A 54,632-nucleotide genomic window follows, 5' to 3' on the forward strand; every position below is an offset into this window, starting at 1 on the left:
CGCTGTACTGAGACTAGGGCCTATTGGGGCCCAGCCGCTGGAACCAAGCGAAAACACCGGGAAAAACGGCCTTGACGGCAAGTCGTGTGGTCCTGACGTCCGGGGTCTGTACGTCAAGTCTTGCGATCGCTCGCAAGGCGACGGGGGCAATAGTGCATCGCTCCCCGGGGAGAGCACGACATAAGCCGTAAAGCCACTGCGCAGGGAAGGCCGGATGTTCGGCTTCACCTGTATGCCGCTGTGCATTTGTTCTTCGCGCATTTCGCGCACAGCGGACCGTGGGTGCCCGGCCGGCACCCGGTCTTCCCTGCGCCCTTTGTTTCGAGAGGGAGCCAGACGGAAGCAAAGCTCGGGCAAAACGCGCCGCGAGGATGCGGGGGTGTGTCTGCAAAACGCCCTCTCGTGCCCCGGACGCAGCGCAGCGCTCTTGGCGGTGCGCTGCAGAGCCGGGGCCCACGTCGCAACGACGTGCGCGACCGCATGGGTCCCGGCTCTGCGCAGCAACGCAAGGGCGTTGCAGCGCGTCCGGGACAGGAGACATCGCCCCCACTTGCGCCAACCCGCTGCCCTCTCGCGCGACGGAATATTTCCACGCTTGCCAATCAGGCCATCGCGGTTCAGAAAAAACGAGCAAGAAGAAGCGCAAGCGGAGACCTGAAGTTTGACCATCAAGGGCAAGGCCTACATTGCCGGGATCTACGAACACCCGACCCGGCATGCGCCGGACAAATCCACCGCCCAGCTCCACGCCGAGGTCGCCAAGGGCGCGATCGAGGATGCCGGGATCAGCAAGGACGACATCGACGCCTATTTCTGCGCGGGCGACGCGCCCGGCGGCGCCTGGCCGATGGTCGATTATCTCGGCCTGAACACCAGGAAGCTTCGTCACGTCGATTCCACCGAGACCGGCGGCTGTTCCTACATCATCCATCTCGGTCACGCCGCCGAGGCGATCGCGGCGGGCAAATGCTCGATCGCGCTGATTACGTTGGCCGGCAAGCCGCGCACCGGGGCGATGCCGCCGCGCGCGGCGGGCGCCGAGGTCGATTTCGAGACGGCCTACGGCGCGACCACCCACAATGCCTACGGCATGTGTGCCATGCGCCATATGCACGACTATGGCACCACTTCGGAGCAACTCGCCTGGATCAAGGTCGCGGCATCGCACCACGCGCAATACAATCCGCATGCGATGCTCAAGGACGTCGTCACCGTCGAGGACGTGCTGAACTCGCCGATGATCTCCGATCCCTTGCATCGCATGGATTGCTGCGTCGTCTCCGACGGCGGCGGCGCGCTGATCGTGACGACGCCCGAGATCGCCAAGAGCCTGAAGAAGCCTCTGGTGCGCCTGATCGGCCATGGCGAGGCGATGAAGGGTCCGCGCGGCGGCAAGGATCTCGACCTCACTTATTCCGCCGGTGTGTGGTCCGGTCCGCGCGCGTTCGAGGAAGCCGGCATCACGCCGAAGGACATCAAATACGCCTCGATCTACGACAGTTTCACGATCACTGTCCTGATGCAGCTGGAAGATCTCGGCTTCTGCAAGAAGGGCGAGGGCGGCAAGTTCGTCGCCGACGGCAACCTCATCTCGGGCGTCGGCAAGCTGCCGTTCAACACCGACGGCGGCGGCCTCTGCAGCAACCATCCGGTCAACCGCGGCGGCATGACCAAGATCCTCGAGGCCGTGCGGCAGCTGCGTGGCGAGGCGCATCCGAAGGTGCAGGTTCCGAATTGCGATCTCGCCATCGCCCACGGCACTGGCGGCCTTTTGGGCGTGCGCCACGCCGCCTCGACCGCCATTCTGGAGCGCGTGTGATGGTAGATGCAAAGAAATATCCGGCGCCGGTGACGAACCCGGAAACCGCAGCGTTCTGGGACGCGGCGAAGCAGGGCAAGTTCATGATCAAGCGCTGCACCGCCTGTGGTGAGGCGCACTACTTCCCGCGCTCGATCTGCCCGTTCTGCTACTCCGACAAGACGGTGTGGGAGGAGGCGTCGGGCGAGGGCACGATCTACACCTGGAGCCTGATGCGGAAGTCGCCGACCGGTCCTTACGCGATCGGCTATGTCACGCTGAAGGAGGGGCCGTCGGTGCAAACCAATTTCGTCGACTGCGATCTGGAGCAGCTGAAGATCGGCCAGAAGGTGAAAGTGGTGTTCAAGCCGACCGACGGCGCGCCGCTGCCGTTCTTCACGCCGGCTTAGTTCCCTTCTCCCCTTGCGGGAGAAGGTGGCGCGAAGCGCCGGATGAGGGGTATCGCTCCCCGGAGGAAGCTTTCGATGCGGAGCCAACCCCTCACCCAGATGAGTTTGTTGCGGGCAGCATCTGGCCCTCTCCCACAAGGGGAGAGGGCGCATCAATAGGCGCCGCCGCCCGCCGAAGAAACGCCGGGAGGAAACCAGAGAATGTCCGCCAGATACGAAGAACTCAAAGGCCTGAAGAACATCGACCAGAAATACGCCTACACCGATCGCGAGGTGATGCTTTACGCCTACGGCATCGGCCTCGGCGCCGATCCCATGGACGAGAAGGAACTGGCCTTCGTCAACGAGGGCACGCTGACGCCGCGGCCGCTGAAGGTGGTGCCGACCTTCGCCTCCGTCGCGGCCTGGGGTTCGGGGCCGGGCGAGATGAATCTCAACCGCGTGATGGTGGTGGATGGCGAGCGCGACATCACCTTCCACCAGCCGCTGCCGGTCGCCGCCAACATCACGGCCGATTCCTCCGTGCTCGAGGTCTACGACAAGGGCAAGGACAAGGGCGTCGTCATCGTTCACCAGACCGTGCTGAAGAACGAGAAGGGCGAGAAGCTGGCGACGCTGGTCGCATCGCGCTTTGCGCGTGGCGACGGCGGGTTCGGCGGGCCGAACCTGACCCAACCCGATCCGCACAAGATCCCATCGCGCAGCCCCGACAAGACCATGGACATCACGACGCGTCCGGACCAGGCGCTGGTCTACCGCCTTTGCGGCGACCGCAACCCGCTGCACTCCGATCCGGAATTCGCGAAGAAGGCCGGCTTCCCGCGCCCGATCCTGCACGGCATGTGCACCTACGGCATCACCTGCCGCGGCGTGCTCCAGACCTATGCCGACTACGACGCAAGCGCGTTCCGCCAGCACGTCGCGCGGTTCTCCTCGCCGGTCTATCCCGGCGAGACCGTGACCATGGACCTCTGGAAGGACGGCAACGTGATCTCGTTCGAGGCCAAGGTGAAGTCGCGCGGCGTCACCGTGATCAAGAACGGCAAGACGGTGCTGGGTTAGGCGGGCACCGGCGTCTCACTCCCTCTCCCCGCTTGCGGGGAGAGGGTGGGGTGAGGGGGAGTCTCCGCAGGGACGGTGACAGTCGAGTTCGCGGAGGCTCCCCCTCACCCTGAAATCAAGCTGTGCTTGATTTCCGACCTCTCCCCGCAAGCGGGGAGAGGTGAAAGAAAGACAAACAGGGAGAAGCCACCATGGGATTGCTCGACGGCAAGGTTGCGCTGATCACCGGCGCGGGCGGGGGGCTCGGTGAGGCCTACGCGAGATTGTTCGCGCGGGAAGGGGCCTCGGTCGTCGTCAACGATCTCGGCGGGCCACGCGACGGCTCCGGCGCCGACAAGTCGATGGCGCAGCAGGTCGTGGACGCGATCAAGGCCGAGGGCGGCAAGGCGGTCGCGAACGGCGCAGACATTTCCACCATGGAAGGTGGCCAGTCGGTGTTCGACGACGCCATCAAGCATTTCGGCCGCGCCGACATCCTGGTCAACAACGCCGGCATTTTGCGCGACCAGACCTTCGCCAAGGCCTCCGAGGCCGATTGGGACAAGGTCATCAAGGTGCACCTGAAGGGCACCTTTTGTTGCACCCTGCCGGTGTTTCGCTGGATGCGGGAAAACGGCGGCGGCGTGATCGTCAACACCTCCTCGACATCAGGGCTGATCGGCAATTTCGGCCAAAGCAACTACGGCGCGGCCAAGGGCGGCATCTGGGGCCTGTCCAACGTGCTGGCCATCGAGGGCCGCAAGTACAATATCCGGGTCTGGACGCTGGCCCCGGGGGCCCTGACCCGCATGACCGCAGACCTGCCCCGCTATAAGGAGAACCCCGGCGCGGCGCTGGGGCCGGACGGCATCGCGCCGGCCGTGCTATACATGGTCAGCGACTTGTCGGGCGACCAGACCGGCAAGGTGCTGGGCGTGTCCGGGCCCCGCGGCGTGCGCGAAATGCGGATGATGGAAATGGAAGGCTGGAAACCGCCGCACACGGGCTGGAACGCCCGGGACATCGCCGATCATGCCAAGGAGATCTTCTTCTCCGAGGAGCAGATCAAGATGGGGGCGCGGCGGTTTTAGCCACGCTGTCATTCCGGGGCGCGACGTAGTCGCGAGCCCGGAATCCATAACCACCAGCCGGGGTTATGGATTCCGGGCCTGGCCCTGCGGGCCATCCCGGAATGACGATAGAAAGAGACAAGGAAAGACGATGAGACTGACCGCCGACGCCAAGGGCACCTTCGCAATCGCGCCGACGCCGTTCCACGACGACGGCCGGATCGACGAGCGCTCGATCGACCGCCTGACCGATTTCTACGAGGAGGTCGGCTGCGACGGCGTCACGGTGCTCGGCATCATGGGCGAAGCCCCGAAGCTCGACGCCGCCGAGGCCGAGCAGGTGGCGGTGCGCTTCGTCAAGCGCGCCAAGAAGATGCAGGTGATCGTCGGCGTCTCCGCGCCGGGCTTTGCCACCATGCGCTCGCTGGCGAAGGCCTCGATGGATGCGGGCGCGGCCGGCGTGATGATCGCGCCGCCGCCCAGCTTGCGCACCGACGATCAGATTATCGGCTATTTCAAGCAGGCGGCCGAGGCGATCGGCCCTGACGTGCCCTGGGTGCTCCAGGACTATCCGCTGACCCTCTCGGTGGTGTTCACGCCCGCGGTGATCCGCAAGATCGTCATGGACAATCCGAACTGCGTGATGCTCAAGCACGAGGACTGGCCGGGCCTGGAGAAGATCTCGGCGCTGCGCAACTTCCAGAAGGACGGTTCGCTGCGGCCGCTCTCGATCCTCTGCGGCAATGGCGGGCTCTTCCTGGATTTCGAGATGGAGCGCGGCGCCGATGGCGCCATGACCGGCTACGCCTTCCCCGAGCTTCTGATCGATGTCGTGCGCCTGTCGAAGCAAGGCAAGCGCGACGCCGCGCACGATCTGTTCGACGCGCATCTGCCGCTGATCCGCTACGAGCAACAACCGGGCGCCGGCCTTGCCGTGCGCAAATACGTGCTGCAGAAGCGCGGCGTCATCGCTTCCAGCGCCCAGCGCAAGCCCAGCGCCACCATCACGGCGGCGGCGAAGGCTGAAGTCGAGTACCTGCTGTCGCGCGTGGCCCGTGTCGACAAGCGCGCCAATCTCGGCCCCCAATCCAGCGCCGCAGGCTAGTCGAATGGCCGAAACATCAGCATCGCGCCCCGCGTCGACGATCCTCCTGCTGCGCGACGGTGCCGCACAGGAAGTCGAGGTCTTCATGATGGTCCGCCATCATCAGATCGAGTTCAACTCGGGCGCGCTGGTGTTTCCCGGCGGCAGCGTCGATGCCGGCGACAAGGAGATCGTCGCGCGCTCGGACCTGTATTCCGGCGGCGAGGGGCTCAGCGAAGCGGACCGCGGATTTCGTATCGCCGCGATCCGCGAGACTTTTGAAGAGAGCGGCATCCTGCTGGCGCGCTCGAAGGAGACGGGCGCGCCGGTCGATGCCAAGCGCGCTGGCGAGATCGCTGACGCACACCGGGTCGCGCTCAACGAGCACAAGATCGGCTTTCTCGACATTCTCGCCGTCAATGGCCTCCAGCTCGCGCTCGACACGCTCGTGCCCTACGCGCACTGGATCACGCCGGAGGGCATGCCCAAGCGGTTCGACACGTGGTTCTTCCTCGCGGCAGCTCCGCCCGACCAGCTCGGCGCCCACGACGGCCGCGAGTCCACGGATTCGATATGGGTCTCGCCGCGCGAAGCGGTGGAGGGCGGTGAGAGCGGCCGCTTCAAGCTGCCGTTCCCGACCACGCGCAACCTGATCCGGCTCGCCAAGCAGCCAAATGTGAGCGCGGCGCTGGAGCACGCCCGCGGCCTGTCCATCGTCACGGTGATGCCGGTCATGACCAAAACCGAAACCGGCCGCCAGCTTCGCATCCCCCGCGAAGCCGGCTATGACGGCGAGGTGTTCGAGGTGGGGGCTGTCGGCTAGAACACTTCGACGCTCGACGAAGTAAGCTCGGCGTTCTCCGCGTTCCCATCAGCGTCGCCTTCCTGGGTGAAGCCCTGAGCCGGACCGCCTGGATCGGCCTTGCCTGCGTCGTCCTCGGTGTCGCCGCCATGACCATCCCGGCCCGCAGGGCAGCCAGCGTCAAACTGTCATAGGACCGAGGCTGAAGAGGGCAACAGGCCCCGATATTAATTAAGGATATTCCGCGCCCCGAGGCATGTTCCCCCCGGGCGGCAATACGTCGTATATTGGGTCTCCAGCAGCCCGGTCCTCAAACCAGCAATGTCCGCCGAATTGACGCCGCCCCCTGAGAAAAGGCGAACATTTTCGCTCTCCATCGGCCAGCTCACCTTCGGCAGTTTTCTGTTGATGCTGGCGGTGATCATCGTCACCTCGACCGCGAGCGTGATCGCGATCCGGCACATCGACACGACATTCGCCGAGCTGCAACGGCTCCAGAGCGTCGGAGATCTCGCCGAGGACATCGATCGCCGCATGAACGAGCTGCGCGTCGCCGCGCGAGACTTCGTCACAGACCCCGGCGCCGGCATCCAGTTCCAGCAGGTGGGCGAGGCGGCCTCGACCCTGAGCGACATCCTGAAGAAGACCCGCATCGAGCTCGCGCCCGAACAGCAGGATATGATCGACGGGGTCACCGAGCGGCTTGCGACCTATCGCAACGGTCTGGAGCGGATCTCGACCCTGATCGACCGCCGCGCCCAGCTGCTCGCCGGCCTGCCGCCGCTGCGCGAACGGTTCGATGCGGCCGTCGCAGGCACTGCGGACCGCGAGCTTGCATCCCGCCTGTCCGAGGCGCAGAGCCGGATCGCGGTCGGGCTGCTCGCGCGCAACCCGTCCGCGGCCGAGCAAGCCGCGCAGGGGATGCGGGCGCTTGATATTGGCGAAGCCACGCTGAAGTCGGCGGTGAACGACTATGCCGAGGCCATCATGGCCGTCGCCGTCCGCGAACGGCAGATCGCCGACATCGATCGCGAGGTGCTGGGCACCGAGGGCCGATTGATCGGCCGCGTCACCGAATTGCTGCGCGAGGTCAGTGCAAGGCGCGGCCACGTGCTGTCGCGCGACTTTGCCCGCACCCTGACTGAGGCACGGTGGCAGAGCATCGTGCTCGGTACGATCGGCGTGCTGATCGGCATTGCCGCTGCGTTGTTCGTCGTACGCAGGACGGTGCGTCCACTCGCCCAGATCGCGCGATCCATCCGCGCGCTGGCGGCCGGCCGGAAAGACACCTCGATCCCGTCCGCCGAGCTCGACAATGAGATCGGCGACATCGCGCGGGCGGCCGAAGTGTTCCGCCGCGCGCTGGAGGAGGCCGACACGGCGCGCGAGGCGGCGGTACACGCGCTCACCGAACAGCGCCTCGCGGAAGAGAGCTACCGGAAACTGTTCGAGGGCTCGGTCGACGGCATCTATGTGACGACGCCGGCCGGCGACCTCCTCAATGCCAATCCGGCGCTGGCGCGGATGATGGGCTATGACAGCCCGCAGCAGCTGATCGACAGCATCAACGACATCGCCCACACGATCTACGTCCATCCCGAGGCGCGTGCCGAATACCAGCGGTTGATGGCGCGCGACGGCATGGTGCGCGAGTTCGAGTACCAGGTGCGCCAGCGCAACGGCAACATCCTCTGGCTCTCCGACAGCGCCACGGGCGTGCGGGATGAGCAGGGCAACATCGTCCGCTACGAGGGTACGCTGCGCGACATCACCGACCAGAAGCGCGCGGAGGACGCCATCGCCGAAGGCCGGCGCCTGCTCCAGCAGGTCATCGACACCGTGCCCGCGGTGATCAACGTCAAGGACCGCGAGCTGCGCTACGTGCTGATGAACCGTTACATGGCGGGAATCTTCGGCATCGAGCCCGGCGATGCGCTCGGCCGCACCACGGCCGATCTGATGTCGCGCTATGGCGCGGCCAAGTCCGACGAGAGCGACAAGAGGGTGCTCAAGCTCCGCAAGGGGCTCGGCTTCTACGAGGAGGAATACAAGGACGCGGCAGGCAACATGCGGCAATGGCTGGTCAACAAGCTGCCGCTGCTCGATGCCGAGGGCGAGATCGAGCGGATCGTGACCGTCGCGCTCGACATCGGCGAGCGCAAGCGCGGCGAGCAGGAAATGCGCAAGGCCAAGGAAGCCGCCGAAACCGCGTTGCGCAATCTGCGCGAAACCCAGGCCTCGTTGATCGAGGCGGAGAAGCTCGCCGCGCTCGGGCGCCTGGTCGCCGGTGTCGCCCACGAGGTCAACAATCCCGTCGGCATCAGCCTCACGGTCGCCTCCGCGCTGGAGCGCAAGACCGCGATGTTCACCGCCGAAGTCGAGCGCGGCGAGCTGCGCCGCTCCACCCTCAACGACTTCCTCAACACCAGCCGCGATGCGTCCTCGCAGCTCGTCTCCAATCTCAACCGTGCCGCCGAGCTGATCCAGTCGTTCAAGCAGGTCGCAGCGGACCGCAACTATTCGGACCAGCGTACTTTCGATCTCGGCGACCTCACCGAGCAGGTGGTGATGAGCCTGCGGCCGGGCCTGCGCAAGCACAATCTGACGCTCAACGTCGAGTGCCAGCCGGACCTGACCATGAACAGCTATCCCGGCCCGTACGGCCAGGTGCTGACCAACCTGTTTCTCAATTCGGTGGCGCACGCCTTCCCGGACGGCCGGCCGGGGACGATCGAGATCCAGGTGCGCGAATCCGGCAAGGACAATGTCGAGATCATCTTCTCCGACAATGGCTGCGGCATGTCGCTCGACGTCCGCCGCCGTGCCTTCGATCCGTTCTTCACGACGCGGCGCGACCAGGGCGGCACCGGCCTTGGGCTGCACATCGTCTACAGCATCGTTACGAATCGGCTCGGCGGACGGCTCGATCTCGATTCCGAGCCTGGCGGCGGCACACGTATCCAGATCATCCTGCCGCGCGTGGCGCCGCTCGAGCAGGCTGCGGAATAGCTAATCGACCTCTGCGAGCTTGTGCAGGGTGGCGCCGAAAATCAGGCTGGCCTTGCCGACCAGCGCTGTGCCCGTCATCTCCGCGCGCGTGTCCGTGTAGGTACCGCTGACGCCGATGCCGACCGGGGCAGGGCCGCCGAACAGCGGATTGTCGTCGCCCCGAGGCGAAGTGTGCCGTTGCACCAGCACCTCGCCTTTGAAGGTGTTGTTGTTCTTCACCGTATAACTGCCGGTGTAATAGAGGTAGGCATCGCCGCCAAGAATCTTGCCGTCGCGGAAAAGAATCACACCGCTGCCCTTGCCGACTCGACCATCGAGCAGGGTCACGTGAATTGAATAGAGGCCGTTCTTCATAACGTCCCGTGGGCCGGCCGCCATCGCCCAATGGCGTCACCGGTCCGGCTTTTATGCCAAAGCCGATCCCCTCGCGCAACGCGGCAGTTTGCCGACCGCTCGCGGAAGCCTGCAGCGGCGAGCCGTAATTGTCCCGGCTTGTGCTGATGCCGTCATGACGCTCTGATGGTGAAGCGGGGGCTCGCCGTTACGAATCGGAGTTGGCCCGCGAAATGCATAATCATTGTTGCACTGGCCGCGGGGTGCTGGAGCAAGACGAACGTGACCAACTGGATCGATTCCGGCGGTGATGAGCCGCGTCTGTACGGTGCGCGTCCCACGAATTGCAAAAGCGAACAACGGCGGATTGGCAGTGCGATACGCCGGCGAAGCCTGACAAGCCTGGCGTGCGCCTTGGCCTTGCTTGCGCTGGCAGCCCCCTTTGGGCACGCACGCGACCGCGGGCAGTTCGTCAACACCAATGCCGAATTGAAAGCATGGTTCGACAGTCTGCGCAGCGGCAAGGGGCCTTGCTGCTCCGATGCCGACGGTTCGGCGCTCTCGGACTCCGACTGGGACAGCAAGGACGGGCACTATCGCGTCCGCGTCCCGCGCCACGGCTACGCGCTCGACGGCCAGCAGCAGGAACTCGTCTGGATCGATGTGCCCGAGGAGGCCGTGATCTCGGAGCCGAATCGGGTGGGGCGCACCATGGTCTGGCCGATCTACGGCTACATGGGCGTCACCATCCGCTGCTTTATGCCCGGTAGCATGACTTAGCCCCACGCGGGCTCACGTCGTCCCGGTGGCATGCCTGAGGCGGCCGGCGCCGCGTCAGGTGTACTTCTTGTCGCGCTCGAGCAGCTCGATGGAGATGCCTTCGGGACCGCGGATGAAGCAGATGCGCACGCCGGGCCGAATGGTCGTCGGCTCGCGCGTGAAGGCGACGCCCTTGGCCTTGATCTCGGCGGCGACGGCGTCGATGTCCTTCACCGTCAGGCCAAAATGGTCGAGACCCTGATGCGGATGCGGGGGCGGCGGGTTGACGGCGTTGTCGCCCTCGAGCGGTGCGATGAAGATCCTGGCTCCGCCGAGGTTCACGTCGATCCGTCCGGGGGCGCGCACGATCTCGCCACCAAGGATGTCGCGCAGCCAGGCCGCCGTGGCCTCTGGATCGGGACTGCGGAGATGGACGTGATCCCAGGTGACGGCGATTGGCATTTCATATTCTCCCAACGGGGTCTTCCGATGCTGCGGCGCATGTTAGCGGCCTCGGCCGGTGGTCGCCACCGTCCATGCCGACTCGCATCACGTGCGGGAACCTTAATTCGTCGCCCGGATTAAGGTAGCAGCGGCCCAGTCCATCGTTCATGGCGCTCGGCTGCGATCGGTGCTGCAACCATGAGTGCCAGGCTCGACCGGATCGGATTGGGGCGCTTCGCCGGAACCGGCGAACGATTGGCGCGGGCCGTAACGATCGCGAGCGTCTCGTTTGGCCGTGGTCTTCTGTGGCTGCTGGCGGCAATCATCGGCGGCTGCGGCATCTGGATGCTGCTGCCCCTTTCCAAAGGCAACAGTGCTGAGGCGGCGAGGCCGGAGCTGGCGGCTGTTGAGTCGGCTCCTTCGGGCGATGCGTCCGCGGTGGTGTCGTCGGCGTCCGAAGCTCCGGCACCTGCGACGGCGGAACTCAGTCGGCTCAGGATCTCATCGCAGACCTGGCGCCGTGGCGGCCTTGGCTCCAAAGCCCTGGTGACGTTGACGCTGCGAAACGACAATGACTATGCCGTAAAGGATGTCGAGATCGTCTGCGCGTTTACGCGGCGCGACGGCAGTCATCTGACCAACCGTAGCCGGGTGCTGGCGGATGCAGTCAGCATGAAGAGCCGCAAGACCTTTGCGCGTATCCCCGTCGGCTTCGTTAGCGTGAATGCCGATCAGGCGAAATGTTCGCTGGTCGCAGCGCGCCGCGCTTAAAGGCGGCACGTTCCGGTAGCGGAAAAGTTACTCTACGCGGACCTTGGCCAAGAAACTATGCATCGCCATTTGAACCAAATGGCTGGGTCAGGAACCAATTGAGAGATCGCCTGTTGAGGCGGAGAGCCCACGCGGGGATGCGGGGGGCGGAGCGCGGCCAATGCCCATCTTTAGGTATTTCATTTTTGTCGGTGGAGCCTTGCTCGCACTGCTGTTCGCGGCGGATTTCGTTTTCCCGGCGGCGCCCGTAGCTCAAGCCGTCGCGACCGCGGGCAACGAGCAGCCCCTGATCCGAATCCGGTCCAATCGGCACCTGCCAGAGCGCGTCGTGCTCGACACCAGCGAGCCGACGATTGCCGCACCTGCGGTGAAGACTGCCGCTGTTGCGGCTCCCCAGCCACCGGTACAGGACGACGTCTCGCCGGCATTGGCCGAGATCTCGGCCAAGACGCGGGTACGCGAGACCTTCGCCCAGTTCACGCCGGAGCCGAGGACCAATACCGCCGCCGCCAAGAAGGCAGGGGCCACTCAATCTCAGATCGCCAGTCAATCTCAGATCGCTCAGGCTCAAGCTTCTCCTGTGCCGGCTCCTCAACCCAAGCGCAAGATCGTCAGGACGCATCCGGCGCCGCAGCCCGGCCGGCCGATGATGCAGGTCGCTCAGCAGCCGCATTTCGGTCTCTTCAACACGACTTGGTGACAGCGCCTCCGACCCGCCTCGATCCAGGCCGGAAGGGCTTTTTATTGGCCGGGCTCTCTGCTAATTCGAACCAATCCGAACGCCGTCCGGTGTGCTGGTCCGTCACCGGCGCGGTCTGGCGAATCTCGGTGGCCCGGTGCCCGGGCCAGGGCGCTCGTAGCTCAGCTGGATAGAGCATCGGATTTCGATTCCGAGGGTCGGAGGTTCGAATCCTTCCGAGCGCGCCAATAAAATCAATTACTTAGCGCCTGTTGCTCTCCCCGAAAACCGGACGTGGGAAACCGTGGGGAAACTTTTCCAGGGGGCAGCGTCGGCTGTCTGTCGTCGTCCAAGGCCGCCTTGGCTTCCCAAAAATAATCTTCATTTGGCGTGGCGAAAAAATCGACGGAACCTCCCGTCTTGAGCTTTAACGGTTTGTAGGCGCCAACACGCACCGGCCATCCTCCGAGGGGGAGGGGTAAAGCGGCGCCGAATTTATCGCCCATTCACCATAAGAACTCGCGACGCCCGGCGGCGCGAGAACAGGAGAACTTTGCCATGTTGTCCCAACCGGCCGTTACTCGGCCGTCCTTTTCCGAACGTCACGTCGACAAACGCAGCCCGGCCGCCCTCGCGGGTGAAGCTGCCCTGACCGTCGACGAGGTATGCACCGCGCTCAGGGTGAGCCGAGCCTGGCTCTATTCCCCTGCCGGTCGCTCCGCCGTCGGAAGCGGCTTCAAGCTGGGTCGCTCGCGTCGCTACCGGTCCAGCAGGATTGCCGCCGTCCTCGCCAATGAAGGGGCCGCCCAATGAGCGCCGCCCGTCTTGCGAAGCTCGAAAAGCTGCTTCGTCTCGATGCAGGCTTTCTGCCGATGCCCGCCAAGATCGGCAGCGGCGAACACGCGGTCACGCCGCGCGAATGGCTAGAGACCTTTCGAAATGACCGTCGACAGGCTCCCGCGTCCATCGCGGCGCTCTTCGACCGACCCTCGGAAGAGGTGACGCTGCACGAAGTTGCTGTGACCCTACTGGGGCGCCTGCCCGAAAATCGCGAACCTAGCGAGCCCTGGCGTGCCCGGGTCGGGATCACGGAGAGCAGCCCCGCCGCGAGCTTTGTGCCCGCCAGTTGCTCGCTGAGCGAATCGCCCACCTACCGGAAGTGAACAAGCCATACCGCCGTGGCGTCGTGACGTCTCTCAGCGAGAGGCGGCACGTCGCGCGGCGGTGAAGGCAACACATTACGAGATGTCACACATGTCATCCATCACCCGACAGCATTTCGACGCTGAGCTTATCCGCTGTCAGCCCGTTCTCCGCACTGCCGCTCGCGGACTGTGCGCCCGACAGCCGAATAGCAATGATGCAGCTCAGGACCTGCTACAGGCAACGTGCGTTCACGCTATCGAACGCCACGACCAATTCTGCGGCGGCTCCGTCGCTGGCTGGCTTTACGCGCTCATGCGCAATTTGCTTCACGACTACAACCGCAAGCTTGGCCGCACCCGCAAGCGCGAGGTGCTTCACGCCGATCTACCGCGGATCGAAGATCGCGACAGCTCGGAGCGCGATGGCGTCAAGGAATACGACGAATCCCCCGATGTCCACGACTCTCATGCGAAGTTGGAAGCGAGCCAAGTCGTCGAGGCAATAAGCCGAATGCCTGAGCGCACGGCACACGCACTGTTTCAGGCAGGCGAAGGGGCGACAAGCGCTGAGATCGCGGCATCGCTGGGACTGAGTGAGGCGCATGTTCGCAAGCTGGTGGAGCGCGGGCGGCTGACGCTGCGGCTTACATTCGAAATGCCGGTCAGTCGAGCAGGGGCTTAGATCATGTCATCACCGAAACGAGGCGTTGCGACGGCGAGGCTGACAGGACGCGACGGCGAAGAGCTGACAGTGATTGTCCCCGCAGTGCTGCATGACGATAAGCTATTTATCAGTGCCGACAATATGTCCGCGCTCCGCGTCACGTTGCACGCCGCTGGCGCCGAAGACGCAGAACTGGAATTTACAGAGTTGGAAGAGGTCTAAGTGGCCGACTCGTCCGCATCAAAGATCGTTGCCTTCCCGGCCAATCGGGATGACGCTAGACGCGTGCAGAACAAGCACAACGCGATGTTCCTCGCGCGCAACGGCATTCCCGTGTTCCCTTCGAGCGGCAAGGTCCCACTCGTAAAGCTCTACAATCGCCGCGATACTGAGATTAGCCCCGAGGATCGCGAAGCGGCCATCGAACAAGCGCGCGAAGAGGGAAACAAGTCGCTCACCGTGTTCGTCGGTGCGACGACCGATCCCGAGATCGTCAAGCGCATGTGGCGTGCCCCGAATTGGGATGCCGTTCCTTCCATCGCATGCGGGCCCGCACGCCTGGTCGTGATTGATGCCGATATCAAGTTCAATGGCCCCGAGCTGATCACAAAGCTGTTCGAGGAACACGGCGGCGTGCCTGAAGGTGTGCAAGTCATCACCACGCAGTCAGGTGGGAAGCATTACATCTTCAGCGATCCCGACAACGCCTTCACCAATAGCGCTGGCGCGCTCAAAAGGCTGTACGGCTGCGACGTGCGCGGCCGGGGCGGTCAGTTCGTGGGGCCTGGGTCCGTCCGTGAGGACGGCAAGCGCTATGGCGATCAGGCTGCGCTCCGGGCGTTTGTCGAGGCGTATACCAACGGCAGCATACCGCCTTTGCCTGATTACATCGTCGAGCTGATCGGCGCTTCGTCTTCGGACGTTAGTGAAGACATTCCCGTTTCCAAAGAGCGCGATGTCGTCAAGCAGCTCGACCAAGCAGAGTTGCCGGATTGGGAAGAACTCTGCACGCCGCTCGGAGACTACGATTTTGACAGGCTGCAAACGGAGAACAGCGAGTTCAGATCGCTCTACAGCGATCCGAGCGCCGACTGTTCTGACAACCGCTTCAAGGCCGCGCGTCACGTTATGCGCGAGTGGCCCGAAATGCCGGTGGAGCATCTCGCGTCCTTCTTTTCGGGGTGGGACGGCGCGGGCGAGTTCGTCGACGGCAAGCCGCGTTCCGGTGAATACGACAACCGGCAGACCGCGCGAGAGTGGCTTAAGAACCAAGGGCTCAGCAAGTCGTCGACCGGGGAGGCGTTCGGGGCTGTCGTCGACGAGGACGAAAGCCGTGAAGACGTTCAGTCTGACAGCAAAGCGAGCCGTCTCGGGTCGCGCTTCACCTATATCGAAAGCCTGAGAGGCATTGTCCTTGATGCACTCGATTGGTGCGTCAAATACTTCGTGGCGCGGGGAACGACCTCTGTAGCCACGGGCTTGTGGGGCACCGGAAAGACGGCTGTCTTTTCGGACATCGGCTTGCACGTCGGGCACGGTTTTGATTGGCGCGGCCGAAAGGTCGCGAAGGGTGTCGTGGTCTATGTCGCGCTCGAAAATTCACAGGACGTTGAGCGACGTGTTGCCACGTGGTGCGACAGGATGGAAAAGGCCGGGCGCGATCTGTCTAACGGCGCATTCGTTGTCTATCGGGGGCCGTGCCGCCTTTACGATCCGTCTGGCAAACCGACGCAAGACGAACGGGACCTAATCAAGGTCGCCAACATGGCCACAGCGCACTACGGGTTGCCTGTCGCTATGATCGTCATCGATACGTTGGCTCAGAGCATCATGCCGGGCAACGATAACGACGCGAAGGACGCCGGTATCTACACGGCGGCGATGCAACGCATTGTGGCCGCGACCGGCGCCAACGTGACTGCACTTGCCCACCCCACCAAGTCAGGCGAGGGAGTGCGTGGGAGCGGAGCGCTTCAGGCGAATGTCGACACAGTCATTGAGATCGCAAAGGACGGCCGTGGACTTGGCACGATCAAGGCAGGTTCAAAGTATCGCATCGGCAATCCGGCCAAGGTGAACTTCAGATATCAGCTTCGGTCTCATGCGGTCGGAGTTGATGAGGATGGGGAGGAGATCAGCGTGGTCCTGGCCGACGATTTGCCGGTCCTAGACCTGGCTGTCGATGACACGGAGGACGCTCAAGTGCCGCCGTCGACTGACAGCCCGGCCGATAAGCTCTCGGCGACGCTGCGTGTTTTCACTGAGCGTGTTGAAGCCATTGCGACCGCTACGGGCGATAGGGTCGGTGAGATCGGATTGTCGAAGAAGACGGTCCTTGACGCGCTCAACATTGATCGCAAGCGGCGAGGACTAGACGAGATTAAAGACCCCACGGTGGTCACGCGGCTGTTGAGTAAGTTGGTTGATGGCGGTGAGGTCGTTAAGTCGGGAGACAATAGGCGGACGGAGTACCGCTTAGTCTGAGGCCTCCCTTGCTTTGAGTAACCGTGAAACGGCGGAGTTCAGTTCCGCTTCATTCTTTAGCGCTTGGCTAAGACGTTCGGCGAGTTCGACAAGAACGAGCCGAACGGCTTGCGCGAGTTCGAGGCATCGTTCGTCCGTATGTTCGTGCACGCCAGCACTTAGAGCCGAGTGAAGCAGAGTGAGTGGATTATGGGTATTTATCAAGATTGAGTCAGGTAGGCCGAGTTTCACGGACGATACTGCCTTGCTGAATTGAATCTCGCTCTTCGCTTCCTCCAGGGCACCGATTGTTTCAGCCAATGCACCCTGCTTTCGCGAGACCGCAATCATTTCATCAAGAATTTCATTCTTCTGGCTCTCCACGACTCGGCGATAGTACGCAAACGCGCCGATGCCAAGTCCTTGGTTCTCACAGCGTCGCCCCTTCAGGAAATTATCTCGCTGCTTTCCGAGCATCTTCAAGAGGCGATTTGGGACCGGCACTCCGAAGGGAGGCATCTCGCCATATTTGTACACCTCCGCCGCTTTAGCGGGCGTCGGAAGCATCCGAAGATGCAGAGAAAAGGTTTTTCGGAACCACCGGCAATTCGAACATTCGTAGCCGAGATAAACGCTAGCCACGTCTCGTAGCTGTATTTCTTCTTCTTTCCCTCGAAACGTTCGTTCGCCGCCGCACTGCTCGCAATGGATCAGCAGCGGGGGCGCCTTGAGCTGGATATAGAACTCCAAGCCCTTTGACGCCTTGCTGAATCCTGGCGCTCCGACGCCCGTAACGAGTCGCGTTTGTCCGGGCGGAACGGTTTGGAGGAACTCGGCAAACGGCATCGTGTCCGGATCGGAAGGCGGCGCTGTCTGTTCGTCAGTCATTTTTAGCTTCTCGCTTAGTAACCGTGCAGCCCACCGTGCAGCCATGCACCGTGCACGGTTGATGCACGGTTCGGTGCACGGTCATGCTGCACGGTTCGTGCACGGTCGGATGCACGGTTGTTCTATAAGACTATCAGTCACTTAGCCCGACCGTGCAACAACCGTGCACCAACCGTGCACTGATTTTCCCATCAACCGTGCACGTCTCTCCCTTCCCTAGAAGGGAGACGGCACGAGGGTCGTGATCGTTATGCCGACGGGCTGGATGACTGAAGGCCTAAAGCTCCGAGCATCATGGGAAAGCGAAGTCCTCTGTTCTCCGTAGAGGCATTTTGGCGAACGGACAGCGAACCGGGTGTTCCGCATGGCGAACACCCTTTCAGGCTGTGTCAGCCGGTCGGGCGTCAGTCGGTCATCGTGAAGATTTCTGGCTCCCGGCTGTCACGGAGCGCCCCGCTGGGGCGTTAATACCGTATGGGGACCGCAATCCTCACCGCTTCCAAGCCGCGCGGGCAACGGCGTTAAAGAGCACCCGCTATGCTTCCCAGCGCATGGGAAGCCCGCCTCTGAACCCGAGCTACAGTTGATAGCTCCGCAGGGCAGGCCGCCGCACCGTGGCCCGAGCACGCTGATTCCAACCAGCTTGCCGGAACGGCAGAGCGAGAGAAGTCCGCGAGGGCTGCCGAACCCGAATCCCAGGGTAGTTAGGGGCAGCGAAGCGGTAAGGATTGAGGCCAACAGTTGGATCGCTAAACGACCGACAATAATCGCTGAAGCGCACCGTTAACATCGCCAGACATGCGGGCAGCAAAAGCGAAGGCGGCAAGGACGAACGGGAACGCCGCTTCCAGTGCGTAGATTCGAAACAGTCGAAAATAATAGTAGGACCTTAATGACCAATCAACTTCGCCAATTGGGCTGACAAGGGGATGATCGCGTCGAGCGGCTCGATAACTGCGTCTGATATTCTCGATCAGTTCAGCCCGTATAGTGTCAGCAAGAACTATATTTTTCCCGTGCGGCTTCAGCAGTTCGACTCCACGTTCAACAATGCGCTGTTCGGGGTCCGGACTAACTACAAACATGTAGCCACCTAGCTCATCGGCGATGGCTTTTGCGTCATCCTTTTGAAGGTACCTTTGCAAGATGTCTAAGAGGTACTTCGCCAAGAGCTGCTCTCCGCTCTTAATGTTCTCAACAGACTTCTTCACGCGTTCGTCGATAAAGATAGAGCCCTGAAAATTGATTATGTCATCCGCCAAGCAAACGCCGAATGAAATAACAAAATAGATGAGTGAAAGGGTGAGCGCGACGGGGATGAGTTGATCAATCAGTTCGATTTTTATACCAGCGACAGGCAGTTCGGTAATTTTGACGCGAAATATCTGTACTGCAAGCAGCGACGATGCCACCGCAACTAGAGAGGTGCGATATTTGCGAGTGGAGTCCGACAGTGGGTCGAAGGCCAAGTGTGTCCCTCCCTAAATCACTTTGCAGCGTTCTCAAACGCTTTTATATCCAATCGCTTACCAGAATTGCGCAAATTGTGCGCTGGTATCATCGGCTTATGAGGGGCCGCCTCGCGGGTCGCGGCCTCTACCTTTCGTAGCCGCGCGGTCGGTTAGTCCCCAGCCGTCCGCGCGGCAACCCGCTTTGTTTTTTCTGAAGGATCGCCAAATGGAGCATGTTGACCCGGTGAAGGCCGGGCTGGCGGAAGCGCTGCGTCGCCGCGACGCTGAGTCCGACACGGTTACAATCGACCTCGAAATGTTGCGCGCGGAAGAACGGATTCGCATCGTGCGAGCCTTCGAGCGGCAAGCCGATCTGGCTGAAGAGAGCCTTACCGTCCAGCGACGCGCCGCGAACGCAGCCAAACGTCAGGCCGACGCTCTGGAGACGCTCGCGGCTTTGTTCGCAAGCTGCATCGGACAGGGGCGCTCTACCTGCGCACCCGACAGCGTTCCGGGCTCGTGGAACACTACTGGCGTGAACTATTTGCGTGCGGGGGACGGCACCAAGAGCTTTGGCTGCGAGCGGCCGAGCGAGCCCGACGATGACTGACTCACCCTTTGCGCGCCTAGCAACGACCGGATTCGAGGTCGCGCATCGCGCGCGAGAACAGCGAGTGCGGGGCGAGCTAGACCTTGAACGGGCATTCCGCAACAGGAGTGATAGGCCATGGGCCTTGAAGTTAAGCTTGACGGAAGCAAGCTCGAAGCATGGGCCTCCCAACTATCCGCGCACGGCATCCGAAATGCCATTCGCCGCGCCGTCGACAAATCCGCGACGGCCGCCCGCAAAGTAGCGCTCGGCATCATCGCGAAGGACGCGGGCGTCTCGGTCGCGCGGATCAAGCCGGGCGTGACGAAATTGCGGCGCACGACTCAAACGGACCTGAGCGCGAGCTTTACCGCTACCAAGCTCCGTATTGGCATCTTAGAGACCAAGGGCGCGAGTGTTGGTGCAGGCGGCCTAAGAGCCAGCACTCACCGACTAACGGGAGGCGGTTCGGCCAGCCTAAACATCGCCAATGCGTTCGTAGTCCGAATGGCTAATGGCGCCCGTTTCGTAGCCTTCCGCAAGAGCAAGGCGCGCTTGCCCATCAAGGGTGTGTACGCCGAAATGCCGTCGACTGCGATGGGGCAGGACAGAGCTGCGGCGCGCGTCGCCTGGCAGAAGGAAGCAGAGAAGCAACTATCTCAGCGGTTGTTGCAAGAGATTCAGAAGCAGCTTCTGTCTGAAGGTCTGCCGTACACACCGCCTGCCGACACGGGCGAATAGCTCACTCATCACCGACACCGCCCAGCGCGCGGGAAGCGCCACGACTTTGCCGAGACCTCAAGGACGTGTCGTCGCAGCGCAGAGGCGGCTCGCACGCCAACGCCACAGCACGGGTTTGCAGGACATGGCCCGCGTTGAGCGTTGGCGTGCATCAATTCCAAGGCGGCAGCCGAGCGCATGACGCTCGCGATGCACGGCCTTCATGACCCCACGTGTCACGCGGAAGACGCAGCCGTGCGCCACGTGGGGACCATCACGCGGCAAAAGGTAGTGCCTGCGAGCCGCACAATGCGCCCTCCCGAAACTTGGGTCCCCTGCGGGCACCCCTCCATCGGGCCGAGCGGGCCGCTGCCGCAATCTTTTCATTCGAAACGGTACAAAAATCGATAGCAGAGAACCGACATGGGCCGACCAAAGGGCACAATCAGCAAGATCGCTGACGAAACGGGCTTGAACCAAGCGACCGTACGACGCGCACTCATTGCGGCCGACATGACCGAACAGGAATGCGCGGCTGACTTCTCTAAGGCCGTCGAGACTGTGCGCGCCGTAGCCGACAGCGATAAGGTGTTAGGCCACAACGCGAGCGGCAGAGGTGAGGGCGGGGGCGCCAGCTCCGCTTATGCAGACGCCAGAGCGCAAACGGAGCTGTATCGCGCTGAGAAGTTCCGTCTTCAAAACGAAAAACTTGCTGGTCGACTGATAGACCGACAGGACGTTACGGACACCGGCATCCGCATATTGGCAGACGTCCGCACCGCCTTCCTTGCGCTAGGACTTCGGGTCGCTGACAGGTTGGTGGGAAAGACCGATGCGCGCGAGATCGCGCGGGCCATCGAGGCTGAAGCACGAACCGTGCTTGGCGAACTTGCGAACGATGAGAAATTCTTCGAGGCGCTCGACATCGAGGCGCTGAGCTAACGGGACATTCCGCAATGATCGATCACGACCTAGCGCGAGCATGGTTGCGCGCGCTTGCGCCGCCTCCGATTGTCGCGCCTACCACCTTCGCCGAAAGTCAGATCATTCTGCCCGCCAGTGCCAACGCATTGCCGGGGCCGTTGCGTCTCGCACCATACCAGCGCGAGCCAATCGACGCCGTTGCTGACGACGATGTTGAAACCATCGTGCTTATGCTTGCCTCACAGACCGGCAAGTCGACCACCATCAACGCAATTCTCGGGCACTGCATCGCAAGCGATCCGGGCCCTATGCTTCACGTGTCTCCGACCGGTGGGCGTTCGGAAGAGTTCGTGCGCGAGAGATGGGACCCACTGGTTCTATCCTCCCCGGCCTTGCGGTCGCTGATCGGCAAGGGACAAGATACCCGGAAGGGAAGCAGCGGAGGTGTGAACTCGGTCACCGCGAAAAGCTTTCCTGGCGGGCAACTCAGCTTTGCATCGTCCTTCAAAGCGGACGAACTCGCCGCCCGCGCCATCAAGTTTCTGTTTCTCGATGAGATAGACAGGTTTGCCACGTCGGCAGGCGCGGAGGGCGATCCCATCGGCCTGGCCGTCAAACGAACGAAGACGTTCGAAGGCAAGGGCCGAAAGATCATCATCGTCAGTACGCCCACGACGCGCGTCGGCTCCCGCATCAATGCTTGGTATCTGCGGGGAGATCAACGAAAGTTCTTCGTTAAATGTCCCGACTGCGGTCATTCAGAACCGCTTGCCTTTGAGAATCTCAAATGGGAGCCCGGCAAGCCCGAGACGGCTCACCTAGTTTGCGAGGCTTGCGGGGTTATCCACGACGAACGGGCTCGCCGCTCAATGATAGAAGGCGGGAAGTGGCAGGCCACAGCATCAGGTGAGAAGGGCGTTCGCTCCTATCACCTGACAGAGCTATCGTCGCTCTTCAGTACCATGGCGTCGGTCGCTCAACAGTATGAGGCGGCCGTAACGCCAGAGCAAAAGCAGGCCTTCTACAACACCACGCTTGCACAGGTATACGACGCGGGCACTGAAGTAGAGCTGTCATCGTCGGAGCTGCAACAGCGTGCCGAGAAGATCGCGCCGCCCTATGCGGCGAGCCTTGGTTTCGTTTCGGCGGGCGTAGACGTTCAGAGCAATCGGCTTGAGGTGACATTCCTGGGTCACCATGCCGATCAGACGTTCAGCGTCCTCAATCACCTTAAGCTGCCTGGGGACACTAGTGGCGACGCTGTTTGGCAACAACTCGACGCAGCTATGGGCTCTACCTTCCCGACGACAGACGGGCGCGCGTTGCCAGTCCTAATTCAGGCCGTCGATTCTGGCTTTAATGCCGATCAAGTCGTGAAGTTCGTGCTGTCGCAACGCCGCAAGGCGCGAGCTGCGTACCCTGTGAAAGGAAAGGAAGGATTCGACCGAATGCCACTCGCTTATGGCGGACGGCTTAAGGGACATATGAAGTTGATGCTTGTGGGCGTCGACGCGGTCAAGCTTGCTGTGCAAAAGGCGCTCAATATTGAGGACCCGTCGCCTGGGTTTATCCGGTTGCCGGATCATCTCGACGAAGATTACTTCGAGGGCCTTGCTTCTGAGCAGTTGCGCGCACGCGTTTTCAAAGGCGCCCCGCGCTACGAGTTTCACCGCACCGTGCGACGTAACGAACCTCTCGACTGCTTGGTCTACGCCACTGCTATCGCAAAACATCGATACGTGCAGGCGGCGATCAGCAAGTCGTCAATACCTGCTCAATCCAAACCATCAATCACCGAGTCGGCCAAGCGCTTGGCCGCGCTCTCGCAACTATGAGGTAGACTACCATGCGTGAAGTTAAGAAGCCGCCTGCTGTGACGGGCGAGGTAAATGCGGCCATCGCAAGCGAGCGCCTGCGCATCGCGGCAATTCTAGAAAGTCCGGAAGGCAGACGCAATCCGGCAATGGCGCAGAAGCTCGCGCTCGGCTCTGCGCTAGACGCTGAGACCGCGCGCAGCATTCTCGCTGAAGCGCCCGCAGCAAACCCCTATCTAGCCGCCATGGATCGCGAAGGCCCCATCGGCCTAAACGCTGCCATGGTTGACATCACAGGTGACCCGAAGGCTGAGCGGCTGAAAGAGATCGAAGGCAGCATGAAGGCCTTCAACAAAAGTCGTCGGAGCTAAGCGCGATGAAGGCAAATAGACGCGGCCCTTCCCGTGCGGCGCGTGGCAGCCGGCCGTCACGGTCGATTGCGGCTGTCGCAAAGGGCGCCTTGACCAAGCCGACCCTTGCACCCCTCGAAGTGGGGGCAGCAGCCAAGGCCGGGATCATGGACGGAACGGACGGCAAGCCGTCGCTCGTTTGGGCGCGTTCTTACAACGCACACCCGTTCACGACCGGTCACCTTGGCGGTTGGCAGCCTTTTTGGGGTACGCCTGGGAGCGAGATCAGCCGGGAGCGGTCGTTAGTCTCGTCCATTACGCTCGACTTCCTCATGTCCAATCCGGTCATAGCGGCGCTGGTCGAGGGCTTCGCGACCTACGCTGTTGGAAACGGGCTCACGCTGTCGTCACGCCCGAACTTCGCGGCGCTTGGCATTTCAAAGGACGCTGCGGGCGAGCTTTCGCACCAAATTGAAACGGCGTGGCTTACGTGGGCTAAGGAAGGCTTTGAATGCGACGCTTCGGGCCGGCATTCGCTGCATCAACTCGCGGTCGCGGCGTTCAAGAGCTGGCTGCTTACGGGTGAGACCCTATTCGCTTTCGACTGGCTAGGCGGGACCGGTGCGGCCACCCGCACCAAAGTCAACATGCTTGACGTCCGGCAACTCGATCAGAGCATTACGCGAGCCGCTGACGGCGGTAGCAGTATCATGCAGGGCGTTCAGTTCGACAAGAGAGGCAGGGTTGAGGGGTATTGGATCAGGCCCTTTGTGCTTGGAAACTTTAGCTCCGCGCCGCAAGCTACATTTTTTCGCTCTCGCACTTCGTGGGGTCGCACGCGAATCGTGCACCTCTTTGACCTGATCGTACCAGGGCAAATTCGCGGCGTGTCGCCGCTAGCCGCCGCGCTTACGCCTGCGCATTCGAAATCTACGCTGCGGGAGTTCGGCATAGCCGCCGCGTTGGTGCAGTCAATGATTGCCGCCACGGTGGAATCGGACTTGCCGCGTGATTCCGCTCTAGGGAAACTTGCAACTGCCGACGCCATGGACATGCCCGCCCCTCCGGGGGTGTCGCCTGAGGCGTGGGCGGAGGCGCAGGCGGCGTACTATGAGACCGTGAAGATCAACCTTCAGCCGGGCGTAGTGACGCATATGATGAAGGGAGATCGACTCGTTCTGCACCGCCCGCAGAGCCCGAACACCGTACATGATGCGCTGGACAAGAGCTTGGTGCGCGAGGCGGCCAAGGCCGCAGGGGCAAGCTACGAAGATGTTTCGGGCAACTATTCGGACACCTCGTTCAGCGCATCGCGGCTTGCCCAAGAGCTGCCCTGGCGGATCAACAAGCGCAGACGGTCGGCAATCGTTGAGCCGTTCTATCAGTCGGCGTTTACCGCCTGGCTGGAAGAGGCTTGCGAGACAGGCACCATCCGTCTTCCCAAAGGTGCGCCTACTTTCTGGCAGGCCCCCGGCGCCTACAGCAACGCGGTTTGGCGCGGCGAAGGCAAGCCGGTTGCCGACCCGTTGAAGGCTACGCAGGCCGACATTCTCGAAATTGAGAACGGGCTGTCTACGCTCGAAGCGAAACTAGGCGAACGTGGTTTGGACTTCGAGGAAGTTCTGGCCCAGCGCAAGAGCGAGCGTGAGCAGCTTGAAGCAGCGGGCCTGCCGTATCCGGTGCCGAAGAACCGGGACGACTGGAAGCCTGAAGACGATACGTCGACGACCTAACAGGACATAACGACCATGGTTGACTACTCACCCAACGGGAGCGCCGCTCCCGTTGTCGACAATCCGTGCGCGATGCTCTCCGCGTTGCGCGCGGCTTACTACAAGCTCTTGGCCGGGCAGGCGAGGGCGCAAACGCGCTACGGCGATATGTGGACGACTTGGCACAGGTCGGACGTGAAGACCTTGCAGCATGAAATTCGCCGCCTCGAAACCATCTGCGAAGCGGGCGTGAATGTGGGGCGCGCGGTTCGGGTCGGACCATACGTCCCGGCGCATCGCCCGATTCGATTTCGCAATTGAGGTTGTTCAATGACTATCGTCTACGAATCCCCCCAACAGCGTCGCGACGTACTGACGCCCTCCGGACAAAGCATGTCCCGGCAGGACGCCGAAGCACTCGGCTATACTGTCGCGCCTTATTCCGACTTGGTCGTACCATCCGCCCGCTTCGCGACGAGGCATCCTGAGTACGCCGACCTTGTCCGCTTACCGCCGTTTGGGCTGACTGTCACCGATCAAACAGCCCGAGCGCTCGGATTCGCCATATCACAGGTTGAGGCGGCGCCGCGCGTGGCGCAGTCTAATCCCAAATCAGTTTGGCGAGCGTCGATTTACGCTTTGGCGGAAGCAAAAGATCGACCGGCCGCAACGGCCGAGCTGCTCACTCTGCGCACGCCTGAAACCCTTACCACCGAGCAAGCCCGTGCGTTCCTTCGCGCGCTACCGGTGGAGACTGAACACACCGACACCACGGAAGAGACCACCATGACGACCAATGATGACCCGCACGCCGCGCGACGTGCAGAAATTGCGCGATCAATGAACGCGTTCAACAAATCGAGAGGCTATGAGTGCAAGGCCACTCGCGTCGACGTGAAGGACATTGAGCCCGCCAAGCTGAAACGGCTTGCCGAGATCAAATATTGCGCGCTGCACGCCAGCGGGAAGGGCATGACCCAGGAAGCTAAGCTCATCAGGCTCGCGCTCGACACGCACGACAAGATTGGCACGCCGCTGGTTCAGACACTCGCTCAGCTTGGCGTGGACGCGTCTAAGCTCATTCCTAGCACCTAATCAACGACTGCCAACATGACAACGATTTTCAAGCTCTCGCAGCCGCTGAAGACTCACGACGGCGAAGTCACCGAACTCAAGCTCAAAGACCCGAAGGCGGGGCTGCTGGTGAAGTATGACGACCCGTTCCAGATCAAGCCCTCGAAGGACGGCGACGGTTTCGAGTATGTGTTCAACAATAGAGCCGTCATGCAGTTCGCGTCGGCGATGTCGGGTGTGGACGATCTGTTACTCGCCGATCTGAGCGTGTCGGACTTCATGCGTATGCGCGGCGAGATCGCAACGATCATCATGAGGTCGCTGCCTGATCGAAACCCTTCCGAGCAGCCCGTCGACTGATCGCCGCTTTGATCGGTGACCGTGGGCTCGACGTGCGCAGCGTCGAGTCCATGCGGCTGCCTAAACTTCTAAAATATGCGGACATGTTCGCGGACCTCGATGAGTACCGCGCGCAACGAAAAAGGTAGGGGATGCGATGTCCAATCCTTCAGTCACAGCAACGATCAGTGCGAACGATCTTGCTTCGCCCAAGCTTCGCGAGCTGATCGCTACACTAAAGCAGGCGGAAAAGGTCGCCAAGGAAGCGTTCAGCGGCGACGGCATTGGCGGGAAGTACACCAATAGTATTAATCAGGCGACACTTGCCGCGCAGAAACACGTTGGCGTGCTGCATCAAATGCACGCGGCACATAAGGCGATTGCCGCCACCGTAGCAGGCTACGCCAGCCTAAAAATGGCGCACGTAGGCGTAGACACTGTCAGGCACGCCCTGCCGTACCTCCGCGAAGATCGGGCCATCCAGGCCCGAACTGGCTACAGCGACACTGATATGGCTGCTTTGCGAAAGCAGCAAAACGAGCTAGCCGCGAAGCTTGGCGCCAACGTCGAAGCGACCCAAAGGGCTCATGAGACTTTCGGCCGCCTGAAGTACGACGCGGCCACCAATATAGCAATCACCGGCCCCACCGCGATTGGCGCAAGGGCCATGGGCGTGACAGCCGAGCAGAACGCCGAACTGATGGAATCGATGATTAGCCAGTATGGCGTTCATTTCGATTCCCCCGCCGATGCTCAGCGCAAGGCCAAGCACCTGAACGACATTGCGGCTGTAGCGACCAAGAAATCGAACATGAAGTTCGAGGACGTGTTGGATTATACGCGGTACAGCGCAGCGGCGGCGAGCGCCGTCAACGTGTCACCCGAGCAAAGCGTCGCCATGGGAATGGCGCTCCGACGCGGCGGCATCGTCGGCAGCGAAGCGGGCGTTTTCGCCCGGCAGTTCTACGCCCGCATGATGGCGCCGACCCGCAAGGGGCGCGAGATCGCTGCGCAGTACGGTATCAATCTGGACGAATACGCCGGGCATGGGACTATGTCGGGTGAAGGTCTGAGCGATAAGCTGGCCCGAACGTTCGGCAAGGGGTTCAGCGCGAAAGCCATTGCGGCGATCAATAAGGACCTCGAAGAGCACGGCGACGAGATTTTGTCGGATCGCGGAAAGTTCGCGGAGGCGGTTGTTAAGGCGCGGACAGCGGACGGCGAAAAGCTGTCAGAGACCGACCGCAAGCATCTCGTCAAATCGGCCAACGAATATTACGACTGGACGAAGACCGGCATTCGCGGCAGTGAACTGCTCGACCGTTTCATGGCCGTCAACAATCCGATGTTGATGCAGGGCTATCTCGGAGACAAGCAAGGCGCTCGCGGCGTCGCACTGCTCAAAGAGCGCGAGAAGTACTATGAGGCCAAAAATGATATGGCCCACGTCGATGGTTTCTCGCAGAAGGTCTCCGACGAAATGTCCAGGGGCCTTGCGGCATCAGTCGACCGGTTGACCGCTTCATTCGACGCGCTCGAAAGCACTCTCGTCAAGGCGAGCGAAGGCTGGCTTACACCTCTCGTCGATGGGGCCGGGAAGGTCGTCGGCGCGTTCAATGAGCTGAGCCCGTCAATGCAGGCGTTCGCGGGGCACTTCGCGGCGTTGAGCACGGCAGCGGCGGGGCTGACAGCCGGTGGGCTGTTCGTCCAAATGCTGACCGGCTTCCGGTCGCTGACAGTGTCTGCGGGCGAGGCGTCGGTGGCCTTGCAGCGCTTGGCTGGTAGTGCAGCGGTTGGGACGGTCGCGGGCGCGTCGGGGGCGGGCGGGCTGCTCGGAAAAACGAGCAAGGCTATTGGCGTGCTCGGACCGCTAGGGCTTACCGCCTGGGGCGTGTACGAAGCAATCGACCTGATGCAGAGCCTTCCGAGGTCATCAACCAACGCCAACCCGCGCACGGGTGGCGGAAAGCATAGCGGCGTTACGCCCGGATGGGCGACTACAAGTGTGCCTTGGGATTTGACTAACCCCAACAACGCCAATCCGAGGACGGGCGGCGGTCATAGGATTTTGGAGGCGGCACCCGTTCCGTACGCAGGCAGCTCTCGGGTGTTTGGGGAAGGGCAGTCTGCGGGCTGGCAGGATTCAATCATGCCAATCGGCAAGTCGAGCGGCTTCAAAGACGTGGCCGTTACAGGCACCGTGACCGGCGAAGCCGAGCTGCACAACAATATCCAAATCGAGGTGAAGCCCACCGCCTATTTCGAGTCGCTGGTCAAACGAATGGAAGCGGTAGCGAACATGCATTTGAACGGTCAACTCGGGACGGGCTTGCAGGGACCGGGTGACAATTCGGTCAAGCCCATGCAAGGGCCGCCGACAGGAGCGCAGGAATGACGTTGTTTCCAGGGACAAACGATTGGCGAGCGGGCATGCAGGACGTGTCCGCCGCAATTGACGATACCATGGGCGAAGCCGTGATCGTAATCCCGGTGCGGTCGGGAGGTGTGAACTTCCCGACAATCCCGGAGCCCGAACGAGCGATCAGCACGACCGCCGTATTCATGGCGAAGCCCGAAACCGTTGTGATGGGAGAGAACAAGATACGCGGGCGCGGCCATTCGATGAGCCCGCTCATCTCGACCAATGTCCCTGTCTTCAGCTTCGATCACAAAGCGCTGCCCTGGCCGGTAAAGCAGGGCTTCCGCATCAAGCTTTGTCGCACGGGCGAGAGCTTCGAGGTGACCGACATCAAAGACGACAGTGTCGCGCGTATCGAGGTTAAGGTCGTGCGGCTCGGTAGAGGCATAGAGTGATGGGGGTCGTCAAACTTCAGTTCTCACCGCGCACGGCGCCTAGCGAGCCGGATATTCCCGACGTGCTTGTGCCTGCATTGGCCGCTCTCCGAGATTGCTCGACTTCACTCGATATCTTGCAGCTCATCGATACGCTGCCGGAACGGCTGCTTCCTCATCTCGCTTGGGCAGCTTCGCGGCGACGCCACATTCCGAGCCGCAATATACAGGTGCTCATCAAGTGCTGCGGAGATTTGATGCTTGAGCGGGCACTTGGGCGTTACCGTTTGCGATTGCTGAAGGCGCGCTATCCCGTGAGTCAACCGTTCACAGCGCTGTAAGACTGTCAGGACTGTCAGCCATTTCGCCTGACGTATATCCTATTGCGGCCTTACAAGCATTCTGCCACCGTCTCACTGCCGAAGGGACCATCATCACCGGAGAGCTTGCGCCAACAGGCTCTCCACCCAAAGGCAGGGGCAATGCAAGACATCACCATCGCAATCCGTCGTTACTTCTGCATCGGCATCGAACAGCAACTAGTCGACCGCATGGTACGCAAGCCGTGCGGGACGTTCGTTTTGATCGAAGGGCCTGAGCGGCCGGGAGAGCCCGAAGTCGAAAAGTCGTACAGCCTTGAGAACGTGTTCTCTTGGCTTCAAGAATGCCCGTGGCAGATCGAACGGGCTGTGATCGCGAGCGGAGCGGGCCATTGCGCGCCGATCTAGAGCGCTTGATGGAGCTGGTAGTCACGCGGCATGTGTGGGGCAGGGGCCTAGGCGCGGAGCAGATGCGGGAGAAGCTTGCATCTGCTCTTGATGAGGGTCGCCGTCACTTGGTCAATGTTCGCAAAGGGCAGGGCGGGCGTTTGGAGATTGAGTTCAGCCCCGAGCTGGGGGACGTGGGAAGGGCGTTTGTAGACGCGTCCAAGGGCGTCCCCACCAACCGACCAAGCTGATGCACCGGCCGGGACAGATCGCCCCTCGGGGTCTCACGAAGGCCGATGCAGCGGCCTATTGTGGGTGCTCCGAGGACGCGTTCGACACATGGGTCAAGAAGGGCTTGGTGCCAGGGGCGATCCCCGGCACTCAGCGTTGGGACCGCAAGGCGATTGATTGGTATCTCGACCGGGCATCCGGCCTGGCTACCGAGGCGACCGCATCGAGCGATCCGCTGGCAGACTGGCTAGCAGCTCAGCGTAGATAGCTACGACACCGCTTCTAAGATGCAGTAGGTGGTTGCTGGGCGGGGCTTGCCTCTTCCGGCTTGGACCAGAGCTGTTCTGTCGGGCCGCCTTCCAGGGGATAAAAGCTGATCTTTAGGACATTGTGCTTAGGAAGGCGGTCGGCGAATTCTTTGACCGGTTCGGGTGCTCCTGGCGTGCGAGTGATTTGGAAAATTTCACGGCCGATTGTAGTTAGTAGGATGTTCTGAAGTTTCAGGTTGCAAGGCGCGCAAGCCTGCACAATCAGCATATGGCTCTTAAACTGAAAGCCAAAATTGATGATCTCACCATTCGGTACGTTACCCACATCGAATGACTTACTCAAAGAACCGGTGGCGCCAGTAACCAGGCCGCAGTCCTGTAGCTGGAGGAGTTCGGTAAAGTTCTCTCCGCCTTGAGGCGGAAAGGCAATAAAATCAGCGTTGATAACGCGGGGGGACCACTTCTCGAACAACGCGACGACGTGCTCGTCTAGCTCAGCGACAAATCGAAGCGTTCGCAACGAAAATGTCTTCGGTCTCCGCAGTTCACCCGCAAAAATGCGGCCCCAAATATCCTGAAGTCGCTCGGAAGAGGCATCTTCGGCGTAGCGCTCGAAGACATTCAGCCAGTCGTCATCCGGCTTAGTGGTCTGCTCTAGCGGCTCTTCGCCCAGATGCTCAATTGCCTTTCTAGCGATTGCTTCGCGATTTGTTTGGTGTCGCAGCTCCTTTGCTAGCAGGGAGTGTGCTGCTCGCTGAACCACTTCCGGATCATTCCTTGCAAGGTTAGCAGCCGCATCGGCAACGGCCTTGCTTACTACGGTTCTGGCTTCGGTTCGATCCTTCACTCCTTGTGCGACCTGCGCCAGCCAAGCGGCCGGAATATCGACAGCGCCGCCAATCAAACGCGATATAGCCTCGCCTGCCGGACCGGCTACGATTTTCGGAAGATTGAGCTGATCGAGAAAACCGCCGCCCTCAGAGGGCACCACGTCGTTTCCCATGTTAGTTCTTATCCCGAATAAGTATTGAACCTGCCGTGCTTCACGCCGCGAACATATCCACGCGACACGCGCTCTTCCATCTCGCGCTCTAAGAACTCGTTCGCAATCAACAGCGCCTTCACGGCTTCGCGTGCGTCGCCGCCGCAAGCTGCTATGGCCTGATCGGCAGCCGCTTCCCACCACTCCACGTCTGATTGTGGATGGGGCAGACTTGCCTTGGACATTGATTGAGTTCCGTGATATTCGACTTTTTATATGTTCTCATTATGTTCTGAACGAGTCAAGGCAGCCAAGCTCTAGAAGTGAACCCATGTGGGAGAAAGTCCTCGCATTCCTAAAGATGCGCTATCCAAGAGAGCATCAGCATGTGCTGCGACTTTGGAAGGCATCGTGGAAGCTATCAAAGCCGATTTGCGTGGTAGCCCTTGTCATCTTGACGGCCCCTGGTTTGGTGACCGGCTACTTGGTGGGAAAACAGACGACGACGACAATTGTCAATGTGCCTTCGGCTTCGCAAGCCGTCGCATCACAAGAGACACCGTCCAAGGCTGCCGTTGTCGAGCAGTCCGCCCCAAAAGCGGCGACTTCAGGTGCCGTTCTCATTGCCAATCGTTATTACTCGCCCGCCAATAAAAATGAAATCTCGGGGCGACTCGACAAGATTTCAGAAGTGATAAGTAGGGCAGATCGGGACATGTTGGTGCCAGCCCAGAATGCTCTAATTCAGAGATTCTTCGCTCGTCCCGCGGATGCTGGATCATACGTCGCGGCTTTGGACAGCATTAGATCGGCAGCCAGAGACATGGACACCTTTCTCTACGACGGTTTGCTCGCAAATGAGCGCGACTATCGCGATGAACTGAACGCAATCCTGTTTCCAAAGGACCCGCTTATCAATTTCACAATTGCGGCAGGTGAATATCGCAATGGCATTGCCGTCTGGATCAAGCTTCGAGACGTTGTCAACGACGACGACGCAAATCGGGAATTGCAGAAACTAGTTTTGGCGACGGCCAAATCATTTGGTGCGGCTAGAGATGAATACGTGAAGTGGTTGTCGAAACGACAGGATTTAGTGGCTCAAACAAGAAGAGAGCTACGCTTGTGAGATGTCAGGAAGGCACAAAGTGCGGCGCGCGATAGCGAGGCTTTGCGCGGTTTGTGCCGTCGCGTTCCCGATGAACGTGAGCGCTTCTGAGGTTGCCGGGCAGGCCAGCGTGATTGATGGCGACACGCTCGAAATCCAAGGCACGCGCATTCGCTTGTGGGGCATCGATGCGCCTGAAAGCTCGCAGCTCTGCCGAGGTGAGAACAGCTTGCCGTATCGGTGCGGAGCGAAGGCCGCGAATGAGCTGGACGGCTTCATAGCCGGAAGGGTTGTTAGCTGTGAGCCCGTCAGCCGTGATGTCTATGGACGCACGGTCGCAAGGTGTTCGGTCGGCGGAGCAGACATGGCCGAATGGCTAGTGGACAGTGGGCTTGCTTTTGATTGGCCGAAATACTCTAACGGGAAATACGATAAGGCGCAGCGTGAAGCGCATAAAGTCGGGCGTGGAGTATGGGCGGGAAGCTCAGTGGCCCCTTGGTCCTATCGGGGGTGCATCAACCAGGGCGGAAGGCCCCGCGAGTGCTCGGATGACGCGAACGCGCACCCGTAAAACCAGGGGGCAATAATGCGGGGCTCAAGTTTGATTGCTAAGTTGGTGTGCTTGGTTGCTGTATCGGCGCTGCTGCCCGAGTTTGCACAAGCTCAGAGCCAGCCGACAACCGGTATCATTTACAATACGACCGAGTGGTCTAGCCTCCAATACGAATGTCATCTTCGATCCGGTGCAAACCTAGACTGTGATATGACGCAGGCGTCCGTACGCCGCCAAGGTGGGGGCAAAAAGCTTCAAGAAGAAATATCGAAAGCTCTTGCGCAACTGAAGACGGAGAAGCCGATCAAGCCAGAAGAGTGCGCACAATGGGAACAGGCGGTTGAGAAGATAAGGAATCCAAAGCCTACTGATGAGGGCTACGCACAGCTCAGCTCCATGGAGCTTCCGGCCAAGCAAGACTTGCTTAAAACGATGAGCACGCTGGTAGAGTTCTGCAAAAATCCAAACGAGCAGACGATGACGAGGCTGACGACGCTGAACTTCGAAAAGGAAGCGCGCACCTGCATTGTCGGCACGAATAGTTTCTCATTGCAGTTTAAGAAAGTCCCTGGCTCGCAAACGTGGGCGTCTAACACCGGTCCCGACGGTCATTGCGGGGTGGTAACGGTAGCGCGCTTAGAGCCTGACCCCAAGTATCCGAATTTCTACAACTACATACAGAAGAAAGTCGTAACGATCCCGTCTGCTAGCTTTGGTAACATCAAGTGCTCTGACTTGATTGAGCAGGGCGAGTACAAGTTCGTCTGGCAGTCGCGAGACATCTACGCCCGTTGCGATTATATCAAATTCGGATTCTAAGCGCGCTTTACCGGGCGCAGGCATGCCGACGTGCGCATTGCGGCTCACTCCCCGGGGTAATCAATTCTCGCGCGGTAGCTCCGCGATAGCGCGACGCAGCGTGATCTCTATGCACCGCCCGCAGATCAGCTCGCCGTGTCCGGCCGGAGGGGCAAGAACCATCAGCTCCCCCGGCTCGAACTCTTCTTCGCAGTGATCGCAACGGACGCTTTCGCTCATTGAAATGCCCCGCGAGCGGATGCGTCAACGCTAGCGATAGCTTGGATGCATCTGCGCTTTTAGTATCTCTGTCAGTTCGGCCAGATTCAGCGGCCGATTGTGCAGATTCGCACGGAGCGGCTCGAACACGCGGTACATGCGCCTGTAGGAGTCGACTGAATGACTGTGCGAATTGAGATCGCGTCCCTTGAAGGAATCAAACCGATGCCGCATGTCGTTCAGCATGTAATTTGCAATATGGTAGTGCGGCTCGTTATTTCCGTCGAAGCCTGGGAATTTGACGTCGGTCCCGAAGGGCTCTGCATCCTTCTCTAGCTGCGCTTTTTCGGCAGGGGTCAAAGCCCCATAGCCTTCCTCCACGAAACGCCACATGTCGAGAAAGTCGGTCGTTTCTCGCACCTCTGGCGGATCCTCAGAAGGCTCGAACGGAATGCCGCTAAGCTCCCAATTCAAACCCCAGAGCTGATTCTTGAAGATCGTATTGGAAATGAAATCAGCGTCGAACTCGCCTTTGATCTCCATCGCTTTGTACATGTCGGCAAGCATGAGAAGGATTAGCTTCTCGCCGTCTGACAGTTTCATCGGCCACTCCCGGTTTATGGAGTGGACGATTTTGCACAAGTGGAGCGTGCAGTACAGCGGGTACGTATGGAGGGGCGCGAGTTAGCAACAGACAAGCAGTGCCGCTGTTGGGTCGTCTTTCAAGCCATTGACAGCGCCCTTAAGCGGCGTCTTGGGCGAAACGCCCGTTGCGCTCGCTCAAGGCACGGGCAACGTATTCCGCAATAGCATCCACCGCCTGTCGCTTCTCGGCCTGCATATCATATCGGTCGTAGGTCTTTCCGCTGCCGACAATCGCGTGATGCGTGAGTGCCTCCGTTGTGTCGCGCGGAATACCCATAGCGCGTGCCCAGGTCGTAGCTGATCGGCGTGCGTCGTGCGGAGACCATTCGGACATTTTTAGCTTCAGCCGAAGTCGGCGGACTGCTTGCGACAGCGCATGCCGATCAATCGGCTTATCGCCTTTGCCCCGAGTGGACGGGAAGACATACGGACTATCGTCGTACAGTCTCTCCGCAAGAGCCTGCTTGATGAGCTTCACCGCTTCAGCGCTAAGCGGGACCGAGTGGGGCTTGGGCCGCTTCATTCGGGAGGCGGGTAGGTCCCAACGCGGGGCGGGGCCGTCCAGATCGATCAGTTCGTCAAGGCGCATGCCCGAGACCTGCAACGGCCGTTGAGCTGTCAGGAAGATAAGGCGAACAGCGATGCCCACCGCGACCGAGAACACCGCGTCGGGCGGCGTGACGAAGGCAGGCCAAACGGCCCTCAGCTCGTCGTCGCTCAGGACGCGATCTTCCTCCCGCTCTTTGCCGCCCACCTTGGGGATGCGGGCGAGGGGGTTGATGATCGTTTCGTCTTCGAGGTTGGCCCAATTGTACATGGTGCAGATTGACGCCTGGGTCTTGTTGGCGTTGCGCACCGAGGTAGCGGCGAGGCCGCGCAGGAAAACGACCAGCTCTTTGCGGGTGATGGTGGATACGATGCGGGGACCGAATTCGGCCTTAGCCCGCTTTAGGACCCACTCGTCATCCTTCCACGACTTCTTGCGGGGCTTCGCATATTCGTTGACGTAGCGGTCAGCCAGCCGGTTAAAGGTCAGCTCATCGGCCCCCACGGCCGCTTCCGTCGCCTCGCGCTGGGCTTCAGCTACGGGGTTGCGGCCTTCGTGCAAATCCGCGTATCGGCGGTTCGCCGCGATTACCGCCTGTGCCAGCGTCATGAAAGGGTATTCCCCCAGGGTGATTCGCTGCATCTTCCCGTGGCGCTTGAAGCGAAAGCAGAAGGTCTTCCGGGAGGCGGTCACCCTGATCGCCAGTCCCTTACAGGCGTCGTCCTTGACCTCGAAGCGCTCGGTGCCTTCGGCTTTGAGCGAGGCGACAAATCGGTCGGTGAAACGGGGCATCGGATTCCGGCTCCGGGGTTCGGCGCGCGGTTTCCCCGGGAAACTTTTGCACCAAGATCGGCGTGTTCGTTCCTGTTCTGTTTAAGACAAGGTTGGAAGCGGCGTCAATTAAAGCGCCGTGAGATCAATGTGTTAGGTGTACGTTTTTGGACGAACCAAGACAGCGCTGGATTCTAAATTTTTAGGATTTCGATTCCGAGGGTCGGAGGTTCGAATCCTTCCGAGCGCGCCATCGAAATCCTCAGTCAGCTCAATAGCTTACGACGCTATCTCATTTCGTTCTTTCCCCTCATTCCGAATGCTATTTTTCCCGCTCATTCCGATAACGCGATTGCGCCGCTCCAAAGTTGCTGGCGGCGACCATTGCACGCTTGGATTCCCTTGCCGGGAACCTTACATTCGATCATTGCGCACGATTCCCGTCCTGCAAGAGCATTTTAATGACCGATATAAAGATCCTTGTTGCGGGCCTGTACGATTTGCTTGAGCCCATCGATCCCGCTGACCGCAAGAAGGCGATCAAGGCCGCGCTGACTATGCTCGGCGACGACGCTGCCGTGACTGACCAAAAAGGCGGCAAGGGCAGCGACGGCGTCGGTGATGACGACGACGATTCCGAGTTCAACTCAAAGGTTCGCACCTGGATGTCGCGCAACAAGGTGACGGCCGAAGAGATCGCGCACGTTTTCCACGTTGATGGTGAGACGGTGGACGTGATCGTTGACACGGTGCCGGGCAAAAACCAGAAGGCTCAGGCGATCAACGCCTACATGCTGACCGGCATTGCGGAGTTTCTGAAAACCGGCGAGTCGAAGTTCACCGACAAGTCGGCGCGCGAAACCTGCAAAAAATTGGGCTGTTACGCCGAGACTAATCACGCAACGCATATGAAAAAGCCGGGCAATGTACTGAACGGCTCGAAGGAAAGTGGCTGGACCGTTACAGGACCAGGAATGAAAACTGCGGCTGAACTCATCAAGGGGTTCACCGCCGAGTGACCATCGACACGACAAAGATGCTTACCGCGATTCCGGCGAGCCTGCGTGATCCCTTGATCGAAACGTACCGAGAAATCGCTTCGAATTTCGCGGAGCACCGCTGGTCGCCGTCCGAATTGGAAGGCGGCAAGTTCTGCGAGGTTGTATATTGGATTTGCCACGGTTTTATCACCGGCACCTATGTTGCGTCTCCGACTAAGCCGGGCAACATGAAGGCTGACAGCAACGCACTAGAGCGCAATTCAGACACAGGTAAGCCGGGCGACCACAGTCTGCGCATTTTGATCCCGCGCATTTTGCCGGCGCTATACGACATCCGGAATAACCGCGGCGTTGGTCACGTCGGTGGCGATGTCGACCCGAACTTCATGGACGCGAGCGCCGTGTATTCCATGGCCAGCTGGATCTTGGCCGAACTCGTGCGCGTATTTCACAACGTCAAGACCGACGAGGCAGAGGCCGCAGTTAATGGCCTAGTCGAGCGCAAGACGCCACTCATATGGTCGGCCGGAACCGCGAAGCGCGTGCTCGACACCAAGATGACCACGGTGGAGCAAACACTGTTGCTTCTGCATCAGGCCTCCGGGTGGGTGTCTGAGGATGATCTGCTCAAATCAATCGAATACAGCAATGCAAGCATGTACCGCAGCAATGTACTCTTCAGGCTGCATAAGACGCGGAAAATCGAATACGACAAAGCGGGAAAGCGCGCGCATATTTCGCCCACGGGCAGCGAATACGTTGAAACACTGCTCATCGCTCCGCGCATGGGCATCACGAAATAGCGGTACGCGGGCTCCGGCACCGCCGGCCGTCCTGAGAGCGCTCACGGCGCTGGGGTGGAGCGATATGGCCGATCACAAGAATCAGCACTTCGTGCCGCGGGTGTTGCTGCGCCCGTTCACGAAGGATGCTGAGGATAAGAGCATCAACCTCTACAACATCCGGGCCGATCGACTGATCCCGGATGCGGCGGTGAAGGGTCAATGCGCCCGCCATTACTGGTACGGCGATGACGGTCAACTCGAGGTGCTTCTTAGCAGGCTAGAAGGCATGTTTGGTCTCGCGCGCCATCGCGTCGCGGCCGGAGGCAATTCGGATAGGGATTGGGAAGAGATCAGCCTATTTATGTACCTGCAACACTGGCGCACGGCGAAGGCCGCCGCACGCATCCGGCACTCGATAGAGGAGATGAACGCGAATACGTGGGCGCCCGAAAAAGACCCAGTGCCCGACAACAAAAAGCTCGTCATGAGTTCGATGCGCTTCGGCATCAAGTCGCGTGACATGTTGAGGGATTTGAAGGTTCGCTTCGTGCAGAACCACACAAGCCGCGACTTCATCATCGCGGACGATCCGGCCGTGATGCTCAACCGCTTTGCATTTGAAAAGTTGGAGGGCTCGGCATTTGGGGTCGCCTCGTCGGGGCTGATCTTCGTCATGCCTATGTCGCCGCGCTTTTCGGTGATCTGCTATGATGGATTGGTGTATTCGCTCGACGCTACAAATAGCCACGTCTTCCTCAAGAGCGAGGCGGCCGTCGATGCATACAACGATATCCAGTGCATCGCGGCGGAGGAGAACATCTACTTCCGGCGACAGGAGGACGGCGAGTACGTGCGGCAGCGGTTCGCGGTAGTGAAGCACAAGCGCCGGCCGGCGTCGACTGTACGCACCTTCGTTCCCGACGGCGAGACTGAGGACGCCGAGCATTACCGGCCTGGCACGATCGAAGAAGCCCGTGCAGCAAGACGTTCGTTGGAGGCAGTTCAATTCAACTACCCGGAGCCCGATCGGTGGATTCCAGGGCTTCGATATCGCTCAAAACCGAAGACGTTCTTCAACGGAACAGGCATGGGACACGTGCGGAAACGAGAATGGCTTTATCGCGGGTGTGACGATCCGGCGCCTGACGCGGGAAAGAAGATGCACATCATCCGAACGAAGGCACGGCCGAGCGCTTGGCCCAAGAGCTGATCCCTTACCCGAAGCGGAACCGCTGCGAGTAGATACCAGGCGAAGTCCGCTTTTGGCCGGTCATTTGGCTGCGCTGTAGAACTTGATCGCAATTGGTGTCCGGTTTGAACTTGGCACGAAGACCATTCCGAATGTCAAAAATTCCCAAAGGTTATCAATGGGAGAACGGACCATGAAATTTCGGAACGGACGTTGATTTCATTGAGGAACTCATCCGATTTCGATTCCGAGGGTCGGAGGTTCGAATCCTTCCGAGCGCGCCACGATTTCAATGTTCTAGATATGTTCCGAAACGGCTAGTGCCGGTCACGGTCTCGATGCCTGCCGCGTCAATCAGCCTGCCGAGACACCGCTTCGCCGGCCGCGTGACAGCGTGTCGGAGGGCGCTTCGTGGAATATCGCGCGGTAGGCTGCGGCAAATTCACCGAGATGGTGGAAGCCGTGGGCGCGTGCGCAGGTGGCAACGGTGACGCCGCCGCCCTTGAGGAGGCGGCAGCGGGTCGCCCACAGCCTTTTCAGGCGAATGTACTGGTGCAGGCTCATGCCGCGCACCATGCTGACGGCGCCGCCGAGCGTCCGGATTGAAACGCCAAACGCGCGCGCGAGATCGGCTGTATAGATCGGCGTGGTCGGATAGGTCGCGACGTAATCATCGATGCGCTGCACGAGTTTGATCGCTCGCTCGCCCTGGACGGAGGTGCTCCGATCCGGGATCGAATCGATCCGGAACAGATCGTCGAGAGCGAGCAGCAGGCCTTCCTGGAGATGGGCCGCAACCTCGGTGGTTTCGAACAGGCCCGGCTGCACCGACGCGGTGCGCAGGATGTCGAGCAAGAGTTGTCGCGTGTGCAGCAGGGCGGCCCGGTTCGCGACATGCGCCTGCAAATCGTCGACGTGGTCGAACCAGCCCCGGTCTCTCAGCGCAGGGGAGAAGATGATCATGGCATGATGATTGGTCCGCGGCTCGACGAATTGGCACTCATCGTTGCCGCGGAGCGCAACGAAGAAACGAGCGTCGAGATCCATTCCCTTGAAGTTGACCCGGAGGTCGTCGGTCATGGACAGGATCACCATCCCACCCGGCATGCGATAGGCGGTATCGAGGATGCGTGCGAACGATCTCGTCATGATGATGCGGCACGCCGGCAGGGAGACGACGGCACGGGCCGCCGCGAAGTTCGGGATGTCCAATGGAATGCTTCTCGCATCTTCCATCGTCTCGATCGGCCGAAACGCGTCGATATCGGAAAACCCGATCAGTTGAAGCGCGGAGGACGGTGCGAGGTCGTCGAACACCATGGGTTCTGGCCGGCTGCTGAAATGAGATAATCAAATGAATGTCGATGCATCGCCATCAATGGCGAAACATCCAGGCTCAGTAAACCGGATTCCGGACCGTAGTATTGCGGACATCATGCCATGAGATCCGCCGGCTCGATGTTACGGCCACATTCTCGGCTCATCGATTCGCCGGCGGCGAGGTCGATGAAATGCTGCATGCGGGCTGACTGGCGAAGGACGCAACTCCGTCGCTTCGTCACCATGTAGAATGACGGTATCGGCTGATTTCAACTTTGATCTGGATCAGATCCAGGCCGGGGGACGGCCGCGCAAGAAATGATCCTGCAAAAGCGAAGGGGCCCCGAGGGCCCCTTCAAACGTCACCAGCGGCGATAGCCGTGGTAACCATAATAGCGCGGGCCGTAATAGCGCGGCGGCCCATAGTACCGTGGGCCGTAATATGGCCGCGGCCCGTAATACCCGTAGTAGTTCGGGCGCCACCAGCACTGCCCCCAGGCGTTGCAGACCATGCGGACCTGCTCGACGCCGGAGATCTGCGGTGTCGCCGGTGCGGGCGCGATGGGCATGGCGGATGCCGCCGACGATGCCGCGAGGGCGCCGAACAGGGACGTGGCGACGAGGCCAGTCTTGAGATTCATGATGTCTTCCTCCGCTTACGCGATGCAGGATATCGAAGTTGTTCGGATCAAATTGTGGCGGACCCGAAATGTAATGCTGATGAACAAACCTTCAGCGAGCTGGCCCGGCCCTGATCCCAGCACGCCAGCTGGCTTGGGCCACGAGGGCATGCCGTGACTTGGACCTGCGACTTGGACCTTGATCCTGCGCAATTCGCAAGTCTGCCTTGGCTTTTAGTGTCGACGACATGGCAGCGGCGTTGTGCGTGCTGCCGGACAAGGTGAACTGGATGCGAGTCATTCCAAATCTGTCGATCTCGCCGGAGAAGGTCTTCTTCGTCATCTCGAAGTCGCGCCGGTCCGACAGCGAAGCGGCCGGGAACGGTGTCATCCTGGAGTCCGGTGACGACGACATGAGCTTCGGCCGCGGTGGACGCGGCGAAACCACCGATCGTGCCGAGCTTGCGGGCTTCATCGGCGACCTCAATGTCGACGAGCAGATCGATCTCGTGGCGCTGACCTGGCTCGGTCGCGGCGACGGCGATCTCTCCGATTGGCGCGAACTGCGCGCTCAGGCCGCGCAGGCGCACAACCGGCGCACGGCATCCTACCTGATCGGCACCCCCATGCTCGCCGATCATCTGGAAGAAGCGATGGCGCAATTCGGCAAGTCCTTCGAGGAATTCGAAGAGCAGCTCTGATGCCGAAGCGGCATCTGCGAGTGTCAAGGAGAAGTTGTGATGGACAAGATGAGAATGGCCAAGGGCGACTGGCTGGTCGTGTGCGACGGGCGCAAGGCGCTGATTCTGGAGAATCTCGGCGACGACAAGTTTCCGAATCTCCACACCAGGGAAGTGCATGAGCAGTCCAACCCTTCGACCACCGCGCAAGGCAGCGATGCGCCGGGCCGGTTGCACCCGGCGGCCGGCGGGGCGCGCAGCTCAGTCGAGCAGACCGATTGGCACGATGAGGCCGAGCGCGCCTTCTTGCGGGGACTGGCGGGCCGGCTCGATGCTGCCATCAACTCCGGCGAGACCAAGGCCCTGACCATGGTGGCCTCACCGCGCGCGCTCGGCATGATCCGCGCCGATTATTCGGACGTCGTGCGCAAGGCGCTCCAGGGGGAGGTCAGCAAGGATCTCGTCAAGCTGCCGGTCTACGAGATCGAGAAGCAATTGCTGCTGTCGGGCGCCGCGAAATAGGACACCCGCACAGGGCGCGGCGCCTCAGTAGCAGGGGTGCCGCCGGCCGTCCTGGCCGATATAAGCGGCCGCGCTGCGGTAGCAGTAGTTGGTCGACGGACCGTCGTAATAGGCGAAGGTGCCGGGGGTGATGCCGGGTCCGTAATTGTGCAGATAGCTGATCGGGTAGGGTAGCGGGTTGGCATAGGAGCGGTGGTGCCGGTGATATCCATTCGCCTCCGCAAGGCCAGGGGCCAGGATTGCAGCCGTCAGGGCCGCAACCGCGGCTACAAGCGTCAACTTGCTCATCTCGATTCTCCGGAACCCGCTCGAACAGATCAGCCATTTATAGCAATTTCGGGCGGTCAGGCATCGCTGCGGAGGCCCGAAATCATGGCCGGTCCTGCAGATTTCCGGGTGGGTGTGACAGAATTGCCGGACATGCGGTCGAAAGCTGCCCATTTTTGGCCTTTTCCGGGTGCTTAACGAATTCCCCACACAAGTATGACCAAAGAGTATTTGCTTGAGATTCCTGCCGCCGTCCCCACGGGATCACTTGCGGGTCCTTCGAGGTCGGTGCATTCCTGAAGGCCATCGCCGTTACCTCGCCATGCGCATCACGCTTCTGAGCCTGCTGTTGCTCTCCGTCGCTGCCGCTACGCCGGCGCGCGCCGAGCTGCATATTACTCGCGACCATGGCGGCTATGTCGAGGAGTACAAGGCCAAGTACAAGCGCGTGCGCGAGAAAGGCGAGCGCGTCATCATCGACGGCATCTGCAATTCGGCCTGCACGCTCGTGCTCGGCATCGTGCCGATGAACAAGATTTGCGTGACGCCGCGCGCGAGCCTCGGTTTCCACCAGGCCTATTACGACAAGGCGTTCACCTTCGGCATCAAGGTCACCAGCGCCGAAGGTACCTCCGATCTCATGTCCTACTACCCCGACAAGGTGAAGGACTGGATTCGTCGCAATGGTGGACTCACCACCGACATGAAGAAGATCAAGAACGGCGTCGAGCTCTGGAAGATCATCGATCCCTGTCCGGAAGAATGGTGATGAGCTGACCTAGACCGCTGTCATCCGCCGCAGCGCAGCATCTTCCGAGCGAAATTCGCATTGCCGCATGGCCTTCGCTGAGGCAATGAGGCGGCAATGAACCATAATCAAGAAAACCTGACCGCCCGCGCCGCGCCGATCCTGTTCGTCCTGCTCTGGAGCACGGGATTCATCGGCACCAAATACGTGGTCAACGATGCCGATCCCTTGACCTATCTCGCCATCCGCATGGCCATCGTGGTCGGGCTGATGGCGATCATCGCAGCCATCGCGCGGCCGAAATGGCCCGACCGGATCGGCATCGCGCACAGCGCGGTCGCCGGCATCCTCGTCCACGGCTTCTATCTCGGCGGCACGGCGATCGCGATCGCGCATTCGATTCCCGCCGGACTCTCTGCGCTGATTCCGGGACTGCAGCCGATCCTGACCTCGACCATCGCCAATCGCTGGCTCGGCGAGAAGGTGACGCCGGTGCAATGGGCCGGCCTCGTCCTCGGCCTCGGCGGCGTCGTGCTGATCCTGCACAACCGTCCCATGACCGGCGAAGCCGGGCTCGGCTGGCTTGCCTCGGTGGTCTCGCTGATCAGCATCACGCTCGGTACGCTCTATCAGCGCCGCTACTGCAACCACATCGACTGGCGAGCCGGCAATCTCGTGCAATACGTTGCCGTCACCATTTTCTTCGCGATCGGGGCATTCCTGTTCGAAGACCGGGTGGTGCACTGGACACAGGAGTTCGTCCTCGCGCTCGCCTGGCTCGCCGTGGCGCTCTCGATCGGTTCGATCGGGCTGTTGTACTGGCTGATCCGCCACGCTGCGGCAACCTCGGTCGCGAGCCTGTTCTATCTGGTGCCCGCCGTCACCGCGCTGATGGCCTATCTGCTGTTCGGGGAAAGACTCGATGCGCTGGCGATTGCCGGCATGGCGATGTGCGCGGCGGCGGTATTCGTCGTCAACCGGCGCTTCTGAAGCATGATCCGGAAAAGTGCGCAGCGGTTTTCCGAAAAGATCATGCTTAAACAACAACCTAAAGCGGGGCGGGGCGTCGGAATACATCCCTGCTGAGCGCAGCACCTTCGTGGTCGGCTGGACCGGCCGGGCCGCCGCGCGGCAAGGGTCGCGTGTCGTAGGGCAGGTCTCCAGGCGGATGTCCACTCCCGGAGACCTGTTCTGAGCGTTGTGATCAGCGCTTCGCCTTCTTGGCCTTCTTCTTCTTCTTCTTCTTGACGGCTTTCTTGACAGCTTTCTTGGCGGCCTTTTTCGCAGATGTCTTGCCGGCCTTCTTTGCGGTCTTCTTGGCCGCTTTCTTTGAGGACGTCTTCGCTTTCTTCTTGGCCTTCTTCTTGGACGTCTTCTTCGGGCCTACTTTCTTCGCGACCTTCTTGGCGGCTTTCCTGACTTGCTTGACGGCGGTGACCGCCGCGTCCTTGGTCGCTTCCACGGCGCTGGTGATCGTGTCCATCGCCTGTTCGGTGATCGGCTTTTCGTCGTCCATATCGTCCCCCGCGGTTTGACTGAGGCGATGACGATAGCGGGTTTCGAAATTGTGTCAAAGCGGCGCTCAACCTCTGCGGATCTTTGCGTAGGCGGCAAGCGCACGCTCCCGTCCCCTGGCATGATCGATGATCGGCTGCGGATAGGTCTTGCCGAGCGTGATGCCTGCGCTCGCAAGCTCGATCGGCGTTGCGTGCCAGGGCTGGTGGATCAGCTTGGCCGGCAGGTTCTTCAGTTCCGGCACCCAGCGCCGAACGTAGGCGCCGTCCGGATCGAACTTGTCGCCCTGGAGCACCGGATTGAACACGCGGAAATAGGGCGCTGCATCTGCACCGCAGCCGGCGACCCACTGCCAGTTGGCGGGATTGCTGGCGGGGTCCGCATCGACCAGCGTGTCCCAGAACCAGGCTTCGCCCTCGCGCCAGTCGATCAGCAGATGCTTGACCAGGAAGGAGGCGACCACCATCCGGACGCGGTTGTGCATCACCCCGGTGTGCCAGAGCTCCCGCAGACCGGCATCGACGATCGGATAGCCGGTGCGCCCGCGCTGCCAGGCAGCGAGCGCCTTGTCATCGCGCGTCCAGGGGAAGCCATCGAAGTTGGTCTGCAGGTTTGCGGTGGCGAGGTCGGGATGGTCGTGTAGGAGATGGCGGCAGAATTCGCGCCAGCCGAGCTCGCTCAGGAATTTTTCGATGCCCGGCCCGAGCGCCGGATCTTCGGCCGCGGCGAACCGCGCGGCGTGCCAGACCTGGCGAGGGCTGAGCTCGCCGAACCTCAAATGCGGCGAGAGCCGCGAGGTGCCCTCCCGGTCCGGGCGGTCGCGGTCGCCGGTATAGACGCGTGCGGTGCGCTTGAGGAAGTCGCGGAGGCGGCCTCGTGCCTCCGCTTCGCCGGGAATCCATGTCTCGTGCAGGCCACCCGCCCAATCGGGCTTGGCGGGCTCGAGTTTCCAGCTCTCTAGACGATCGCTGGCGATCCCTGGTGCAGGGCGCAGCGCCTTCGGTGCGGGCAGCGGCTTTGGCGGGTCGCCGAGCGACAGCACGCGCCGCCAGAATGGTGTGAACACGCGCAGGCCCCGGCCATCCTTGTTGCGGATCGCCGAGGGTGGGACGAGCAAATCGCCGGGACAATTTTGCGAGTCTGCTCCGAGCTTTGCCAGCACCGATTCGAGCGCTCGCTCAACCGACTGATGCGGCGCCTGGGCGATCCCGTTCCAGTAGACGGCGCGGGCGCCGCTCTCGCGCACCACCTCGGGGATGACCCTGGCGGCTGGTCCCCTGCGCAGGACCAGCGATCCGCCGCGCTCGGCGATCGCGGCCCCGAGCGCCCGCAGCGACTGCGCCAGCCACCAGCGCGCCGCGCCACCCGGTGCCCGCCCGGTCGTCTCATCGAGCAAAAAGAGGCAGACCACCGGCGCTCCGGTCTTCGCGGCGGCGTGCAGGGCGGGGTGGTCGGACAGGCGGAGATCGTCGCGAAACCAGACGATGATGGGCGGCACCTTTGGCGCGGTCAGGGGGTGTCCTCGTTTACGATTTGGAAAGGCGTGCCGCCTGCAGCGGTATTATGGTCGTTAATGCCACCGTAAGCCTATTGCACGATTATGCAGGAATTACTGGGGCCATTCCATCCATGTTCAAAGCTTCGAAGTTCCTGCCGCAGTTCAAGCTGGGTACCAAGGCTGTCCTGTGCGCCGTGCTGCTGATCGCCATGAATACGGGGCTCGTGGTCGGCGCCGGCTATTGGTCGCTGACCTCCGCCTTCAATGATCGCGCGCTCCGCGACATCGACGTCAGCCTGCGCACGCTGGCGCTGGCGTTCGCGGAGACCGTTCCCGAGGCCAAGATCACGGTCCAGGACGGCGCGGTCGTGCGCGCGGAGATCCCCAAGATGCCCGACTTCAAGGACCATGCCATCGTCGATCGCGCGGTGTCCTATGTCGGCGGCAATGCGACCCTGTTCGTGTTCGACGCGGCGAACGGGCAGTTCGTCCGCCGCTCCACGAATGTGAAGAAGGAAAACGGCGACCGCGCCGTCGGCACCCAGCTTGCCGCCGATCATCCGGGGCAGGCCGCGCTGCGCCGTGGCGAAGCCTATAAGGGGCCGGCCACGCTGTTCGGCAAGACGTTCATGACCGCCTATTTCCCGATCTTGGACTCGACCGGCAAGGTCGCCGGCATTCTCTATGTCGGCATCCCGATGATCCAGTACGAGAACATGCTGGCCCAGGCCATCGAGAGCATGGCGGCGGCCGCCGGGCTTGCTGCGCTTCTGGTGCTGGCTCTGACCCTGCTGGTCGTCCGCCGGATCACCCGGCCGCTCACCTCGGTCACGCGCTCGCTCACCGCGCTTGCCGAGGGCCAGAGCGACGTCGCGATCGAATGCGAGGACCGTGCCGACGAGATCGGCGAGATCGCCCGCACGGTTGCGGTGTTCAAGAGCAATTCGCAGGAGCGGGCGCGCCTGCGCAGCGAACAGGCGGCGGCAGCGACTGCCGCGGCCGAGCAGCGCAAGGCGGAGCTGCGTAGCTTCGTCGAGGAGTTCCGCGGCAGCGTCGGCGGCATTCTCGACAAGGTGCTCGCATCGTCCGGCGAGTTCGAGCGCGTTGCGCGACAGCTCACCGATGCCGCGCGCGCCACGGCCGATCTGTCGGCGCAATCGGCCGGAGCGTCCGAAACCGCCTCCGAGCATGTGCGTTCGGCGGCGTCGGCTTCCGAGGAGCTGTCTCAATCCATCTCCGAGATCACCCGCCGGGTGCAGGAATCGAACCAGATTTCCGCCGACGCGGTGCGGCAGGCAGAGGCGACCGACCAGCGCATTGCGCAGCTCTCGGAGGCCGGCACGCGCATCGGCGACGTCGTCAAGCTGATCACCTCGATCGCCGAGCAGACCAACCTGCTGGCGCTGAACGCCACCATCGAGGCCGCTCGCGCTGGCGATGCCGGCCGCGGCTTTGCGGTGGTGGCCCAGGAGGTCAAGACGCTCGCCGGCCAGACCGCCAAGGCGACCGACGAGATATCGAACCAGATCGAGAGCATGCAGCTTGCGACCGAGGAATCGGTCGCTGCCATCAAGGCGATCAGCGAGACCATCGAGCGCATCAGCGGCATTGCCGGCTCGATCTCGGCTGCGGTCGAGCAGCAGAAAAGCGCAACCCACAACATCGTGGCGAGCGTTCGCGCGGCGGTCTCAGGTACGGCCGAGGTCGCCGTCAACGTCCGGCACGCCGCCAAGGGTGCCAGCGAGACGGGCGAGACCTCGAGCCGGATGTTTGCCTCGGCCCGCGCGCTGTCGGGCGAGAGCCTGCATCTGAAGGCCGAGGTCGACGGCTTCCTCGACCGCGTGAGGACGGCCTAATCGCTACGGTCATTCCGGGGCGGTCCGGAGGACCGAGCCCGGAATCTCAAGATCCTCAGGTGCGCAATTGCGCACCAGAGTTCGATGCTAACGCATCGCCCCGGATGACAGCGTCGTTATTTCGGCTGCGGCACGATGCGCAGGTAAGGCTTCGGCTCCTTCCAGCCCTGCGGGTAGATCGTCTTGGCCTCGTCGTTGGAGACCGAGCCCGCGATGATGACGTCGTCGCCCTGGCTCCAGTCGGCCGGGGTGGCGACACGATGCTTGGCGGTGAGCTGGAGCGAGTCGATGACGCGCAGGATCTCCTGGAAGTTCCTGCCCGTGGTCATCGGATAGACCAGCACCAGCTTGATCTTCTTGTCCGGCCCGATGACGAAGACGTTGCGGACGGTCTGGTTGTCGGCGGCGGTACGCTTGAGGGGATCGCCCGAGATCGCGGCCGGCAGCATGCCGTAGAGCTTCGAGACGTTGTAATCGGTGTCGCCGATCATCGGGTAGTTCGGCGCGGTGCCTTGGGTCTCCTTGATGTCCTCCGACCATTTGGCATGGTTGTCGACGGGATCGACCGAGAGCCCCATCAGCTTGACGCCGCGCTTGTCGAATTCCGGCTTCAGCCTGGCGAGCGCGCCGAGCTCGGTGGTGCACACCGGCGTGAAGTCCTTGGGGTGTGAAAACAAGAGCGCCCAGCTGTTGCCGATCCAGTCGTGAAACTTGATCTTCCCTTCGGTGGTCTCGGCTTCGAAGTCGGGTGCGGTGGCGCCGATCGGAAGTGTCATGATTTTACCTCATCGCATTGAATTTACAGGAAGATTTGTCTCTGGCCGTCATCCTCAGTATAGGGCTCTTACCGGGCCAAGTGAACGCCAACTGAACCGGCTCAAGTAAAATGTGAATTCTTTGCTCGAAGGGCCGATTTCCTAGCAACTTATTGTTACAGCGGCACCTGCGGCGAAACATCCCCATCCGGTGTCACACGGTCTCGCTCGCCCCGATAATGCCTTTTATGACTTCCATCACGCTCGCCCGGCGTGTCCCGGAACCAAAATGATCCTGACAGCGACCAATTGGCAACCATCTCGAAAAGTCGCGATCCCCGTATCGAATCGTTAACCACCCCTTTACGCCGGCATGAAAATGCTGGCCGATCAGAAGAAGTCTGGAAGTGAACTATGTCTGCCGCTGCGCCTAAGTCTGTTGAGTCGCCGTCCCTCGAACCGTCCTGCCGCGACACCGCGGCTCATGCACTCTCCATCGTGCGCGACGGCGTGATCACGGGCGAAGGCCCGACCACCAAGGGCCGCGTCCACTTCTCCCGCTCGCTCGATGCCGATGACACCGCCTGGTGCCTGCGCATCCTGACCGCGACCGCCGTCAACGACCAGCCGGTCAGCCGCGCTGAAGCCGAACGCCTGTTCGAGATCAACGAGGCCGCGACCGAGCGCACCGATGGCGGCCGGTTCGACGACCTGCTCGCCAAGGCGGTTGCCCATTATGCGGCGAGCGCCTCGGGCCTGAAGGTGCCGCCGCGGAGCGTGGCGCTGTCGGCCGACACCGAGATCGAGAGCTGGGCGCCGTCCTATGCCTCCAAGGTCAACAGCGAGATGCTGGAGTGGATCGCCGGCCAGATGCGCGGCAAGCGCCAGAACAACCGTCGCCTGATGGCAATGGTGGCGACCTTCGTCGGCGCCACTGCGCTGCCTCTGGCGGGCCAGTTGCCGAACGTGTTCGACATCGGGATGTAAGAAACCGGGCATGTAAGATTTGTGCGTCACTCGAGGACGCGAGGGAACGGCGGGGTCATTTCCCCGCCGTTTTCTGTTTGCCGGCGTCAGGCTCGAGCCCGAGCGTGCGGCCCGGGAAGCCGGCGGCATCGAAATAGCGCTGGCTGCCGACGCGCTGGAAGTTCAGCACCGTCATCAGGCCGCCCTCGGCGGGCTTCGACTTCAGCGTGCCGACAAAAGCCTTCGGTACGACGCCGTTGGGCATGGCTTCCGACATCACGCGGCCGATCAGGCCGCCGTTCTGCGAGCCGCGCAGGCCCATCAGCCGGGCGGCCGTCATGCCGACGTCGGCATTGCTGACCGGAATCTCGTCGACATAGCCCGCCTTGAAGTCCGGACCGATCGCGGCCATGAAGTTCATGGTGTCGCCGCGGCTGAAGCTGCCATGCATGCCCTGGCCCTGGCGCAGCACGGTATCGGCGACCTGCACCGAGCAGTTGGTCGGCGCCTCGCCGCAATCGCTGGCATAGGAGCGGAAGTTGACGACGATCGACGGCGTTGGCGTCGCCGCCTTGCCGCGCAGGTTGATGCTCGATAGCGGCAGCGTGCCGGGGAAGCGGCCGAGCGAGTCCTCGACGAACAGGCCGGACACGTAATCCTGTTCGAGCAGTGCCTTGATCGTCTTCGCCGCCAGCTTCTTGTCCTTGTTCGGCAGATAGATCAGGTCGGAGCCGCCATTGGTGGCGACGACGAGATCGGGCTTCTCCGGATCCTTGCCGAGCACGCCGTTGCCCGCCCTGGGATGCTTGTTGCCTTCGACCTTCGCGTTCTTGTCGTTGGGGTCGAACAGCGGCAGGTCGAGCGCCTTCGCAAGGTCGAGCGCCAGGAATCCCATCGGCAGGAAATCCTTCGGCGTGTCGTCATAGCCGACCTTGGCCGACGGGCTGGACTTGCTCTCCTTGGAGATGGTCGAGAAGCCGTGATCTGCGGAGACGATGATGTTGGTCGAGGCCGTGAGCCCGAGCTCGTCGAGCGCCTTCCGGAGCTGGGCGAGGTTGGTGTCGGCGTTCTTGATGCCGGCCATCGAGGTCGGCCCGTTGATCCCGGGCATGATCTGGTTGAGGCTGTCGCCGGTATTGTGCTGGCTGCCGTCAGGATCGCGCGACCAGAACACCAGCACGAACGGCTTGTTGCGCGCCTTGAACATCGGCAGCACCACCTTGGTGGCGACGTCGGCGAAATAGGCCTGCTGCGCGACGTTTGCGACCGTGGTGCCCGGCGTCCTGGCATCGCCCGCCTTGGAATTGTCGCCGCGCGGCGGCGTGGCGAGGGGCAGGCCGGCCTTGGTCAAGGCGTCCTTCACCTCGTCGGACAATGCGACACCGTTCTTGCCGCCGGTGGAATCGTCGAACACGACCGAATGCTGGCCGGGCTTTTCAGGCTTGTCGGTGTGGTCGAACTGGTAGGTCGGGCCGACCTTGCCGATCGCCGCGGTGCTCAGCCCCTTGTCGCGGGCCATCTTCAGGATGGTCTCTTCGTTGAGGTAGTCGCCCTTGAAATGCTCGTCGATGTCGCCGAGCACGGCGTCGTTCTCGATGAAGGGGACGACGGTGTCGCCCGCAGGTGCGGAGGTGTAGTTGGTCCAGATCGTGTTGGAGAACACGCCGGTGTCGCCGAGATAATGGCCTGTCGACATCGCCGAGCCATTGGCCATGGTGAAGGTCGGGAACAGCGAATGCGGGTTCTTGAAGTTGACGCCCTTGTCGCGGAGCTCGGCCATCGCCGGCGCGGTTTCCGGTGTGACCTTCAGCGCACGCAGACCGTCGGGAATGAACAGGATCAGGTTGCGGGGCGTGCTGTTCTGGGCAGAGGCCAGTCCGGTGGACAGCACGGTCAGTCCGGCGGACAGCAACACCAGTGAACGGCGCATCAGGATCTCCTAGCGGTGAAGGCGGCGTGGCCGCAACCGCGGCCCCTAGCTTCGTTTAGTTTCGCTGGATGACAGTCTTGTTACAAGGCCCGTTGCCGCTGCAAGGGCTGGGGAGGGGACCCTGTCGTCGCTCTCGTGTCCCGGACAAGCTGCAACGCATGAGCGTTGCTGCGCAGAGCCGGGACCCAGGAAGCCGCACGGGTCGCTGCAACATGGGCCCCGGCTCTGCAGCGCATCGTCGAAGAGACGCTGCGCTGCGTCCGGGGCACCAGAGCGGAGTGTTCGCGCGCAACTGCATCAGCATCGTCAGAATCTCTCCGCGGCGACAACAATTGATCCGTCATCCTGAGGTGCGAGGCGTGCGATGCGAACGCATCGCATGCAGAGCCTCGAAGGATGAACGGCCGAGCTGGTGCAGCGGGGCCGTCGCCCTTCGAGGCTTGCTCTGCGACGCTATCGCGCCGCAGCGCGCGCACCTCAGGGTGACGGTGATGCATAGGGTTTGCAACGTACTCGCCTTCATGCGGACACAGCATCGCATCCTCGCGGCGCACTTCGCCCGAGCTTTGCTTGTCGCCTCGCCCTCAATTGAAAGGGCGCAGGGAAGACCGGGCGCCGGCTGGCACCCGCGGTCCACTGTGCGAAAGCGTGTGCTTAAAAAAGGCTGCACAGCGGCATACAGGTGAAGCCAAAACATTCCGGCCTTCCCTGCGCAGTGGTTTTACGGCTTATGTCGTGATCTCCCCGGGGAGCGATGCACTATTGCCCCCGTCGCCTTGCGGATGACTGACGGTGCGAACCCGGTCGGGCCGCAACGTCACCGCAAGACTTGGCGCACAGACCCCGGACGCCAGGACCACACGATTTTGCCGTACGCTGATGGCACCGGTCGTATGCGCGACGACCCTGCTCACGGTCTCCCGCCCTGCAAGTCCGCTCGCGCCAACGCCATCTGCGTCCACCGCCGCCCGGCCCGCGTTCGTGACGATCGCGATACGCCCCTCTTCCATGGGCCGGGTTGCGGCGACACATACGCCGTTTCCGAATTTCGGTAAAGCGGAATATTTTCGGCGAGGCGTCTTGACCGATGATTTGGGTGTTTTGCCCGACAGGCAACGCAAGGGATTGTGCCCGGAGGCGCGATCCCTTCCGGTCGGCTGCGCGGGCGGGGGCCGCCGACGCACGAAGGCCCACCGCCCATTACGGACGGTGGGCCTCGCGTCAGGCGATCTTACCAGCGATATCTGCCGGTCAGCGTGCCGTTGTTGTTCCCGCCAGGGCCGACATCACCCTGCGTCGAACTCGGAGTTGGATGGTTGGTGCCGTTGAGTGCGCCATACGGCCCGGCCACGTCCGGATAGTATGCGCGCGGCTGAACTGGTTCATAGGCGGGCGCCGTGCGGTCCCAGCCCACGGACCGGCCGCTCCAGTCGTAGCCCTGCGCCGAGGCGGCCGCAGTGCCCGCGACCAGCGATGCCGTGATCAGGCAGAGGAGTTTTGACTTGTTCTGCATTGGAGATGCTCCTTGCTTGTGTCGGGGGCCAACGGTTGCAATGCGGGAGCGTTCCGGACGCATGGGCCAGGAGCGGTCAACTCCGATCAACTGGTTATGATGCGCCCGCCGCGGAACGAAGTGGCTGAAACGAGATGAGAATCCCGGGCGTTCTGCCGCACCATGATCCCCGCTAATCGCGTGCCTTAACCAATAGTTAAAGATATGTTTGCGGCTGGGCGGCAGCCCGGCCTAGCCTCTTGCGGGGAGCCGCTATCGCGAAGCCAAACGAGTGTGGTGCGTATCATGATTGCCAGATCACATGGGGCGCTGTTCGCCTCGCTCAGCGCAGCCGCGCTGCTCCTGACTGCAAGTGACGGCTCTGCCGGACCCGCCGTGGCCGCGGCGCCCGGCGTCGCCACCACCGCGCCGCCGGTTGGAGCACGTCCGCCGATCGCGCCGGGCGCCCGGTTCCATCGCCGCAGCGCTCCGTGGGTCTATTGGCCGGGCGGCGGCGGCTTCTTGTATGATGGCGCTGGCTACAGCCAGCCCTTTGTCGATGCCGCCCAGCCACTCTCCAGCGACGTGCGTTACACCTACACCTATGATGTTCCCTGGGACTGGACGCATCGCTATCCGCCGAACGTCGTGCCATCCAACCGGCCCTATGTGCCGAGCTGCCCGACAGAGCAGGTGACAGTGCCCGGCCGCGGCGGCAGCGAACACACCGTCAACATCATGCGCTGCTACTGACTAGCCCAGCTCGAAGCTGGTCACGCCGAAGACGCGGTCGATGTGAAGTGGCGGGATCGGCCCGGTGTACATCCGCGCCGTCTCGAACACCGGCTTCAGGCAGAGCGACTCCGCGAGCGCAATCGCTTCGCCGTTGACGGCGGGGACGTCGAGGAAAATGTCGCCGCCGCTCGTGCTTCCCAGCAAGGCCTGCATGACCGCCTCCGCTGCCGCCCGATCGTCGGCGACGAGCGGGCCGATCTTATGGCCCGTCCGGCACGGACGGATCACGCCCCATGCGGCGAGCTTGCCCTCGCGCAGCAATGCGCGGCCGACGTGACCTGGTGTGTTGATCCAGGCGCGCAGGAAGGTGCTGCGCGCGGCAGGGAACACGGTGGCATCATCAGCTTCAACGATTGCAAATGGGATCTTGTCGAGGGTGACGACGCCGGCAGGTCGTCTCGGTGGCGCCCCCACGACGCCGCCATAGCGGATATTGGCGTAAGCGAGCTGGAAGCCGGACCTCTTGTAATTGTCCTGCTGCGCTACGACGCCGTCGAGCCCGATCACGCGCCCGTCCGCATGCGCGATGGCTGCGTTCCAGATGCGCAGGCCATGGCCCGCGCCGCGAAAGCACTGGCGCACGATGTAGAAGCCGAGGAAGGCGAAGCGGTCGTCGTAATTGACGCAGGAGACGGTCGCGACCGGCTCGCCGTCGATCTCGCCGACGAAGAAGCCTTGCGGATCGGGGACGGCGAAGCAGGCGGCATCGGCCAGGCCCGGATTCCATCCCTCGGCCG

58 protein-coding genes, 1 tRNA gene and 1 pseudogene (1 of these 60 running past the window's edge) are annotated in these 54,632 nt (G+C 61.7%); 42 read left to right on the forward strand and 18 right to left on the reverse strand.

Going from position 1 to position 54,632, the window contains the following annotated elements; genetic code table 11:
• Positions 1–661 precede the first annotated feature (661 nt).
• From AC1RQP_RS31700 to AC1RQP_RS31735, 8 genes and pseudogenes are all read left to right on the forward strand, one after another.
• Positions 662–1,819 (forward strand): thiolase family protein, encoded by a 1,158-nt coding sequence (locus AC1RQP_RS31700; RefSeq protein WP_492940827.1) that lies wholly within the window; start codon positions 662–664, stop codon positions 1,817–1,819.
• Positions 1,819–2,208, forward strand: coding sequence for a Zn-ribbon domain-containing OB-fold protein (locus AC1RQP_RS31705; protein WP_492940829.1), 390 nt, complete (start codon positions 1,819–1,821; stop codon positions 2,206–2,208). The genes AC1RQP_RS31700 and AC1RQP_RS31705 overlap by 1 nt, the downstream gene beginning before the upstream one ends.
• A gap of 201 nt (positions 2,209–2,409) precedes the next feature.
• Positions 2,410–3,270 carry a MaoC family dehydratase gene (locus tag AC1RQP_RS31710; protein WP_492940831.1) on the forward strand — a complete coding sequence of 287 codons (861 nt, stop codon included), beginning with the start codon at positions 2,410–2,412 and terminating at the stop codon, positions 3,268–3,270.
• 191 nt (positions 3,271–3,461) lie between these two features.
• Positions 3,462–4,340, forward strand: a complete 879-nt coding sequence (locus tag AC1RQP_RS31715; protein ID WP_492940833.1) for an SDR family oxidoreductase — start codon at positions 3,462–3,464, stop codon at positions 4,338–4,340.
• A 130-nt stretch (positions 4,341–4,470) separates the two neighbouring features.
• Positions 4,471–5,424 (forward strand): dihydrodipicolinate synthase family protein, encoded by a 954-nt coding sequence (locus AC1RQP_RS31720; RefSeq protein ID WP_492940835.1) that lies wholly within the window; start codon positions 4,471–4,473, stop codon positions 5,422–5,424.
• A gap of 4 nt (positions 5,425–5,428) precedes the next feature.
• On the forward strand, positions 5,429–6,226 hold the full coding sequence (locus tag AC1RQP_RS31725; protein ID WP_239624370.1) for an NUDIX hydrolase: 798 nt from the start codon (positions 5,429–5,431) through the stop codon (positions 6,224–6,226).
• Positions 6,227–6,261: 35 nt separating this feature from the next.
• Positions 6,262–6,399 (forward strand): annotated as a pseudogene (locus AC1RQP_RS31730) (EamA/RhaT family transporter); the annotation flags it as partial.
• Between the two features lie 127 nt (positions 6,400–6,526).
• On the forward strand, positions 6,527–9,214 hold the full coding sequence (locus AC1RQP_RS31735; protein ID WP_492940837.1) for a PAS domain S-box protein: 2,688 nt from the start codon (positions 6,527–6,529) through the stop codon (positions 9,212–9,214).
• Here the strand turns inward: AC1RQP_RS31735 and AC1RQP_RS31740 are convergent, their stop codons facing one another.
• Positions 9,215–9,568, reverse strand: coding sequence for a GrlR family regulatory protein (locus AC1RQP_RS31740; protein ID WP_028178611.1), 354 nt, complete (start codon positions 9,566–9,568; stop codon positions 9,215–9,217). It abuts the gene before it with no gap.
• Between the two features lie 261 nt (positions 9,569–9,829).
• Between AC1RQP_RS31740 and AC1RQP_RS31745 the strand changes: the two genes are divergently transcribed.
• On the forward strand, positions 9,830–10,327 hold the full coding sequence (locus AC1RQP_RS31745) for a hypothetical protein (protein ID WP_492940839.1): 498 nt from the start codon (positions 9,830–9,832) through the stop codon (positions 10,325–10,327).
• Positions 10,328–10,381: 54 nt separating this feature from the next.
• Here the strand turns inward: AC1RQP_RS31745 and AC1RQP_RS31750 are convergent, their stop codons facing one another.
• Positions 10,382–10,768 carry a VOC family protein gene (locus AC1RQP_RS31750; RefSeq protein ID WP_492940841.1) on the reverse strand — a complete coding sequence of 129 codons (387 nt, stop codon included), beginning with the start codon at positions 10,766–10,768 and terminating at the stop codon, positions 10,382–10,384.
• Between the two features lie 180 nt (positions 10,769–10,948).
• Between AC1RQP_RS31750 and AC1RQP_RS31755 the strand changes: the two genes are divergently transcribed.
• From AC1RQP_RS31755 to AC1RQP_RS31765, 3 genes are all read left to right on the forward strand, one after another.
• On the forward strand, positions 10,949–11,521 hold the full coding sequence (locus AC1RQP_RS31755) for a hypothetical protein (RefSeq protein ID WP_492940843.1): 573 nt from the start codon (positions 10,949–10,951) through the stop codon (positions 11,519–11,521).
• Between the two features lie 160 nt (positions 11,522–11,681).
• On the forward strand, positions 11,682–12,221 hold the full coding sequence (locus AC1RQP_RS31760) for a hypothetical protein (protein WP_492940845.1): 540 nt from the start codon (positions 11,682–11,684) through the stop codon (positions 12,219–12,221).
• Positions 12,222–12,371: 150 nt separating this feature from the next.
• Positions 12,372–12,448 (forward strand) — tRNA-Arg (locus AC1RQP_RS31765).
• Between the two features lie 6 nt (positions 12,449–12,454).
• Here the strand turns inward: AC1RQP_RS31765 and AC1RQP_RS31770 are convergent.
• Positions 12,455–12,706, reverse strand: a complete 252-nt coding sequence (locus AC1RQP_RS31770; RefSeq protein WP_492940847.1) for a hypothetical protein — start codon at positions 12,704–12,706, stop codon at positions 12,455–12,457.
• 303 nt (positions 12,707–13,009) lie between these two features.
• On the opposite strand from AC1RQP_RS31770, the gene AC1RQP_RS31775 reads away from it, so the two are divergent.
• From AC1RQP_RS31775 to AC1RQP_RS31790, 4 genes are all read left to right on the forward strand, one after another.
• On the forward strand, positions 13,010–13,363 hold the full coding sequence (locus tag AC1RQP_RS31775) for a hypothetical protein (RefSeq protein ID WP_492940849.1): 354 nt from the start codon (positions 13,010–13,012) through the stop codon (positions 13,361–13,363).
• A 91-nt stretch (positions 13,364–13,454) separates the two neighbouring features.
• Entirely contained in the window at positions 13,455–14,027 is a 573-nt protein-coding gene (locus AC1RQP_RS31780; RefSeq protein WP_492940851.1) for an RNA polymerase sigma factor, read from the forward strand.
• Positions 14,028–14,030: 3 nt separating this feature from the next.
• Entirely contained in the window at positions 14,031–14,231 is a 201-nt protein-coding gene (locus tag AC1RQP_RS31785) for a hypothetical protein (protein WP_492940853.1), read from the forward strand.
• Entirely contained in the window at positions 14,232–16,493 is a 2,262-nt protein-coding gene (locus AC1RQP_RS31790; protein ID WP_492940855.1) for an AAA family ATPase, read from the forward strand.
• Here AC1RQP_RS31790 and AC1RQP_RS31795 read toward each other — a convergent pair.
• Together AC1RQP_RS31795 and AC1RQP_RS31800 are read right to left on the reverse strand one after the other, a co-directional pair.
• The gene (locus AC1RQP_RS31795; protein WP_492940857.1) at positions 16,485–17,360 is read right to left on the reverse strand and encodes a hypothetical protein; all 876 of its coding nucleotides are present in this window, start codon (positions 17,358–17,360) and stop codon (positions 16,485–16,487) included. The genes AC1RQP_RS31790 and AC1RQP_RS31795 overlap by 9 nt on opposite strands.
• A 749-nt stretch (positions 17,361–18,109) precedes the next feature.
• A complete protein-coding gene (locus tag AC1RQP_RS31800; protein WP_492940859.1) occupies positions 18,110–18,829 on the reverse strand; it encodes a hypothetical protein in 720 nt (239 codons plus the stop codon).
• A 208-nt stretch (positions 18,830–19,037) separates the two neighbouring features.
• On the opposite strand from AC1RQP_RS31800, the gene AC1RQP_RS31805 reads away from it, so the two are divergent.
• From AC1RQP_RS31805 to AC1RQP_RS31865, 13 genes are all read left to right on the forward strand, one after another.
• The gene (locus AC1RQP_RS31805; protein ID WP_492940861.1) at positions 19,038–19,421 is read left to right on the forward strand and encodes a hypothetical protein; all 384 of its coding nucleotides are present in this window, start codon (positions 19,038–19,040) and stop codon (positions 19,419–19,421) included.
• A gap of 117 nt (positions 19,422–19,538) precedes the next feature.
• Entirely contained in the window at positions 19,539–20,141 is a 603-nt protein-coding gene (locus AC1RQP_RS31810) for a phage tail protein (protein WP_492940863.1), read from the forward strand.
• A gap of 402 nt (positions 20,142–20,543) precedes the next feature.
• A complete protein-coding gene (locus tag AC1RQP_RS31815; RefSeq protein ID WP_492940865.1) occupies positions 20,544–21,062 on the forward strand; it encodes a hypothetical protein in 519 nt (172 codons plus the stop codon).
• A 14-nt stretch (positions 21,063–21,076) separates the two neighbouring features.
• Entirely contained in the window at positions 21,077–22,879 is a 1,803-nt protein-coding gene (locus AC1RQP_RS31820; protein ID WP_492940867.1) for a phage terminase large subunit family protein, read from the forward strand.
• 11 nt (positions 22,880–22,890) lie between these two features.
• A complete protein-coding gene (locus tag AC1RQP_RS31825) occupies positions 22,891–23,229 on the forward strand; it encodes a hypothetical protein (RefSeq protein WP_492940869.1) in 339 nt (112 codons plus the stop codon).
• An 89-nt stretch (positions 23,230–23,318) separates the two neighbouring features.
• Positions 23,319–24,941 (forward strand): phage portal protein, encoded by a 1,623-nt coding sequence (locus AC1RQP_RS31830; protein WP_492940871.1) that lies wholly within the window; start codon positions 23,319–23,321, stop codon positions 24,939–24,941.
• A 15-nt stretch (positions 24,942–24,956) separates the two neighbouring features.
• Complete coding sequence (locus tag AC1RQP_RS31835; RefSeq protein ID WP_492940873.1) at positions 24,957–25,241, forward strand: hypothetical protein; 285 nt, start codon at positions 24,957–24,959, stop codon at positions 25,239–25,241.
• A 9-nt stretch (positions 25,242–25,250) separates the two neighbouring features.
• The gene (locus AC1RQP_RS31840) at positions 25,251–26,015 is read left to right on the forward strand and encodes a hypothetical protein (RefSeq protein ID WP_492940875.1); all 765 of its coding nucleotides are present in this window, start codon (positions 25,251–25,253) and stop codon (positions 26,013–26,015) included.
• Between the two features lie 15 nt (positions 26,016–26,030).
• Entirely contained in the window at positions 26,031–26,354 is a 324-nt protein-coding gene (locus AC1RQP_RS31845; protein WP_492940877.1) for a hypothetical protein, read from the forward strand.
• A 136-nt stretch (positions 26,355–26,490) separates the two neighbouring features.
• The gene (locus AC1RQP_RS31850) at positions 26,491–28,728 is read left to right on the forward strand and encodes a phage tail tape measure protein (RefSeq protein ID WP_492940879.1); all 2,238 of its coding nucleotides are present in this window, start codon (positions 26,491–26,493) and stop codon (positions 28,726–28,728) included.
• The gene (locus AC1RQP_RS31855) at positions 28,725–29,147 is read left to right on the forward strand and encodes a hypothetical protein (protein ID WP_492940881.1); all 423 of its coding nucleotides are present in this window, start codon (positions 28,725–28,727) and stop codon (positions 29,145–29,147) included. Before AC1RQP_RS31850 ends, AC1RQP_RS31855 begins: the two co-directional genes overlap by 4 nt.
• Positions 29,144–29,467 (forward strand): hypothetical protein, encoded by a 324-nt coding sequence (locus tag AC1RQP_RS31860; RefSeq protein WP_492940883.1) that lies wholly within the window; start codon positions 29,144–29,146, stop codon positions 29,465–29,467. Before AC1RQP_RS31855 ends, AC1RQP_RS31860 begins: the two co-directional genes overlap by 4 nt.
• A 141-nt stretch (positions 29,468–29,608) precedes the next feature.
• Complete coding sequence (locus tag AC1RQP_RS31865; RefSeq protein ID WP_492940885.1) at positions 29,609–29,854, forward strand: hypothetical protein; 246 nt, start codon at positions 29,609–29,611, stop codon at positions 29,852–29,854.
• Between the two features lie 492 nt (positions 29,855–30,346).
• Here AC1RQP_RS31865 and AC1RQP_RS31870 read toward each other — a convergent pair whose 3' ends face one another.
• Together AC1RQP_RS31870 and AC1RQP_RS31875 are read right to left on the reverse strand one after the other, a co-directional pair.
• A complete protein-coding gene (locus tag AC1RQP_RS31870) occupies positions 30,347–31,336 on the reverse strand; it encodes a DUF2806 domain-containing protein (RefSeq protein ID WP_492940887.1) in 990 nt (329 codons plus the stop codon).
• Positions 31,337–31,344: 8 nt separating this feature from the next.
• Positions 31,345–31,560: a hypothetical protein gene (locus AC1RQP_RS31875; protein ID WP_492940889.1), complete on the reverse strand. Its 216-nt coding sequence runs from the start codon at positions 31,558–31,560 to the stop codon at positions 31,345–31,347.
• A gap of 86 nt (positions 31,561–31,646) precedes the next feature.
• Between AC1RQP_RS31875 and AC1RQP_RS31880 the strand changes: the two genes are divergently transcribed.
• From AC1RQP_RS31880 to AC1RQP_RS31890, 3 genes are all read left to right on the forward strand, one after another.
• Positions 31,647–32,444, forward strand: coding sequence for a hypothetical protein (locus AC1RQP_RS31880; protein ID WP_492940891.1), 798 nt, complete (start codon positions 31,647–31,649; stop codon positions 32,442–32,444).
• Between the two features lie 70 nt (positions 32,445–32,514).
• Complete coding sequence (locus tag AC1RQP_RS31885; protein ID WP_492940893.1) at positions 32,515–32,994, forward strand: thermonuclease family protein; 480 nt, start codon at positions 32,515–32,517, stop codon at positions 32,992–32,994.
• Between the two features lie 192 nt (positions 32,995–33,186).
• A complete protein-coding gene (locus AC1RQP_RS31890; RefSeq protein WP_492940895.1) occupies positions 33,187–33,795 on the forward strand; it encodes a hypothetical protein in 609 nt (202 codons plus the stop codon).
• Positions 33,796–34,044: 249 nt separating this feature from the next.
• Here AC1RQP_RS31890 and AC1RQP_RS31895 read toward each other — a convergent pair whose 3' ends face one another.
• Together AC1RQP_RS31895 and AC1RQP_RS31900 are read right to left on the reverse strand one after the other, a co-directional pair.
• Positions 34,045–34,596, reverse strand: coding sequence for a YfbU family protein (locus AC1RQP_RS31895; RefSeq protein WP_492940897.1), 552 nt, complete (start codon positions 34,594–34,596; stop codon positions 34,045–34,047).
• Between the two features lie 139 nt (positions 34,597–34,735).
• Positions 34,736–35,977 carry a tyrosine-type recombinase/integrase gene (locus tag AC1RQP_RS31900; protein ID WP_492940899.1) on the reverse strand — a complete coding sequence of 414 codons (1,242 nt, stop codon included), beginning with the start codon at positions 35,975–35,977 and terminating at the stop codon, positions 34,736–34,738.
• Positions 35,978–36,417: 440 nt separating this feature from the next.
• Here AC1RQP_RS31900 and AC1RQP_RS31905 point away from each other — a divergent pair, with 440 nt between their 5' ends.
• The 3 genes from AC1RQP_RS31905 (at position 36,418) to AC1RQP_RS31915 (ending at position 38,952) form a co-directional block, all read left to right on the forward strand.
• A complete protein-coding gene (locus tag AC1RQP_RS31905) occupies positions 36,418–36,975 on the forward strand; it encodes a hypothetical protein (protein WP_492940901.1) in 558 nt (185 codons plus the stop codon).
• Positions 36,972–37,760 carry a hypothetical protein gene (locus tag AC1RQP_RS31910; RefSeq protein ID WP_492940902.1) on the forward strand — a complete coding sequence of 263 codons (789 nt, stop codon included), beginning with the start codon at positions 36,972–36,974 and terminating at the stop codon, positions 37,758–37,760. The genes AC1RQP_RS31905 and AC1RQP_RS31910 overlap by 4 nt, the downstream gene beginning before the upstream one ends.
• Before the next feature lie 64 nt (positions 37,761–37,824).
• Positions 37,825–38,952 (forward strand): DUF4238 domain-containing protein, encoded by a 1,128-nt coding sequence (locus AC1RQP_RS31915; RefSeq protein ID WP_492940904.1) that lies wholly within the window; start codon positions 37,825–37,827, stop codon positions 38,950–38,952.
• A 333-nt stretch (positions 38,953–39,285) separates the two neighbouring features.
• Here AC1RQP_RS31915 and AC1RQP_RS31920 read toward each other — a convergent pair whose 3' ends face one another.
• Both AC1RQP_RS31920 and AC1RQP_RS31925 read right to left on the reverse strand, forming a co-directional pair.
• Positions 39,286–40,251, reverse strand: a complete 966-nt coding sequence (locus AC1RQP_RS31920; RefSeq protein ID WP_492940906.1) for an AraC family transcriptional regulator — start codon at positions 40,249–40,251, stop codon at positions 39,286–39,288.
• Between the two features lie 362 nt (positions 40,252–40,613).
• Entirely contained in the window at positions 40,614–40,892 is a 279-nt protein-coding gene (locus AC1RQP_RS31925) for a hypothetical protein (RefSeq protein ID WP_492940908.1), read from the reverse strand.
• Between the two features lie 269 nt (positions 40,893–41,161).
• Between AC1RQP_RS31925 and AC1RQP_RS31930 the strand changes: the two genes are divergently transcribed.
• Together AC1RQP_RS31930 and AC1RQP_RS31935 are read left to right on the forward strand one after the other, a co-directional pair.
• Entirely contained in the window at positions 41,162–41,572 is a 411-nt protein-coding gene (locus tag AC1RQP_RS31930) for a DUF3775 domain-containing protein (protein WP_239629820.1), read from the forward strand.
• 39 nt (positions 41,573–41,611) lie between these two features.
• Positions 41,612–42,073 carry a host attachment protein gene (locus tag AC1RQP_RS31935; RefSeq protein ID WP_239624356.1) on the forward strand — a complete coding sequence of 154 codons (462 nt, stop codon included), beginning with the start codon at positions 41,612–41,614 and terminating at the stop codon, positions 42,071–42,073.
• A gap of 24 nt (positions 42,074–42,097) precedes the next feature.
• On the opposite strand, the gene AC1RQP_RS31940 is transcribed toward AC1RQP_RS31935, so the two are convergent.
• Positions 42,098–42,361, reverse strand: a complete 264-nt coding sequence (locus AC1RQP_RS31940; RefSeq protein WP_061882749.1) for a hypothetical protein — start codon at positions 42,359–42,361, stop codon at positions 42,098–42,100.
• A gap of 301 nt (positions 42,362–42,662) precedes the next feature.
• On the opposite strand from AC1RQP_RS31940, the gene AC1RQP_RS31945 reads away from it, so the two are divergent.
• Together AC1RQP_RS31945 and AC1RQP_RS31950 are read left to right on the forward strand one after the other, a co-directional pair.
• Positions 42,663–43,109 (forward strand): hypothetical protein, encoded by a 447-nt coding sequence (locus tag AC1RQP_RS31945; RefSeq protein WP_028178621.1) that lies wholly within the window; start codon positions 42,663–42,665, stop codon positions 43,107–43,109.
• A gap of 96 nt (positions 43,110–43,205) precedes the next feature.
• Positions 43,206–44,078 (forward strand): DMT family transporter, encoded by an 873-nt coding sequence (locus AC1RQP_RS31950; RefSeq protein WP_492940911.1) that lies wholly within the window; start codon positions 43,206–43,208, stop codon positions 44,076–44,078.
• A 214-nt stretch (positions 44,079–44,292) separates the two neighbouring features.
• Here AC1RQP_RS31950 and AC1RQP_RS31955 read toward each other — a convergent pair whose 3' ends face one another.
• The gene (locus AC1RQP_RS31955) at positions 44,293–44,604 is read right to left on the reverse strand and encodes a histone (protein ID WP_492940913.1); all 312 of its coding nucleotides are present in this window, start codon (positions 44,602–44,604) and stop codon (positions 44,293–44,295) included.
• Positions 44,605–44,670: 66 nt separating this feature from the next.
• Positions 44,671–46,101: a cryptochrome/photolyase family protein gene (locus tag AC1RQP_RS31960; RefSeq protein ID WP_492940915.1), complete on the reverse strand. Its 1,431-nt coding sequence runs from the start codon at positions 46,099–46,101 to the stop codon at positions 44,671–44,673.
• Positions 46,102–46,232: 131 nt separating this feature from the next.
• On the opposite strand from AC1RQP_RS31960, the gene AC1RQP_RS31965 reads away from it, so the two are divergent.
• The gene (locus tag AC1RQP_RS31965) at positions 46,233–47,957 is read left to right on the forward strand and encodes a methyl-accepting chemotaxis protein (RefSeq protein WP_492940917.1); all 1,725 of its coding nucleotides are present in this window, start codon (positions 46,233–46,235) and stop codon (positions 47,955–47,957) included.
• A 116-nt stretch (positions 47,958–48,073) separates the two neighbouring features.
• Here the strand turns inward: AC1RQP_RS31965 and AC1RQP_RS31970 are convergent, their stop codons facing one another.
• Entirely contained in the window at positions 48,074–48,733 is a 660-nt protein-coding gene (locus AC1RQP_RS31970) for a peroxiredoxin (protein WP_492940919.1), read from the reverse strand.
• A 393-nt stretch (positions 48,734–49,126) separates the two neighbouring features.
• On the opposite strand from AC1RQP_RS31970, the gene AC1RQP_RS31975 reads away from it, so the two are divergent.
• Complete coding sequence (locus AC1RQP_RS31975) at positions 49,127–49,699, forward strand: hypothetical protein (protein ID WP_492940921.1); 573 nt, start codon at positions 49,127–49,129, stop codon at positions 49,697–49,699.
• A gap of 55 nt (positions 49,700–49,754) precedes the next feature.
• Here AC1RQP_RS31975 and AC1RQP_RS31980 read toward each other — a convergent pair whose 3' ends face one another.
• Both AC1RQP_RS31980 and AC1RQP_RS31985 read right to left on the reverse strand, forming a co-directional pair.
• Positions 49,755–51,608, reverse strand: a complete 1,854-nt coding sequence (locus tag AC1RQP_RS31980; protein ID WP_239624345.1) for an alkaline phosphatase family protein — start codon at positions 51,606–51,608, stop codon at positions 49,755–49,757.
• 1,231 nt (positions 51,609–52,839) lie between these two features.
• On the reverse strand, positions 52,840–53,121 hold the full coding sequence (locus AC1RQP_RS31985) for a hypothetical protein (protein WP_239624343.1): 282 nt from the start codon (positions 53,119–53,121) through the stop codon (positions 52,840–52,842).
• Between the two features lie 285 nt (positions 53,122–53,406).
• On the opposite strand from AC1RQP_RS31985, the gene AC1RQP_RS31990 reads away from it, so the two are divergent.
• Positions 53,407–53,853: a hypothetical protein gene (locus AC1RQP_RS31990; protein WP_239624341.1), complete on the forward strand. Its 447-nt coding sequence runs from the start codon at positions 53,407–53,409 to the stop codon at positions 53,851–53,853.
• On the opposite strand, the gene AC1RQP_RS31995 is transcribed toward AC1RQP_RS31990, so the two are convergent.
• Positions 53,854–54,632, reverse strand: partial view of a GNAT family N-acetyltransferase gene (locus tag AC1RQP_RS31995; protein ID WP_239624339.1) — the 3' portion only. Its footprint extends 64 nt past the window's final position; 779 of the gene's 843 nt are visible here — the last part of the coding sequence; its start codon lies off the right edge, out of view; it ends in the stop codon at positions 53,854–53,856.

The sequence above is a fragment of the Bradyrhizobium sp. GW821-FHT13H06 genome, assembly GCF_058803975.1.

Coding starts and splice junctions, on each gene's coding strand:
- AC1RQP_RS31940 (WP_061882749.1), bottom strand. CDS start 42,361: ATGAGCAAGTTGACGCTTGTAGCCGCGGTTGCGGCCCTGACGGCTGCA.
- AC1RQP_RS31805 (WP_492940861.1), top strand. CDS start 19,038: ATGGAGCATGTTGACCCGGTGAAGGCCGGGCTGGCGGAAGCGCTGCGT.
- AC1RQP_RS31895 (WP_492940897.1), bottom strand. CDS start 34,596: ATGAAACTGTCAGACGGCGAGAAGCTAATCCTTCTCATGCTTGCCGAC.
- AC1RQP_RS31950 (WP_492940911.1), top strand. CDS start 43,206: ATGAACCATAATCAAGAAAACCTGACCGCCCGCGCCGCGCCGATCCTG.
- AC1RQP_RS31965 (WP_492940917.1), top strand. CDS start 46,233: ATGTTCAAAGCTTCGAAGTTCCTGCCGCAGTTCAAGCTGGGTACCAAG.
- AC1RQP_RS31855 (WP_492940881.1), top strand. CDS start 28,725: ATGACGTTGTTTCCAGGGACAAACGATTGGCGAGCGGGCATGCAGGAC.
- AC1RQP_RS31850 (WP_492940879.1), top strand. CDS start 26,491: ATGTCCAATCCTTCAGTCACAGCAACGATCAGTGCGAACGATCTTGCT.
- AC1RQP_RS31880 (WP_492940891.1), top strand. CDS start 31,647: ATGTGGGAGAAAGTCCTCGCATTCCTAAAGATGCGCTATCCAAGAGAG.
- AC1RQP_RS31710 (WP_492940831.1), top strand. CDS start 2,410: ATGTCCGCCAGATACGAAGAACTCAAAGGCCTGAAGAACATCGACCAG.
- AC1RQP_RS31740 (WP_028178611.1), bottom strand. CDS start 9,568: ATGAAGAACGGCCTCTATTCAATTCACGTGACCCTGCTCGATGGTCGA.
- AC1RQP_RS31900 (WP_492940899.1), bottom strand. CDS start 35,977: ATGCCCCGTTTCACCGACCGATTTGTCGCCTCGCTCAAAGCCGAAGGC.
- AC1RQP_RS31780 (WP_492940851.1), top strand. CDS start 13,455: ATGTCATCCATCACCCGACAGCATTTCGACGCTGAGCTTATCCGCTGT.
- AC1RQP_RS31775 (WP_492940849.1), top strand. CDS start 13,010: ATGAGCGCCGCCCGTCTTGCGAAGCTCGAAAAGCTGCTTCGTCTCGAT.
- AC1RQP_RS31915 (WP_492940904.1), top strand. CDS start 37,825: ATGGCCGATCACAAGAATCAGCACTTCGTGCCGCGGGTGTTGCTGCGC.
- AC1RQP_RS31715 (WP_492940833.1), top strand. CDS start 3,462: ATGGGATTGCTCGACGGCAAGGTTGCGCTGATCACCGGCGCGGGCGGG.
- AC1RQP_RS31980 (WP_239624345.1), bottom strand. CDS start 51,608: ATGCGCCGTTCACTGGTGTTGCTGTCCGCCGGACTGACCGTGCTGTCC.
- AC1RQP_RS31865 (WP_492940885.1), top strand. CDS start 29,609: ATGCAAGACATCACCATCGCAATCCGTCGTTACTTCTGCATCGGCATC.
- AC1RQP_RS31815 (WP_492940865.1), top strand. CDS start 20,544: ATGGGCCGACCAAAGGGCACAATCAGCAAGATCGCTGACGAAACGGGC.
- AC1RQP_RS31825 (WP_492940869.1), top strand. CDS start 22,891: ATGCGTGAAGTTAAGAAGCCGCCTGCTGTGACGGGCGAGGTAAATGCG.
- AC1RQP_RS31835 (WP_492940873.1), top strand. CDS start 24,957: ATGGTTGACTACTCACCCAACGGGAGCGCCGCTCCCGTTGTCGACAAT.
- AC1RQP_RS31720 (WP_492940835.1), top strand. CDS start 4,471: ATGAGACTGACCGCCGACGCCAAGGGCACCTTCGCAATCGCGCCGACG.
- AC1RQP_RS31760 (WP_492940845.1), top strand. CDS start 11,682: ATGCCCATCTTTAGGTATTTCATTTTTGTCGGTGGAGCCTTGCTCGCA.
- AC1RQP_RS31955 (WP_492940913.1), bottom strand. CDS start 44,604: ATGGACGACGAAAAGCCGATCACCGAACAGGCGATGGACACGATCACC.
- AC1RQP_RS31930 (WP_239629820.1), top strand. CDS start 41,162: ATGCGAGTCATTCCAAATCTGTCGATCTCGCCGGAGAAGGTCTTCTTC.
- AC1RQP_RS31770 (WP_492940847.1), bottom strand. CDS start 12,706: ATGGGCGATAAATTCGGCGCCGCTTTACCCCTCCCCCTCGGAGGATGG.
- AC1RQP_RS31975 (WP_492940921.1), top strand. CDS start 49,127: ATGTCTGCCGCTGCGCCTAAGTCTGTTGAGTCGCCGTCCCTCGAACCG.
- AC1RQP_RS31725 (WP_239624370.1), top strand. CDS start 5,429: ATGGCCGAAACATCAGCATCGCGCCCCGCGTCGACGATCCTCCTGCTG.
- AC1RQP_RS31820 (WP_492940867.1), top strand. CDS start 21,077: ATGATCGATCACGACCTAGCGCGAGCATGGTTGCGCGCGCTTGCGCCG.
- AC1RQP_RS31920 (WP_492940906.1), bottom strand. CDS start 40,251: ATGGTGTTCGACGACCTCGCACCGTCCTCCGCGCTTCAACTGATCGGG.
- AC1RQP_RS31985 (WP_239624343.1), bottom strand. CDS start 53,121: ATGCAGAACAAGTCAAAACTCCTCTGCCTGATCACGGCATCGCTGGTC.
- AC1RQP_RS31885 (WP_492940893.1), top strand. CDS start 32,515: ATGAACGTGAGCGCTTCTGAGGTTGCCGGGCAGGCCAGCGTGATTGAT.
- AC1RQP_RS31750 (WP_492940841.1), bottom strand. CDS start 10,768: ATGCCAATCGCCGTCACCTGGGATCACGTCCATCTCCGCAGTCCCGAT.
- AC1RQP_RS31845 (WP_492940877.1), top strand. CDS start 26,031: ATGACAACGATTTTCAAGCTCTCGCAGCCGCTGAAGACTCACGACGGC.
- AC1RQP_RS31870 (WP_492940887.1), bottom strand. CDS start 31,336: ATGGGAAACGACGTGGTGCCCTCTGAGGGCGGCGGTTTTCTCGATCAG.
- AC1RQP_RS31990 (WP_239624341.1), top strand. CDS start 53,407: ATGATTGCCAGATCACATGGGGCGCTGTTCGCCTCGCTCAGCGCAGCC.
- AC1RQP_RS31905 (WP_492940901.1), top strand. CDS start 36,418: ATGACCGATATAAAGATCCTTGTTGCGGGCCTGTACGATTTGCTTGAG.
- AC1RQP_RS31755 (WP_492940843.1), top strand. CDS start 10,949: ATGAGTGCCAGGCTCGACCGGATCGGATTGGGGCGCTTCGCCGGAACC.
- AC1RQP_RS31810 (WP_492940863.1), top strand. CDS start 19,539: ATGGGCCTTGAAGTTAAGCTTGACGGAAGCAAGCTCGAAGCATGGGCC.
- AC1RQP_RS31945 (WP_028178621.1), top strand. CDS start 42,663: ATGCGCATCACGCTTCTGAGCCTGCTGTTGCTCTCCGTCGCTGCCGCT.
- AC1RQP_RS31795 (WP_492940857.1), bottom strand. CDS start 17,360: ATGACTGACGAACAGACAGCGCCGCCTTCCGATCCGGACACGATGCCG.
- AC1RQP_RS31840 (WP_492940875.1), top strand. CDS start 25,251: ATGACTATCGTCTACGAATCCCCCCAACAGCGTCGCGACGTACTGACG.
- AC1RQP_RS31935 (WP_239624356.1), top strand. CDS start 41,612: ATGGACAAGATGAGAATGGCCAAGGGCGACTGGCTGGTCGTGTGCGAC.
- AC1RQP_RS31785 (WP_492940853.1), top strand. CDS start 14,031: ATGTCATCACCGAAACGAGGCGTTGCGACGGCGAGGCTGACAGGACGC.
- AC1RQP_RS31970 (WP_492940919.1), bottom strand. CDS start 48,733: ATGACACTTCCGATCGGCGCCACCGCACCCGACTTCGAAGCCGAGACC.
- AC1RQP_RS31890 (WP_492940895.1), top strand. CDS start 33,187: ATGACGCAGGCGTCCGTACGCCGCCAAGGTGGGGGCAAAAAGCTTCAA.
- AC1RQP_RS31735 (WP_492940837.1), top strand. CDS start 6,527: ATGTCCGCCGAATTGACGCCGCCCCCTGAGAAAAGGCGAACATTTTCG.
- AC1RQP_RS31705 (WP_492940829.1), top strand. CDS start 1,819: ATGGTAGATGCAAAGAAATATCCGGCGCCGGTGACGAACCCGGAAACC.
- AC1RQP_RS31925 (WP_492940908.1), bottom strand. CDS start 40,892: ATGAATCTCAAGACTGGCCTCGTCGCCACGTCCCTGTTCGGCGCCCTC.
- AC1RQP_RS31875 (WP_492940889.1), bottom strand. CDS start 31,560: ATGTCCAAGGCAAGTCTGCCCCATCCACAATCAGACGTGGAGTGGTGG.